Here is a 57,671-nt window from a genome sequence, read left to right as displayed (position 1 = left end):
ACGTTCAAGCATTTGGGTGTGCAGGTATGTTGCCGCTTCGCTGTGAGTCATAAACGCAAACTCAGTGGGCACAACCGTCTGTCGCTCAATATGAGTGACCTGCCACACTTGTTGCTGCTCGTTGTACTCGATCGCGCCTAATAGCTGGGTGCGCCCATGACGACGCTGCACCTGTACGTCGTAAGCGTAGCGGGACCGATGAGCCATTTCCTGATACACGATCGCCTCTGTCTCAGAGTCGTCAATCCATGTGTAAACAGGCGGGGGAACGGGTTGAGGACGTAGGGAAATCGTGTGTAAGTCGAGAACCTGAGTCATAATTTGGATAGCTCCGTAAGGGGTGGATGGGAAAGCGCTTTAGTTGTCCAGACCGGGGCGCTTTCTCTATGTCTTATTCATATACTAGTGTTGTATACTGCTGTTGTCAACTGGTGTATACTAAAGGTGCAGTAAAGCCGCGTAGAATAGTTGGAGGTGTTCGAGCATATGTTAATGGATGTTGTACGGCAAATCCGGGTGTCGGTTCCTGAATTAGAGAAACAGGTCAAAGAGCTTCGAGAGTCAAGCGGTAAATCTGCTCAAACTCTTGCGACCGAAGCTGGAATTTCAACTGCTTATTGGTATCAGATTGAGAAGGGTGAGCGACAGTATATTACTGAGGAAGTCCTTAGAGGGATTGAGCGAGCACTAGGTGTTGACTTTGGGGTTCGTTTTGACACACCAACACATATACCCCCAAGCCTGCTTACTTCGAGAATTCCAGGGGTTCCAAAACCCAATATTCCAGGATTGCCCGATCAAAATTTGCCCCCCAGTAGATATACCGTTAGTGGTCAGCCGAAGAAAAGTGAGATTGAGAAGGATGAAAGCGATGCTTAACTCATCCACTCTTGATCCTCTGTCCTTGCCCTCACTTCCTTTGAGCCAGCGATCGCAGCTACCCGCCAAGTCCTGCTTCGCGATCAATTCACTGATGTCCCTACTTGCAGTGAACGAAGTGATCGTAAATTCCAGAACCCTGATTCTCTGGTATTAGTTCCTCGGTGGTCAGGGTAGTTGAACACACGCTAGAGGGCTTTTCAAACAGGTTCTTAGAATAAGCCTTAGAACTGTCTAAATATTTACTACGGGAGAACAGACTTCAAGATGTCTACAATACGCGTGAAGTTCATTCAGGAAATTCGGAGAGTCCTCGACAACCCTCCAACCTTACTTTTCCAAGACTTCAAAATAGATGAAAAGCAAAATCGTTCTCATATAGTTTTGAAAGTTTTGTATCTTCTGCAACAGGATAAGTATTTTCAAGCAAGGATTCCATTAGAGAAATCGAAAAGAATTGCTGTAGATAGTCAGCCAAACATATTCTCCATTACTAGCTCAAGAGTGGTACATGAGTTCAAGATTGAGGCTGAATTCTGTCCAGGTGAAATTTCTCAGAACGAAAAAATTACTTTAACTGATTCAGCGGAAATGATTACGGCAATTGAGTCCTGGGTCGGGAGACTGCTTGAAGAGATTCGTTATGAACCTATAGACCGAAAGATTGAACAACAACACCAGCAACTTGAGAATCTGGAAGAACTCATAGCTCAAGTCGCAGATGAGGCAGCTACTAAAGAAGAGGTTACTGAAATCAGGAGTAATCTGGAACACTTTATCGAAGACCTAAGACTTAGAATCGAAGACCTAGAGGCAAAGGATCAAGATCAGGTTAAAAAAGTTGAGGCGTTAGTTAGTCAACTTGAGTTACTCAGTCAAAGGGTAGAGTCAATATCAAAGCGTAATTTGGCTCGCGCAATCCTAACACGGATCTACGTTGCAGCATCTGATCCTAAACTGTCTCAAATCGCAGAGAATGCTCAAAAAGTTCTTGGTTTATTGGGAGGTGGGTCTGGAAGCTAATGAGGTAAAGAAAGCAATTACCTCCTCAGTATTGCTCTTTGAACCAGCCGCATGAGAACCACCCACCAGTACTGCTTACGCCCAACATAGCAGCCACGCATTGATGGCAATACGCTGAAGTCCTTATGTATGAGCCTTCGTAAGCTGGGCAGAACCGCAGACATCACATTGCAATCTCTAGTTGAATTCACGCCAGACAAAGAGAGGATGGGCAAGTGATCTCACCTACCTCGATCGACCCTACAAGTCAAGAGATTCGGATTTTAAGCCTCTGGCAACCGTGGGCATCTTTCATTGCTTGGAGGTTGAAGCAATATGAAACCCGATCGTGGTACACCGCCTACCGAGGTTTGATCGCAATCCATGCCGCGAAACGTCAGGTCGATGCAGAAGGATTACACCTCATTGATCAAGTCTTTCAACTGTCTGGCTCACATCAGCGCGGCATCTGTGAAGTCAAAAGCTACCCGTTAGGGGCAATTGTCGCAGTTTGTGAATTAACTGACTGCCGGGTTATGAGGCACTCCCACCCTCAAGCAATAGGAACAGGAATAGAAATTGAAGCCTAAACAGAGCTAGAACGCGCTGTTGGCGACTGGCAAAATCCGCGCTACGCATTCCAACTCGGTAACGTTCTTGCGTTGCCTGAACTAATGACGTTTAAGGGAGCACAGGGACTGCGGCGGCTAGATGCCGAGACTGTCAGAGCGATCGAGAGAGTGATCGAGCGACACATCAAAGCAACGGAGTGTCCTGCCTGCAACACGGAGAAGTTATTTCCCAATTAACTATATTTCTAGATTCAATCTCTTAGTTTCTACTATCAATACTTCGGACAGAATTTGAGCAGGTTTTGAAGCTCAACCTCTGATTTAATCGTGGAGTGGATCTTTTTTTTCAAACTTGGGGCATGGCTAACTTTGAAAAAATGGCTTTATTCCGCTCTTGAGTTTCAATTCACTTTTTTGCATCGCTAAACTCCACTTCTGGAACATCACCAAGACTTACATCGTCTCCAAAAACTAAGAAGTTTGATTGAACTATGGAAGGAGTGTCAATTCGATGTTTTCGAGACCCCGTAATTTGTTCTTCGTTGGAGTCGTCGCTTTAGGTGTTACGGGCGCAATTGCAGCTCTAGCTACAACTCGTTCACACACCGTTCAAGGAGAGCTAACAACGTCGATCGCTGATTCCAAATCTGTGTCCTGTGACCAATTTGAAGTGAGGGCAGAAGTATGGAGCGTTACCAGAATGGCAGGACCTATTGTTATAGGAGAAATGGGTTCTACAACTGCACAAGGTCAAACTTTGGGTGGCGGCTGCTCATACAGCCTAACGTTCAATTATCTATCTTGGTTCCCACTGCCTCCATCGTTTCAGTACCGCTATTCAGCAGAAGCGCCAACATCTTACGGCTCCACTGGATATAGTCAACTCGTCAGCGATCCCTTCCCAGAACAGTTTGATATGCCAATGTAACTGATTTGCCTTATCTCAATCTTCTATAAATCAATAGTTCGGACAGGATTTAAGCGGCAATCATGCCGTAATTCCTGAGCTTTTCGTAGTTGGGATGAGCTTTAATCACGCTCGGTGAGAGGTCTAAGTTGGAAATAAAGCGCTCAAGCAGATGCTCATTGAGGGCACGTCGCTTCATACTTGCCATCGAGAAGGTCAGCGGTGTGCCCGCATGATGCTGTTGGTGCGCTTCGATTTTAGCAAGATTAAGCGCGGTGAAACTGGCGTTGAAGTGAAACTCCAATTTGACGCAGTCACGGGCTTGACAATCGGCCAGCCCGGTGAACTGCTTGGCATCACGAAACAGAAATTCCACCTGAAAGCGCAGGCTGTAGAGGCGGTAGATCTCAAGCGGGTCTTGCTCAACATCGGTCGAAAACAACACCACAAACCGGGGCTTTGTCGGATTGCTGCGATTCAGCGGATAGGCCAATCGAATTGTGCGCTTGAGCGAAACATGGAACACAGTGGCAGTGTACAGATCCACCCCAGGCCGTAGCGTCTCAACAAACGTCAATCGCTCCTGATGGCTCAACTCGACTTTGCCGTCGTATTTGCGTCTTCTGCCACGCGGTTTTTGCTCACCCATGTAGAGCCAGCGCAAGTTCGCGTCGCAGCGCAATTTGCTGATCACGTGCAACTCAAGCTGCACCGCTCCAGTGATGAAGTTCTCCTTAGCATAGGCTCCATCGACGGCTAAGTACTTGACGCTAGGCGGCAACTCACAGCGCATCGTATCGAGGTGGTAGAGATATTGATCCATCCGCGTCAGGTCTGGCAAGTCTTTTTGAGCAAAGGTCTGCTGCGCTGAAAGAGCATAGCCCGTTTGCGCTTCGACATCGACTACGCCGATCAGCGAGACCTCTAAGCCCTGCTCTACTCGGTTGGCACAGCCGTTCCAGTACCAGTCACGCCCGCAAGTGGCTTTGCCGCTTTTAGCGATGAACGAGCAGTCCATCACCGCCAACAGTTGATGGGTTGGGTCGGTGTACTGCTCAACTAAGGTGCGATTCAACTGGGCAAACTCGACTTCCTGCTCGAATTGCCGTCGGTAGGTGCGCTCGTTCAACGCACTGTAACGGCTCAAGTTGGTGAAGTTCACTTTGCCTACTGCAATCAGAATCGTTGAGAACAGGGTGACTAAAAACTTGGTTTGCGGTTTGCGAAACCGCCCACTGTTGCCAGCAGGCTCTGTACAATGGCTTCCATCTGGCTATCCATCCGGTGTTTGTGTTGTTACTCGCACCCTAGTCGATGGGTAGCCTTCCTGTCTACTTCCGCTTAAAAAATGTCCGGACTATTGTAACTGTAGTACTAGCGTGTATTCTGGAACCAGTCTTGCCTCAGGAGAGTCGATCGCGTATGAGATCGGCTTTGTCATTTAACTTCGATCAATTCAACGAAGTGCTTCAACAGTCCCATCGAACGATCGCTGGCATTACCTTCCGAGAAGAGTTGAAACAACCCTTCTTGAGTAGTTGCGGCAAGTATAGCCCTATTGAGTTCTTTGACTCACTTGCTCGATATATGGGCGTTGAGGTGCACTTCTTACCCCAGGAAGAAGATTGCCGGATCTATGAGGACCGTCTTCAGTTTGAAGCTTGGCTTGCGTACCACGCCACTAGGAAGCTAGTGCGATGAACTATGTTTACTTGCAGGTGTGTTGGATACCCAAAAAGGGTATTTGCATTACAGAAACTCCACTGGAAGTGTCTTCCCAGGGTTGATTTTAGAGTGCCCTTTCACTAAGCCCAATTTTACAACCTCACCTACTCGCCTACCGGTGAAACCATTCACTCACAGCGAGGGCAGTCCCATTTGAAAATTATCCACAAATGGACGCTGGATAATTACTGGTTTTGGATAGCGGGGAGGGTAACTGACTGAAGAAGGAAGAAGCCTTATCAGCGCATCATCGAGCGTATTAAAGTAGTCAACCTGCATTCGGATTGCCGTCGCAAGATGAAGTGAGTCGTATGGCTTCAAACCCTTCTTTCCCTCGCCGTACTGCCTGATCAAGTAGCGATTGATTTCAGCCATATCTGGCTCAAAGGCTACTCGCTCCAACCAAGTACTGTTGAGAAGGTCGGAGATGATTTCCTCTTGTACATTGATTGGAAGAGACTCAGTGCCTGGTCGTGGCTTGATATAAACGACCTCTGCCATTGTAAATGCCGACGTAAAAGCTAGAATCAGCTTTTGTTCAGCCGCACGAATAACATTTTCACACTCGTGGAAGTTTTCCGGTTCTGCTTCACCATTAAGAAAACCTGAAAATACACCAGAGTCGAGGTAATGGCGTTGTCTATCTGTCACTATCCACCCCTCAACTTAGCTAGAATGTCGCTCACGCTCGGCATGTCGTTTTCAGACGGCAAGATTCTCAGTTCATCAACCTGAATGTTGATTTTAGGTCCATGCTGTCGCTGCCGAATTATTCCGAAAACATAAACTCTGCGTCCCAGTGCTTCCTTAGCGACTTCAAATAACTCGTCCTTGAAATAGCATCGGATTGTTCTACCTTCGATCGAGCTACGAATACCAAGCACTTGCCTAGCAGCCACACTAATTGAAACTAGCGTTCCCTCGATCGAGCCATAGAATTTTTGAGTTGTCTTAGTAATTTCGTCAACATTACCAGCAAGGCGTGGAGCAATATTTGTAGTCCATCCATTGCTTCTAAGTCGAATCTCAGCAAAGTCGTCCGGATCGACAAGCTCACTAAATGTTTTAGTGTGTTTAAGGGCTGCTTCACTAAAACCAGTCGGAATTACAGGAGACTCTTGCAACTGATCGATCCCATGGGTGATGGTTTCGATTACTTGGCTAGGTCTAGATTGATGTATTTCCTCGTTAACCGGATTTGCAACAGCCGTGATGTGAATGCTGCCAGTTTCGATTGATGAGATTGCCCATTCGACAGTGAGGTCACCGTTTTCAGATGTTTCTTTGTCAATTTCTGTGAGCAAATCAATGAAGCTGTCTAGCGCCCTGCGAAACTTCGCAAGTGGAAAGTATGGACCCTCAATGTTTATGGTCAGAGTCGCGTGGTCACTACTCCGAGTCACATTGGATGTTGAGTCGTTCCTTCCTTGCATATGTCAACAACAGCCTTGTAGTGTGATCTTCCCATACGTCAACTCATCTGGCTACTGCGGTAGCGTGTTTTGGTAGGTACGAGAAGAGTAGCAGTTGTCTGCCAATAACTATTTTAGAACATTAGTACTATAAAAGCCATAAACAGAGGTTCGACAAGCGGCTTGTCTGAAATTTCCACAACAAAACAGAGGTTCTGAAAATGCGATCGGTCCTGGATGCATTCGTCGCAAAGGACGTAGCAGTTTTGGAAGTAAAGAAGATTCAAGTTTTACTTATAATTGACAATCACAATTGTTAAAATAGAAGCGTCGTTACTGTCGTAAACCCATGATGAGACGATTCCTGATTGCGTTGACTTTGCTGGTTACTTTGTTCACTGCTGTTCCGACCTCTGCTCACGCGGCACCTTCCAACGTGTATCTATCGACAAACGCAGGGCGACCATCTGTGACGTTCAAGCGAGTTGGTGAAGCTCGTTGCCAAACAGCAGGGCTATCTGCCCAGCTAATATTGGGAGTAGGTTCGACGAACGGACAGCTAGCAAATGAGGCAGACGGTAAACCGACGCTTGCCCTAAGAAATCCAGGTTTTAGAAATAGTTCTTTAACTTTTTCAAACCCACCTGAAAACAGGACGGATGCACTATTAAGGTTTGGAAAGCAAACGTACCCTTATACACTAGCGACACGTCCTGAGCGGGTATATCAAGTTTTTTATAGTATTGTTGATACCCAGTTCTACGGTCAGCCTCGTGACGCAAAGTTCATATTAGCTCTTGAAGATGTAAATCTTGGAACACTTTGGTTTAGACAACAACAGCAGCAACTTGAGACAACGGTAACGTGTAGAAATTCCAACTCAAGCCAGAAAACACCTGTTAGAACTTCGCCAGGACGTGCAAGAAACCTACCAGCTAACAACATCGTTCCTTTGAATCGGAACAAGGTCAAAATCTACAGATGCTCTTTAATAGGGTGTTTTCCTACCAATTAGCAATGAGTTTAAAAGAAGAGAGGGCGATATTTCAATTGGAAGTTGGGATTATCCTGAAAAACACAATCCCACTTTTTAAACGGGTGCATCTTTACCCCTGTCCGTTCAAAATCAGGTGTAATGACGTTAACAGGTGTTGGCGTGACAAGCTTGTGAACGCAGTCGTCCGAAGACTTTAGAGGAATTACATGAACTTCGGCACCTTCCAGCCATTCAAATCCATCAGGAAAGGGAATTTGATTTCCAAAACGATGCACTTGGATTTTGGGCGAAATGACGTAGTCACTCATCCAAAGCCAGTCCCATTTACCTTCTTGCTTAACCCAAAATTGTATGTCTCCTACCGGCGTTCCCATAGTGATTCACGTATTTGAATTTGATCAAAAGAGCGATCGCGCTCAGAGCTTGTAGCAAATGCTGTTTCTCGTCTTCTTAACTTCGTAACAGGTCAGGACGCTCTCGGTAATTCTCGATCACTGTAACTTCCGATCGCGGTAGACAGCAATAGCCCCTTTCCCATCCGCTGTGTAGCAACAGAATCCGGCAACTGTGCTCTGGTTTGGATAATGGCTGATTTTATTTATAGCGGTGTTTGTTCCGTCACGCCAGTGCAAAATTGCATACATACAGCCCATGCCATATCCAGTGCCGATGATGCAGGGCTCCTTCAGATTCAATTTATCTTTACAGAAGAAGTAGGTTCCCGCTCGATCAAGATTGGGTCGGGCGTCAAGATGAGGGGCAAAACAACTTAAAGCAAAAATAGTGGGACTTGCGGATAAAAAGACTTTGTGAGCAGTTTGCATCTTTACTGTCTTTTGATCTGATTACAAGGTAAGCGAAGCTCCACGTGTTTCACCTGCCTCTATCCAATCTTTTATCAGAAGCGTCGTTGCTGTGGTAGAACGCTTTAATTGCTCTTGACAACCAACTAGGTTAATCTGATGGAGTGTTTCCGGGTTCCTCAGATGGCAAGACAAGGATATGTAGATGATGACTATCGCCGCCGACTGGCTCAGTTTGTAAACAACGAAAGAACGATCGCGGGCAATGTTAGCTTCAGCGATCTGGCAGAAGAATTGAACACCCGCTTGCGACAGCTGGGGTATAAAGGCAGAGTATTTTCCCCCCAGCAGCTACAAGACTGGGCATCTGGAGATCCTCAAGAAGTTAAGCAGGCACTTGAGAACCCGACTCTAGAGCGAATCGGCATCTGCATGGGCTTCTCGACAGACCCTGTGCGGGCACGAGAATCCGCCAGAGCACATTTGGAAGGGCGTGACGATACCGCACCGCCGGAACCACCGTCTCTCGCTCAAATCATGCTGAAGGGCGAAATCCCTGAAGTTTTGAGTGAGATTGAATCAACGCTTAGTGTTTTGTCGATCGGGGTCCGTCGAGTTCGCACCGCAATGAGCCTTCCCGCGCCTGCGGCACCTGTAAGCCGTATCATCGCAATTATCCCCGATCCCAATCTGCCCGTCGTCAGAGCGCTCCTCTACGCCGAAATGACTCGACGTAAGCTAATGACGCCTGAGGCGTTTGCCAACTATCTAGAGCTGCCAGTGAGCGAGGTGCGATCACTGTTGTTAGAGGAACCCGCTCAAGTTTCTACGGTGGATACGATCTTCAAAATCGCGAATCGAGTTGCTTCCTCCGAAGGGGAGTACAACGACATCGACTATTGGTCGCACCTGTTGGGAGTATCTGCAACGAAGACAGGAAACCCCCCTACGATCGTGGATCATCCGCGATCGTAGGGGGGTTTCCAACTATTGGAAATTAAACCGGCGTACACTCCAGCACTTTCACTAGTCGGATTAAGCTCTTCCTGAATTGTCCCAGAGCAGCGTTAACTGTCATCCTGACGAGTGTGCCATCGTAGAGGTGCGCTCGGTACTCGAAGTGGTCGATCGCCGTGTGCTCAAACAGTGCGCTCTTGAAGCGATCGTACTCTTCGGGTATCCAGGTTTTGACCCCTGGTTGAACTTCGACTGCCATGTGGCGATGCATCCACTCACCAGGAGAGAGCCCGCTGGATTGAGCACAGTTTACACCCGCTGCCAGTCCAATCCCACCCGTTGCGTCATCCCACTTAATGACTTTTAGATTAGGGTCTGCTGAGACCAGCAATCCCAACATTGCCTCGTCCGGGATAAAGGTGAAGTCGTTGTGAACAGTCATACTCACGCTGGTAGTGGGTAAAACCAGGTTGGTATTGGTAGGTGCCATAATAGGGTTGCCAAGCTCCAGTAAAGACAAATCAGGGGTGAACCGATCTCTTAGTTCACCCCTTAATCTTATCTGGACATAGGGAACGTCAAATAGCTGCACAACCCTGGAGAGTTTGCGGTGAAGGGCGAAGAGGCGATCGGCAAGCGCTTTCTCCTCGCAGTCAATTACTAGTTCTTCTTTACCTTTATTGTTGCGTGTTAGCCAGATCTGGCAACCTCGCTCATGCTCAATACCAAATTTGCGCTTGATCGCCCCAACAAAACCCGCAGGCATATTCCACTTTTCAGGCTCAGGTGGCACAAAGTCGCAATCGAGAAATTGAACAGTAGACGCCACCCCTGACATACATTTCTGTCCGTTGTACTCGATCAGTTTCCAGCGATTGCGGATCAATGCCCGTCCACGAGGAACAACCTCAAGACTAGGGTAATCAGTCAGTTCGCCACGCTGTAATAACTTGCTCGTTAGTTGTTCAAAATCGAACGTGCTCATGTAGTCGCGGAAGTTGCCTAACAGCGATCGCTCATGAGAGATGCCGAATAGCTCACTTCCTTCACTGACGAGGATTCTGCCGTCCAGTCCGACGATGCATACAGGTTTAGTGCTCGGCGGGCGTTTAATAAAACCGGAATTCATAAGTGACGGTCAGGGGTTAAATGATTCCATTATTTTTACTCATGAAATCCCTAGATTTCTCCGTTTTTACACGGAAAAACCCGTAACATTGCGGAAGCCAGGCGACCTATAAAATGCTTCCGCAGGGAGTTAATAGAGAGATGCGATCGTCAAGCAGCAGGCGGCAGCTTGCCTTGCAGTTGGGAGATCAAGTTTTGGCAGGCAGGACAGGTACAACCAAAGTGGTTGGCGCGATCGAGGACGGGGTTACTATCCTGAACCGCAATCAGGTGCGTGCTCGTGCTGGAGACTGGCAGATGTTTGAAGATTTCGGAGGCAGAGATGCGGACGTGATTGAATACAAGTAGCACCGTCAAAGAAGCCGCAAGAATCAGACCAATTAGAGCGTACATAATTTACCTAAGGTATTAGAAGTCAATCACCCCACTCCCCACCGCCTACATTTGGAGAATTCGATGCTAGACATAGTGATCTTCGCTGCGATGAGTACCGCTGAACCACAAACTCAGATTATAAAAAACGAGTCAAACCCGTTGACCAATATCCGAAGAGTGTATTCTGTGTTGCTGGATTTTCGGTATGTAGACCCCTCTCTACCTCAAAAATTACATTCTGCGCCAGACGCTCCGACTGTGCCAGCTTTCCCCGATCACACCCATCAGCGCCCGCCTCAGGGGTTGATTCCAGAGACTCGATAGCCGTGGTCCGCCAGCAGTGCGAAATCTAGGGCACTAGGCACCTGGTAGTTGTCTCGGAGCTTGTCGTTCATGACAGACGGCATGGTTGGACCTGGGTGTGTTAGGTCAACGGTTAAAGGTATATTTTGGTTGCTGTTTGCCGACTTTGCGTAGGGTCCGGTGAACACGGCTGGACTTGTGGATTTGTTAATGAGGCTTGCTCCGACAGGAATCTTGCCAACCAATCCTAGTGCGTGACCGATTTCGTGCAATACTGTTGGCTTCAGTGAAGTTGCTGGTAAGTTGACGTAAGATGGCTTGTGTAGCTTGATTTGCCCGATCGCTGGACTATTGATATACGCCAGCGGTCTTCCTATGCCATAAGGTGGCGGGTTTAACTCCGAATTGGAAAACAGTACGACCAAATCATCGCTATAAGTGTCAACCAAAACCTGATCAAACGGTGGTTTTGCAATATTGCCTGCCAGAGGGTAAGGAGTACGAATTCGTTGTCCTGGATAACGGTTGTTAATTCGGCTTGCCCATTCATTCGCTGCTTGTTGGATGGTCGCTTTCGCTGCGGCAGTCCACTGCGCATCCCCTTCAATTCCTCTAAAGTCAACCCGAATATTAAACTTTGTTGGGTCAGGATTGTACTGAGAGTCATTAGCAACCGGACCAAAGTCAAAAACAGGCGTAAACGTTTTGTTATCTGTTGCAGCAAAAACTAAGCTGACGTTTCGGTCGGACGTAGACCCATCAACCTCGTTTAAAAAAGCGATTTTTTGAGGCTTGTCCCAATTTTGAGGCGTGAACAGCAGTTCTGTCTGGGTGCCGTTTGTCCATTTGCCGTCTGTATCGATCGTGACGAAATCACCGCCAAGCATTGTTAGCTTGATCGGGGCGCTAGGTTTTCTCGATAGCGCCACTCCGACGGCTCCAAAGGTGTTTTCGCCTAAATCTCCCGTTCGATCATAAAAATCAAGTGGTTGACGGTCAAAACCTGCATCCCGTGAAAAGAATAGCGGATTGTTTACGGATGGCGGTTTTGGCTGAGGTTTTAACAAAGATGGCGGCACGATCGCGTCAACCCCGCAAAACCTTCCTGGACAGATCGCAGCATAACTTGGCGGCTGAATCAAACACCAGGCGATCGCAAACTGAACAAGCAATAAGACAACGCGAACCATTGGTAAGCTCCAGTAAATCTGTATGTGGAACAATTAATACTTATCTGCATCTAAGGAAGCTCGACGGCACGGCGCGCTTTCCAGTAGTCCTTTGGTTGGTAATCCTGAATTGCCTCTTTTAGAAGTCCTAAGTAATCAGACGCAGGTTCTTTGTCTAAGTCTGCCGCTAGCCCCAACACCTCGAATTGGCTAGGTAGATACTTAACTGCTGTTGGATAGTGGACAAAAACGACCTGATGAATGTTCGACAGACACAGCCTTAACTGTATTAGAGAGGAGACCTTTCCTAGGGCTAGTACCTTTTGCTCGAACAAAGACGATCGCTGTTGTGCTGCTTGCTGATAAATTTCCCATTCCTTGACAAGAGCTTGCTTAAGGTCAGGGAATCCTCTCCACACAGATGCGGTCGCTGCTGGTAGATCGCTCAGAGTAGGCTTGTGTGTAACTGAAATTTCATACGCCCATTCATGCCAAACGTACTCACTAAACCCAATACGTTGAAGCTCTCCTTTGAACGAAGCGTGGTGAATAAACGGTGGTGTTACCAGCCCATCTTTCACTAAGCACCATAAAGCAAAGTCAAGGTGGATGTCGAAGTAGCCAAACTGTTGATTTAGACTCATATTAGTTTTCAATTAGGACGGCAACCTAGTGGAATTTTAAAGACAGGAGGCAGGACCAAGGTGTAACAAACCTGACTCTGCATGCTTTGCCCTCTAGAGGGAATAATATTTCGCTGAGTCTCTGGAAGTTCGTTTGTATCATCTAATTCTGGAGTGCCGCATTTAACAACAGGCGTTTTACCAATACTATTAAGCACCGGAAGCTGAACCCCGTAGGGGGAATCTACTTTCATCTGAGCATATAGTTTCGCCAGTCGAATCTTGCCTTTCTCTTTAGTAAACGATTGAGCGAATGCATAGGTCGTGCCGTCTGGTGTGACGTATTCTTGCGCAGGTGTAAACGCGATCGTATAGGGCGGGTTCGTTAGATCAATCCGGCTGCTCTCCGTCATACCTTCCAGAAAATACTCTGGCACAGATTGTCCTGTACTTGTATCAAAGGCATTGCGGGGACTAGAAAAAACCACTCTAACAATTGAGAGATTGTTGTAATAACTTTCACAGATAAACCGACCTAATTCTTTGTTGTTTAGGTATAGAGCAGTTGTATCTAAGTGATAAATACTTGGTGTTTCTGCTAGGGCGGGTAGTGGGTTTAGTAGAAAGCTTGCAGCTATAACTGCCGAGAGTAACAGTCGATAAAGGAGTGTTCTCATTTCTATCAAAAACCTCTAGCAGTAAAGCTTAGTTGGACTGAGTTATTCCAAGCGTTCCTGCTTGGATACCGTTGATCGCGCCGCGATTTTAGCGAGGACAGCGCTGCCAGCTAATGCAGAATTCCTTGCCGTAACTGACCCCACCATGATTTCCGTCATGGTGGGGTCAGTTTGATATGTGAATCACGGGAAATGTCTGATGTGAAGTACTAGAGCAAAAAGCGGGGCGATCGCCCCGCTTTTTCGTTGCCTTGTTCTAGAAGTTAGGTAGAGCAGAATTGTCGAACGTGCTTGAAACGACTTTTAAGGTTTGTGCCTGGTCGTCCCATACAAACACTCTCAGAGTGTATTTCCGAGTGGTATTTGAGTAATACACAGTCATTCCTAGCGGTTTCAAGGACCCTAAATCCTGCATTAGTTTTGTAGTACCAGAGGTTCCTTTCGTGACCCAAACATCGGTAGTGCCGTCTGCTTGGTCAGCGAGGAATAATATCGAAGTACTAGTGAAATTAGAGGGACTGAGATCAACGAAATTTCGAGGATTGGAATCCCCAGAGGGGTTAATGTCTTTGACAAGCTCAAATTGAATTTGGTCAAAAACATCAGGCTCATACGGGTAAGTTCTGTCAGGGCCTAAAGCTTGCAAGTGATAGTAACCATCAGGAGATTTTGCCCTCCACAACTCCATGCCGCTTCTGCCGTCATCTGCGGTGAATAGAGTAGCTCCTGCAATCGCCCAGGAAGGAGGGTTCTCCACAAGAGGAACCCCAAATGCTCTAGAGAAACTACCTGGAGCAGAGCCTTGATTTGGGGACAGCGCAATATTCTTCCTCCTTAATCGCAAGGCTTTACTTAGGTCAAATGCGCACCAACTAGACTCGGATACCCGACCACAAGATTCTGGCGCTGTGGGATTGTCAAAGTTAATACCGGCTACAGAACGTCGTGGATAGAGGACAGACAATTCGTAAGCTTCTTGGTCTCGATAAGCGCCAAACCACAAACCATTCCACGCTGTTCCAAAATCCGGTGCGATATTCGATGAATTGGGTCCTGGATACTCTAAGGTCTGTCCGTCTTCCAAAACAACCTTTCGAGTTCCTACAACTGGGTCGGCAATTGTAGTGTTGAAATCAACGGTTGTGCGTCGTACAGTCGGAGGAGTGGGTTTAGAAGACCCGTCTTTCCTGAGATCAGTTTGCAGAAGTTCAAAACCAGAGCTTCCATCATCCGCAACAAAATAAACGGTCAAAGTGCCCCTACCTGTCAGGTACCCATGATAAGTACCTTCCGTCGTATCAGGACCGCAAGTGCCACTGCCTCCAGGACAAGATCTGAAAATAATTGGGCGAGGATACCAATTATGGGCAAAAGGCGATGCTATGCCATAAGGGTAAGACCCCTCAGATCCAGGATTTACGTCTTTCAACAACTCGGTAATGCCACCCGCTGAAGCAGGAATGCCATTACTTCGATGCGGTTCTTGACCTGCAACGCCATCATCGGCTGATAGCAGAAATACATTGACAGCACCTCCCAAACTTACCGGATTTATCGACAACACAGGCGCGCCTGTCGAGTTGATAACCTTAATCGTCTCCAGCGCTCCCGACTCCAGCAGTCGATAAAACACCGTCTGCGTTGTCTGTCCAGAAACAGTTTGCCCTGTGAAGTACAGTGCATTGGCTTTTGGTGAGAAGGAGTTGCCTGGAGCCGCCGATCTATCCACCGCTTTGATGTTGAAAAACGAATCCGGGTCGGTTCCTGTCGAATCCAGCCCGGTCTGAAACGCAACCAACAAGTTGTCAGGATTCAGGATCGCGTTCGTTGCTGCTACTTCAAGGGTCCCCGCGACCGTTCCATCCGTGACCCAAAGCGTCCGCTTCGGACCGTTCGACGTGTCGACAGTCGCCACAAAGTAGACCTTTCCATTGAAGGCAGTGAAGTTAGACAACTCAGAACCCGCAATACCGGGATTCACATCTTTCAGCATGAAGCTACTTTGAGCGTCTGCACCGATCACCCATGGCTCCGTCCCAAAGTTAACCGTTGGCACAGCAGCAATCTGCGGTCCATTGACCTGACCATTAATCGCGTCCGTGATAAACGCAGCTTGAGTGCTTGGATTGAGGAGCGATCGCGGATTGGTGTTCAACTGCTTCACCATGTTGGTGCTAGCAGTAGTTCCCGTAGTTGTCATCAACTGACTACCGTTCAGATTGGTTGAGCCAAAGAAAGTGAGCGTTGTCGAAGTCAACGGCGTAAACAGGTATGGGAACGACCCAACATCCTGCCCTGAAATCGATCCATTGGCTCCTGTATTGATGTTTTTCACCAGTGTTGCAGAATTGGCGCTGCCTGTCGTTTTATACAGTTCATAGCCAATGTCGGGCTTGAAGGCGATGTACGCCGTTTCCGTACTGTTCAGCTTCGTAAACAGTCCAGGATTGCTATCCCCACTCGTATTGATGTCGCCTAGCAAAACTGGAGCATTCGTTCCATCTAGCGCATATCCCTCGTACCCGCTCGATCCATTCGTCGCGCTGAAATACAACTTGCCGTTGGAAACAGTCAATTCTTCAGGATTTGACGAGCCACTTGTGTTGATATCGGCGTAGCGCGTTATTGTTGTTCCGGCAAAGTTCGACTTCCACAATTCACGATCGCCTGATGCATCGGTCGCCGCGAAGTAAACATTGCTTCCCAGCACTGTGAATTCCGTCGGGCTTGAGGAGCCAGAACCAGTATTGATGTTGTTGCCGATTCGGGTTGCACTCAGCGTTCCTGTAGCCGTGCGCCACGGCTCCCGACCATTCGTGCCGTCATCCGCCGTGAAGAAAGCCTCGGTTGAGCTAACTGCCGTGAATCCTGATGGATTCGACGAGCCAGAACCTGAAACAATATCTTGCACCAGTTGAATGGCGGTTCCATTCCATCGCATTGGCTCAACTCCGTTCGTGCCATTGTCAGCTGCAAAATACAGCATTGACCCAACTGGAGTTAGATCGTAGGGGTTCGACGAGGCTGCCCCGGAGTTGATATTACTAACCATTGACGCAGAAGTACCGTTGGTTGTGCGCCATAGTTCAACGCCATTAGTGCCATCCTCCGCCGTGAAGAAGAGTTGGCTATTCGAGACTACAAGCAACGCTGGATTGGAGCTAGCATCGTTCGGGTTAATGTCCTGGAACAGTACTGTATTTGCAGCAGTACCGTCAGACTTGTACAGTTCAACACCCTTGGCTGGGTCAAGCACCGGGAAGTACAAGGCGTTATTGAACACGGTCAAGTCATATGGGAATGCAGGCAACAGGGATTTTACTAAGCTGGTGCCCGCCGCCGTTCCATCGGTCTTATACAGTCCTTCAACACCTGGCGCAGTTGCCAAGAAGTAAACGTTGCTGCCCATCTTGACGCTGTTGACCGCATCAATGCCATCCGTGCCTGGTCCGATCGACGCAACAGTGGTCGCGCTGTCACCAATGACGATCGGCAGGCTGTTTGATTTGACCTGGAAAATGTACCTATCTAGCGGTCCACCAGATGGAATGGTAAATTCCAGATAATAAGTCCCCGCTGTTAGCGATGGCACCGCAGTTGAAGCGAAAACTCTGTATCCATCCAACCCAGCAGGGATCGTGTCGTACAATACAACCCCGTTGGAATCCTTGAGTTGAACTTGCATTGCAAGCCCGCTGGAATTTCGGTTTAGGAGAAACGAAAAATCGACACGAGAGGTTCCAGTTGTCGTGAACTTGTACACATCCTTTGTATCTGAGCCGCCCAACTCGCCTCGAATTGTAGAGGTCGAGTTTGTTAGATCGTTCAGATCAAATGCGGTGGCGTTGGTACTGCCAACACGATCGACCTGCACGGGTAGACTCGTCGGCTTAACATCAACACGGTCTTTCGCGGCTGGATTGGGTCCTGAAACCCCAGCTCTAATAGATGGAGAAGACACTAGAGTCAGATTCGGACCGACAATCCAGTAAACTCGCTCGGTCGTCGATGTATTCAGCCATACCAGGTCATTCTGTCCGTCCCCGTTTGCATCGTAGACGCCGGACACTTGCCAGTCCGCTGTGGGAACGGCTTGATTAAAGGTTTGACTTGTAAAGGTGCCATCGGTGTTCATGTTCCAAACACCAACACTTCCTCCAGAAGAAGAAATGTTGTGCCACACGATGTCTGGAATCGTGTCGCCGTTGAGGTCGCCCATCGCCTCTGCCCGCCAGTCCTGATTCAGCGTTAGTCCCTGATTGATCGGGACTTCGGTGTAGTTCCGGTAGCTTCCGTTAGAAAGTCGAAGGCTAGGTGCTCCTGTATACAGGTTGCGGATCAGAATATCGGGAGTGCCGTCCTTATTGATGTCGCCCGCGTCCGATACAGCCTCTCGATAGCTAAGAATTCGAGTGCCTGTCGGCTCGATCAGGTTGACGGTGCCGATTTCTTCGACCGACGTAACCTTATCGTTCGCGTCTAGGAACCAGATGCCTAACCTTCCGGTTTTGTCGTCTGGGTTTGGGTTCGGCAGGAACAGAGAGGTTGGAATTGCTGTGCCTAGGATGTCGTTAATCCCATCCTGGTTAAAGTCAGCAACAGCGGCAATTTCAAATTCTTGTCCAGAAATGTTCGCGTTTCCAAATGGTCCATTCGGACCTGTGCCTGTACCTTGCTGAGTCGTACCAACGTAGTCAGTCCAGGCGATTTCTCCACTGACTCTTACCCGGCTACGCAACCTTAGTTTTTTACTTCCCTCAGACGCGCTAATGCTCAGCGCATAGTTAACGGGGCTGTCAATTGATGTGTAGATGTGTACGTAGTAGGTTCCTGGGTTAAGAACCGTCTCCAGAGATTCAGTAGATTTACCTGTATTTTCGGAGCGAAGATTAGGTCTAACGGCTTCCGAAAAACCTACGTTGCTGTTATCTGGTTCAGGCAGCACAGCACCATTTGAATCGAGCAATTCAATGTCAGCATTGTCAGTCAGCCCAAACATGGCAACATTGATTGCCGTCGGATTTGACAGATTAAACCGATAGTAATCGTCAACTCCAGCCGAAACCGAATCCGTTGTTGTGTACGGAGTCAGTAGACTTAAGAGAATCAGAATAGCTGTTGCTATTGTGTGTCCCATAGTTTCCTCTCGATTTAAACAAAAACCCACACCTGATTCAGGTGCGGGTAGGGATAGCAAGCAAAATCAGCGAGGATTAGAAGCCTCGCTCAAACACCGCTTTGATGTCTGCGGAAGTCAACCACGCGCTGGTGGACGCATCGTAATAGGGGTATGTCCCCACGTAGAAATCTTGTTGAATGCGTGGATTGTTCGCTGTTGAGGCAAGCGCAAACGCACCAAAGTCACCGCTGCTAAAGTAGTAGCCTGCCAAGGGCGAGGGTCTTGAATCTGAGCTATTGACTCGCCCCAAAAGCAGGATTCTGCACAGCGACTGATTAATTGGCATTCCCATCAGGGACTCGATCGTTCTGGCACCCGGCGCGCTAACTGTTACCCAGTCGGACTCGTACAGCCCGGCGTAGGCGTAGGTTGTGATCGATGAGATTGTAGAGGCTCCGGCAACGACTTCCCCGACAAACACGCGCTGCGTCGTGGTCCATACACTTCCCGTCCAGCGACTCATCTGATAGGCGATCGTGTCGAAGTGATGCTGAGAGGTTACAGGCGATGCCGGACGATTTCTGCCGTAGAAAGGCGCGACCGTCGTTGATGCAAGAGTGACTACTCCAGTTGCGCTGTCACGATCGAGGTAGATAAAGCTGGTATTGTTCGCGGGAACTGTTACTGTCAGGTTCGAGACGATCGCCGTTGTGAAGTCTTGCGCTCCTAGGCTCCTTCCCGTGACGGCAGGCACTTGAAATCCGTTGGCGAACGTGACAATAACTGGACTCGCTGCGGACGCTGCCAACCGTACCGTCAACCCTGACTGCACCTCAAGACAGTTAGGTGGATAGTTTGCCAGAGTTGTATTCACGCGACCAGACACGATCGTGTTTCGCTTTTGAGTTCGCGATCGAGCATCGATACTGGTCACGCCTCGAATCATGCCCATGTCGCTACTCCTCCCACCACGTCACGTATCCGTTCAGTCCGATCGCGCTGCCGACGTTTACGACTAGACTGCGATCTGCAAGCAGCGCGACCGTGCGAGGAAACTCGCTCACTAAATCAGATAGCTCCATTGCGCCTGACAGGTTCGATTGTCCTTCGGCGGTTGTTCCTTGTTTTAGCTGGACTGTTACAACATTGGCCGCCGTCACCGTTATCGAAGAAATCCTTAGCGCCTTACCCGCTGACGGGGTGAGCAGCGTCTTGTCTCCTGCGCCAGTTGTGGCGATCGGGCTCATTGTGGCGTTGGGCAGCGTAGTCGAGAGGCGCGGCTGGTTTGTTACCAGTACTGCACGAAGCGTATTGCCATCGACGTTCCCTGCACCCTTCGTGAACTGAGTAACGCTAGTGGCAATACCGTTGAGCAGTGCCTCTTGCGAGGATGGCAGAGGGTAGGCGCTAGGCAGATTGGAGCAGGCAAAACCTGTCGGGAAATTGCCGATATTGTAGGTGTCGGGCAGGTTAAGGACCGCGACCTCCTTAAGATCCAGCACCTGTCCGACGGGTAGCGGAAAGGAGTTTGGGAGGATCGGATTCGTCAGCGACTCCAGCTGCGACGTTGGCAACTTGACGAGTGTCCCCCCTTCCAGGGAGAGGCTGACATTAACCGGCACCAGTACCCCGTCTTCGATTTCGACGTACTGGCGGTTATCAACTACAACGTATTCAGCCACAGCAGCTACAGGGTAATTTTGACGGAGGGCGTGATCTGTCGCTCGATTAGCCCTGTGTTTCTAAAGCGGAAACCTTCAGGAGACTTTCCAGACACGAGGATGTCGGGAAAATCTTCCAGGTGGTGACAGAACACGTTGTTGGGGCCACATTTGAGACTCCAGGACGGCTGCAAGATTGTGTCCCCTTGCTGAATCAGAGCGAATTGCGAGTTTGGAAGAGTCGTCAACGTTAGCTGATTAGTCGTCGTGTTGACATTTGTGATCGCCACATCTATCACGAAAGCGTAGTCCCGAAAGATTTGCGCGGGACCTCGTGTGAAATCGACCGCGTTTGAAACTGCGACTGTGTTAGTCGCCGGTTGATTGGCGATCGTTGCCTCCCGTGACAACCGAGAAGAGACCGAGACAGAAAAATCATCCCCTGCAACATCGGCTGTGATAGTGAAACTCCCCGCCGTCGCCGTCGCGGTGACAGGTTGTGCCTTAGGCACTGTGTTGATCTTTGTCGCCAACCCCGCCGCACTCTCAGTTGGGGTAGGAGTGGCGTCGGAGACAAATTCAAACACGGTGCCGTTGATCGTCACTGAGTCGGTCTGACTGGCAGCGGCGTTAGCGATCGTCCGTACTGTAATTGTGTCCTGCTGGGCAACCGCGCCTCCTCCCGGTGTGATGCTGGAGATGGTTTGCGAAGCGCGTTGAAACTGCGGATAGCGCACAGCAGTCTCACCTTTCGCCGGGACCCGCACCCGAGGCAGCACGATCCGACTGTATCCCTCCGCCAGATCGGTGAGCAGCGAATCCTGACTGTGCAGTGTCAGAAGCTCTCCCAGAACTGACTGCCCCACATCAATTGAGCCGTCGCTAACGTCGCGGTTGAAGAAGTATAAGCATCGAATCTGCCGCACGCCCTCACCCGCGATCGTCAGCGTCGAGGTGTTTGCCGTGTAGCTCGATAACGTCTCGCGCGCCTTCATCACGCCGTTGACGTAGATTGAAACTCGTGTCAGTCCCTGCGACACGCGCACGGCAATTTTGGCGCGGTCTGGTAACGGATCTGGATCTGTGACAGTAACGACGCCGCAGGTCGCCCTCACCTTGCCACCGACGATTTCCAAAACGAAATTTCCAGCCGTGGCGATCACACCGTTGCCGCGCCACACCTCTAGATTGACGTAACAAAGAAACGAGCTGAGTCCTTGAACTGGAGATTTGGGGTAGTTGAGGTAGTCCCGATCGCGGCTCGTGATTTGCGCCGTCTGCCCAATAAACGTAGTCCGGATCGGTCCCGGTTCCAGTTGAGCGCCCGCCCAGGCTAGCGATACCGCATTACGGCAGTACAGTTCCAAATTAACGGTGCGCTGCGTTTTGGCGTCAAGGTAGGTTGCAGGCGGAGAGCCAGCGGTCTTGAAAGTGAAGGTGACGGGTCGGTAGTTACCGGGACGATCGTTAAAGATTCCTCCCAGTTGAATAGACTGCGGCGATGCTACGTCTCCCGTCACTCGCAGCACGTCCTGTGCCCCAAGTCGCCCCCCTAACAGGCTCAAGTACGCTGAGACGGTGAACCCCAAGCCGGAGCCGAAGGTGAACGATTTGCTTAGCGTGTTAGCTGCGTCGTTGCCCGTATAGGCTGCCACGCTGACCACATCCGCTAGATAGTTGTTATCCATTGCCTGCACTAAGTCAGGCAGAACATTAATGCTTGAGCCCTTCACCCAGCTAGAGTGACGTAGATCGAGCGGGTAAGTGAGCAAGTTGGTAGAACTCTGCTCCAGTAGAATTGCGCCTGTACTCGTAAATCGCGGTTGATGAACGGCTGCTGTGAACAATCGCCACGAACCATTCACCTCGGACTCCGCGTTTGCGATCGTGTAGCGCAGAAAAGTTGGATTAATCCCCTGACTAGTGATTAATGACCCAACCATATCGAAGCACAGTGCATCAATCAGCCCCACCGATCGCCTCCTGTTCTATTCCGCGAGTCACTTGTTGTACATCGGATTCAAACGAGTAGCGAATTTCGTGACTCAACTGTAGGATTCGCTGCCGCTCATCCGAAGGCATTTCTAGCAGAGCCTCGATCCGGTCAACCGGAACTCCTAACCGAGGCGCGACGATCCCTGCTGCTACCCACCTCGCTTGTTTCTGTTGATATTCGGCATCCATCAGCACCTGAAACTCAGCCTCCGAGAGTTCCGGGAATGGAATTCCGCTGCCTGTTACGATCTCCTCGATCGCGTCCTCGCACACTTGCAGTTCACGGATGGCATCGGCTTCCAAGTCCTGAGCCTCTCGTAGTCCGTGTTCTAGCTCTTCAATTTCAATCTCCAGCAGCGTGAGTTCGGCGTCATGCACCGCTCGATCGTGCTCCGAAACAGACTCAGTTTTCTTTCGTTGACGAAATGCTGCCTTGATCTGCAGCTGCGCGGAGATCTTCTGCTGACTGAACTCATGCGCTTTCAGAGCAGCCCGACGATCGCGGATTTGCAGGCAGCAGAAGCGATACCGCCCAACCGAGGTTGGATGGGATCTGATCATCGCCTTTAATGCGGCGTTTGAATTGCTGGAATATTGCATCAGAGTTTGGTGGCAGGGGTGATATAACGACCTCCACGGCTCAACTGAGAGCCAATAGGAGCCATCGTTTCGCTAGCAAAATCAAATCCGTCGATGTAGCGCCGCCCGATCGTGACTCCTCCCCACGAGTAGCCTTTCCGCATCCCGCCGGTGCCGTCCATGTCCGCTTCAGGGTAGGAAGCTAGAGCGTTCGCGACAAGCGTGCACGCTTCAGTTGCAAACAGAATCCGATCAATGGTCTGAGTTCCGACAAACGTCACCGCCTCGCAACCCGCCACAAAATAGCCGGTCGTCCCCGACGCAAACTGACCACCTTCCAATCGAGGCAGAGTTAGTTGAGCGCTCAGGTTCGCCGTGGTCTCGCTTGAGAACACCAGCGTATTGATGTTACGGGTGTTGTTCCAGCCGGAGCCAAAATATCCCTTGGTTGCGCTTTGGACAGCTGTACTGCCGCCGATCACGCTTGGAAGTGACACGCCTAGCAGCGCGATCGCTTCTGAGGAAAACGTAATCGCCTCGATCTTCCCGGAGTCGGGACCGATACTGCCTGCGAAATATCCCTTGGTTGCGCTCTGGACGCCTCGAAAATATCCAGTTGGCGTGCTCAAAGATGCGGCAACGTTTGCCTTCGCTTCAGTTTCGAATACCAGCGCCTCGACATTAGCAGTCTTTGTGGCGGAATAATTGGTTTCTCCACCTGCCCAGTAGCCTTTCGCGCTTGATGCAGTTGCCGCATGACGATGACGCGCCTGAGTTAGCCCGAAGGACTGAGCCGCAATCTGCTCTGAGGCGTGGAAAAATTTGTCGATCTGACCGTGAATCCCTAACTCTTCCCCGCCCGCCAAATAGGATCGGGCGATCGTTGGCGAGGGAAAAAGCATGTTACCGATAATCAGCGTCGTGTTCTGCAACTCCGCAATAGACTGCCCTTGCTTTTTGGTTTCGAGGAGATGTTGATGGCGCAGAATCAGCAGCTTCTGCTCTAGTTCAGTAACGCGATCGACCTCTTCAACCTGCGTGCTGGGGCAGAGGTTGGAATACTCAGTCGGAAATAGGTTGGAATCCATTAATAGAGCGCGAACGTGTCAACGCCAGCAAAGTGCGGGCTATCGGAATCAAATCGGCACCCAGAAGGAGCGGAGGTGTCCCCCTCGTTCAGCGTGATTAGACATAATCGCCGCTCGCCATCTTTCAGAACGACAAACGCAACAACCAACTGATAGACCTGAGCACACTGAATCGGCAGCTTGAGGATGCCAAGCGCTTGACCTGCTGAATTCGCCAACTTGACCGCCATACCTTTTGACTGAGCGGACGATGCTGCTGGCGCTGCCAACGTCATCCCTGATCGCGGCAGTACCAGTCCTGACGCCGCCGAAAGCGGTAGTTCACGCACCGAGTTCGCGCCGATGTCTCCCTCGATCGCTAGCTGCATTCGGTAGTTGGCAACGACGTGCTTAACTGCATTGCTGAGCGTGTTTGCAGGCAGGCGGAACGAAATCGCCTCGTACTGTAGTTCGCCGTCCGCCAGAAACGTACTGTTACCACCGCCCTGTGTATGCCCAATCGCGATCGGCAAGGTTGCGACACGGGCACCGTCTAATAAGGCTCGCTCTCCCGTCCCCGCATACCGCGACGTTTTTAACTGGAACTGCCAGTTGTCGGTTGCTTTGGGAGGGTAGTAGCAGAGAACGCTGTAGTTCGTGCTATGGGCTAACCCTGCAATCACTGGTCGATCGATTCGCCCAGTCGGAGCGTTAGGTCCAGAGATGAAGGCGATCGCCCCGTTAACGGTGCCAGGGATTGTTACAACGCCTGCCGACGAACTGATTATGGTGAGGCGCTGATAAATGTAGTGCAGCGCGGCTCTCTCTTTCCCCAGAACCGCAATAAACGATTCCCCGGATGCTGGATTTGTGTAGGCGTTGAGGTTGTTAACGCTTGCCTCTCGCACGTTGGCAGTGTTCAGGACCAGTCCATTGTTGTAATAGACTTTCTCGATTTCCCCAGAGAGCGCGAACCCGGATCCCTCCGGATAGCTGATTCCAGGTTGGACATAAACCGTGTCACCAACCGCAACCACCGCATTGCTGTTCGCGGTCCAGACTAGCGCTCCAGACCCTCCTAAACCCGTGATTGTGCCGTCGAGGGTGACGTCAACGCCATTGGCTTTGTAGACCTTGTGGTCTGCCAGATCTTGGCTGAATTTTGCACCAACAGGTGAGTTTGTCTGAAATGGTACTGTCGCTCGCGCGAATCCACTCGCGTCGATCGTCTGAACCGGGAGGCAGTAGGTTTTCTGAACAATCCGCTGATTGGTAAAACTGACTCGCTGCCCATTCGCTAGCGCTGTGCTTCCATTAGGAGACGCAATCGCAGTCCCAGGAGCGTCCAGGTTAACGCCAACCTGCCCGTTGATCAGGTTCTGCACCGCCCGATCATAGGATGGGGATTCAATCAGTGGCAGCCCCAGAAAAATCCGCCGCAGCGTTTCTCTCGATCGGCTGTCCCACGCCTCCCACCCGTCCCCTACATAGCGGTAGGTGGGTTGTATGTGAAAGTCGGTTTCAAACTGCTTCTCGCCGCCGCGCCCCCACATATAGCCTGTTTGCGTGAAGTTCTGCACCCGCCAAACTCGACACAAGTCGATTAGCGTCAGCGTGTCCTGTACTATAAAGTACGTCTTGGCGTCGGTTAGGTTTGGGTCGAGTGGGTAGATTCGTAGGGTCGTGTTCAGAGTTATCCCGACGTTTCCTTTCGCCACCGTCAGCGCCTTCTTGCCGCTAACAGACGACATTGCTCCGACTACATCTGCGGCAGTGGTTGGTCCCTGACTCCAGACGATCGCCCACACGCTGCGAATCCGCCGAGTATTCTCTTTTGATAGGGTTTGAATTGCACCGCTCTGGTTTTCCCATTCAAACGTCAGCAGAATATCGGGATCGATCGCGCTCGTGATCACAACCCCAAACGTCATCAAGTAAAGGCGATCGTAGCGAGAGATGCTCGATACTGCGTCTGCCAAGGGCGGCAGCATAACCGTGACATCACTCGCAAATGGAGCGATCGAGGGATGTCCTGGTGCGTAGGGAGCTAGACCTGCGGGAAGGATAATTCCTTTTGAGCCAGTGGTATCGAAAGCTGGACGAGTCCGCAGTCCCGCCGGACGCTCTATCTCCTGCACCGTTTTCAGGTTGGACTGGTGCAGATGATTAGCTGCCGCCAACTCTTGAGCCGAAGGGACGCGCTGATCCGTCTCAGGATCTCCGCCGTCCACGCCAGGTTCGACCCAGAGGATCTCCAGGTCGTTTGCTTTGATATTGATTTCAGGCATGGCAAAAAGCGGTTTCCAACTATTGGAAACTGCTTTGAAGTAGTATTGCGATCGCGTGGATAAAAACCTGCAATCTACCTTTAGTCTAGGGGGAGTGCGAACAAGCGTCAAGCTACGGTTACACCGCTTGCACGCACCTTGAAAATAAAGCCTGCACTCACCCGATCGTCCACCGGGATTGCAGTTCGTCTGTACTCCACTCGATTCCCTTGGAGCCGCAGTTCCAACTCTCGAATAGTTCGAGGTGCAGCTTTGGGGTAAATAAATTCCAATGCCAGATAGACAGCCTGTCCATCCCATAGCGGCGTTGCCGATCGCGCCTTGCCTGCCTCGTCCGTCCACCAGATGGAGTCGGGCGATCGCTCCGTAAACGGGAGAGCGGTTAGCTGGGTTCCATTTGGTGGCGCATTTCCCCATCTAGTGCTGCCTTCGGTAATCGCTAGCGTCCACGGACCTGTTTTCATTGCGTCAAGCCGTGGACTGGTTAGGGTAGGGTTTGGAAGCGCAACATCTAGAAAGCGGAGAACCTTAAACTGAGTGAACGACACTCCTTCGTAGTGAACGACCCAGTTATCCGGCGTTTGAGTGTCACCAGGAAACGGGCTGTAGATTTCATGCAGTTCGGGCAGGTTTACAGGTGGTGCAGACGGAATGACTAAAGGCTCGATGCTGACTGACAGGAACGGCGCAGCAACCTGCTTTGGATCAGACGGTGCAATCCGAGTCAGTGAATGCGTGAAGCGATAACCGTCTGGTACCCACGGCTTAGGAGGGAATGTCTGGTTGGGGTCAGAGGTTGTCAGTTGCAGGTCGTAGGCTGCCGTCAGGTATGGAGCCGCGATCGGGTCGCTGATGTAGAGAAACAACGCTCCAGGAGCCGTCGCGATCGCATCTCGCAGCAGCGCTTCCAGTCGCCCTCGGTAGTTACGCCACGATTCTGGCGCAATCTTAGCAATCAGCACCCGCGCGAATGGCAGTCTGATTGGTGAAATGAGTATTGGTCGCTCCCACAACGGACCTAATACCGTGCGGGACATGGGAAACGAGTGTGAGAATCGCCACGGTGGAAGCGATTGTAGGGAAAGAGCCTCGTTGTCTAGCGGCTCGATCGACACATCGATCGAGGGAATAATGCCATTGCTGACGTATTTACGGACGAACTCCCCTACAAAGCTGAAGTCAACATCCACCCACTTCTTTGTCGTGGAGCGGATCACAACGCGGAATTGACCAAATCGCCCTGAACTACGATCGCCCTCTAAGCGCAGTTCAGGCGGCTCCACTCCTAAGTAATGGCTAAGGGCATTCAACTCCCCGATTCGAGTGTTACGAGTAGGCTTAAACTCCCACTGATAGCGAGTTTTCGCTTGCTCGTCGGTCTCCCCAGACTTTCGCCGTAGCCCGATCGACGCCAAGTGCAAACTCAGCCACGGTCCACCGCTCCGCATCGGAATCGCCGCTGCAAGCGATCGCTCGTAGCTCAGTCGCACATGCGCCAAAACTCCTGCCAATCCCCACAGCAGCGGATGTAGAGGAGAGGTCTGGCTTGGGAGTTTGTGGAACCAGCGACCGGGAAGCGCACCGACGATCGCGGCGTACACCTGCGATTGATAGCTGGAGGGGAGAGGGGGGAGTGGCATTAAGACAAGCCTAACTGCTTGATTTGGTCAGGGCTGACGTTAAAGTTCTGAGTCAACCGCTTAGCGGTCTGTTGCTTCCAGTTGGGATCTCGCCAATCTATTTTCAGTTCCCAAACAAGGTCGTTTAGTTCCGAATCCCCTGACTTTAAAGAGTTCTGAATTACTTTTTTAATTCGTTCTTGGAAAAGGGGATTCTGATCTAGGTTTTCTTTCATCGCTTTACCCTCCCCACGTTCCATAAAGTCCCGAATTTCTGGAAGCGCTTTTATTTTGTCCCTCAGCTCAATATTTACAATTCTGCTTGGCTTGTAGTTCTTTAGCTTCTCAGCCAGTTCTCCGTCATCCTGAGCAAGCGAAGATGAAATTGCTTGCATCGCCATCTGTGTAGGCTTGCTTTGGGCGGATTTGTCGGAGTTCTGTTTGCCGAGTGCGTGATCGGCAACGGCATCCCAATCTACTAGCTTTTCAAAGTAGAACCATGCATCCGCGTCTCTTCTGCTGTTTGATTGCTCTGGAGGGACTACGAATGCCCCCTTTGTCCCTGTTTGCTTCTCGCGAGAAAGTGCATCAGGTAGCTTGAACTGTCCGGCGATGATTTTACCGATCTCATCAGTATCGAGGTTTTTTAGAGATAGTTCAGCGAGTGTAACCCCCGTACCTGTCTCATCATTAGCGATCTTCCACGGCTTTTCTTTGTTTGCCCATTGCTGAATACTTTCTGCTGAGGAGAAAGATTCCATAGCCTGTTCTCTATATCTTTGGGATTCCTTCTCCCATCCCTTATCGCCGGAGCCTTCTCCCTCGACTCCAGAATCAATATTAGAATCTATGTATTCAGCGAGAATCTGTGTTGCTGGATCGGCGTCTTCTACTGACATCTGCTCTCCCTTTAATCGGGAGGTTGCGTACCGACTCAGCACGTCCCAATTAGCTGAATCAAATGATAGTTTCGCCAGAATTCTTCCGACCTGTTCGTCTCCGTCAGCGAAATCTAGGTTTTTTACAAAAGCCTCTCCTACCGCCCGATCTCCTCCGTTGCGATAGGCATCTAGCAAGGAATCAAAAACTCCCTTCTCCTCCCAGTGAGCGCCAGGGTGTTTGTGGTCTAAACCTTCGTACTCAGCTTCTTCCTTAGATAGCTTGATATGCTCAGCATCTTTGCATTTTTGTAGAAAAACTTTGGCGATTCCCTGCTCGGTTCCAGAGGGAATTTTTAACTCACCCCCTTTAGAAGGGGCTTTCTCTTGTTCGGCTTCAGAGTGGCTCGGCTCCCCACCCCCTTTAGGAGCGAACTTTCCAGAATTGTCGCGTGGATGCTCCTGTTCCTCGAAAAGGCTTAGCTGTCCAGGCGACGACGTTTTCTTGGACGCTTTCACTAAAGCAAGTTTGGACTCATCCCATACGTAAAGGACGGTTCCTAGTTTGAATTTCATGTGCTCGTTAATTAGCGCGACGATCGATTGCAACCGCAGAAAGACGAAAGATGTGATCAGACGGAACCGTGATGTTGCCAACTGGACTGACAACAATCACCCCCGCCGCCCCCGCCACTCGATTTAAAACTGCATACAGGTTCTCCAGCTGCAAAGACTCCCCTAACCGGAGAGAACGGCTGTATTCTGTTAATGTCGATCGCAGCGATGCCTCTACGTCCTGCTGAAGGTAGTCAGGTTCCAGCGTGTAGGTCAATGAGATATTCCCTGACACCAGAAACGGCACCAGCACGTCGCAGAAGACGCCGTTGGCTGCCCAACTCAGCTCCAGTTCCCGCAACGCTCGCCAGAAGACGCCCGCGTAGATAGTCAAGTCCAGGGTGTTTAGGTCGCGTCCGTCCGCACGGGCGTACAATCGCCCCTGAGACCGATCGTGGCAAAACCGCCAGTCTCCCTGCTCTACCTCGGTAACAAAATTGCTGACGACCCAAATCTCCTCCCCATCGATCGACCGTTTGACAATGCCGAATCGCCGACAGGGGAAACCCGCTGACACTAACCCATTAATTTCTGATAGCGCTGTAGGAATCCAGTAGACTCCTTGATTCCCTACAGGCGTCCACTGAATTGCGCGGTAGGCATCGCCCCCAGTCGTGTCGCTGAGGATGCCTCGGAAATATCCAGGCGTGCCGAAATTCCGCTGCGTTAGGAACGCGGTGACTTCGGGAAAGCGTTCTCGGTCAATCCCGATCGCATACTCAGTCGCTGGAATTGTGGCGCGGTGCAGCGATTCCAGGTGGCGCGGCAGTCTTGCTTTAATCTCGCTGTCTGATTCGGCGTCAAAGCCACCACTCGCCTCAAATGCGTTCCCGACGCGATCGATGCCCGGAGCCGGAGTAATCAAGCTCACAATCTCGCCGCGTCCAATATTCCCTGCAACTCCAGGCTCTAGAGCAATACAGCTAACATCGATCGCCGTCTGTCCAGCATCCAGCGTCGCAGGCAGTAGAGTTTCAAACTGCTGCCCGCCTACCGCGCCAACCTGCGTTCCTTGAGGAATGACGATCGCTTCTGTGGCTGTGAACCGCTCAAACCTCACAAGCACAGAGGCTGGAGTGCCCACGAACGTGTCCATTGCCATACCCGCAACCAGCGCTCGCAGCCACTCTCGCTCAGAAGTGGCAATGATGCTCAGCCGCAGCAGTCGCGCCAGTAGTGCGTACAGCGCCTCGGTTGCGACCGCGTAGGCAACAATCAACCGTTTGAGGACCTTGCCGCTGAACTGAGATCGCCAGGATGGAGGCAGGAAGCTGATCAGTTGATCAACGATTTCCTCAAAACTAAGGAAGTAGGGATTGGACATTAATTCAGCAGGTATTCCAGGACGTAAGGGCCGAATCGCACTAGCGGCACCTCTTCAAACCCGTAGACTTCAAGCAGTCCCTCGATCCTCAAGGCGTTCGGCTCAGTAGGATTCCACCGCACCGCTAGGTCTCGCACTCGAAACCGCGTTGCAAAGTCAGGGTGAGTCAATGCCCGTAGGCATTCAACCTTTGCTAATCCGACAGCGACCTGCGGGTTAAGCGGCTGCCCAATCCAGTCGAGGTCCAGTCCGTAGTCCGGATCATCAAGGAATGAGCCGCGAGGTGTGAGGTTGAATAGTCGCTCAATCTCTTCCTTCAAGCTCACGATCGAGGGGCTGTAGAGAAAGTCGGTATTGTCTACATTCGCTGCCACGTCCTTTGATCCTCGGAGCGAGGCGTCAAACGCTAGATCAATTCCAAAAATGGATTCAAGGTGAGTGGCGAAGTTATCCATCGTTTCCAATGATTGGAACTTGCAGCACGCGACCGGGATAGACCACGAACGGATAGTCGATGCGGTTGAGTTCGGCGATCGCCCGCCAGTAATCGATCACGCCAAACAGTCGCAGGCTAACGATCTGCAAGCTGTCTCCATCTTTCACCACGTACTGCGGATTAGGAGCAGACTGCAATAGCGGATTTACTGCAAGCGTCAGTCCCTCTAGCAGCGACAGCGTTTGCAGTTCAAGTTGATGACGCGCCGATCGCTGCATGGGCAGGTCCGCCATTAGCGCTTCAACTGTGATTTCATCGGGTTGTAGGAGGGACATATCGCGTCTCAGAAATGGTAATGGCTGCCGCCGGAGTTGTTACGGGCGACCAATCTCCAGGCAGTTGCTGACCGGACGGAGCAGTGATCTGCGGTAGTTCTGCCATCACTGCTTCAATCTGCTGCCTAAGTCGGGCTACGTCTTCGGAGGACGCCTGCGGATAGCTGCGTAACTCTCCGAACACCGATCGTCCTTGAGCTTTCTGAAGCTGCAACGTCGATAAATCCGTAATGCCTGCCAATCGGAGGACTTGATCAAGCGACTCCCGTAGGACCACCCTGTCGTAGGGAAGCTCCTCTAGCGTTGCCAGAATCATAGTGATTTGGGCAGCGACATCGAGGGGAGTGGCGGCAGTTTGACTAGAAAGGTAATCCATCCATACACCTGATCTGCTTGAATTGTGCCTTTGAGCTGGGACAGGATTGTTTGAGCGATCGACAACCCTAAGCCAGAGCCTGACTCTCCCCTAGCGTTTGAACCTCGGTAAAACTGCAAAAATAATTTAGGCATTTCGCTGATCGGGATGTCAGAAGGATTGCCGACCTCGATCGCGTGTTGCCCTCCCTGATGCCAGCAGCGCACCTCGACCACTCCATTTACAGGCGCGTACTTGACTGCATTCTCTAGCAGCTCCCGCACCACCAAGTCCAGTCGAGCGGCGTCTGTGTGCAGTGGCGGCACGATTGCCACGTCGAAAATTAGGCGCAAAGACTTCTGTTCTAGACGGGGACCGAACAGTGCGGCTAATCCTTCCAACCACGGCTTCACATCGATCACGTCCGTCTGAATCTGTTGAGCAGAGTTCTCTACGTGCTGCAACGTCAGGATGTCGCCAACAGTCCGCAGCAGTTGACCGCTTTCGCGCTCCAGAATCGCCGTAAACTCTGCGGCTCGTTCAGGTAGCCGACGAGCCGCCTGAACCGACATCAGAATATTCGTAACGGTCGATCGCAGCGTGTGTGACAGAGCCGATGTCGATCGACTCGCCTCCTCAATTTGTCTTACCCGTGCCCGATCCCGTTCTTGCATTGCTAGTCGCTGCCAACAAACCCCCAAAACCAGAAACTCTTCACACAGCAGCCAGAGCAGTGACGGTAGCTGGGTCGGATTGACCAGCAGAAAAGCAGGTATTGACAGTAGTGCAGTGCAGGTCCCTACCATTGGACCGTGCAACACAGCCGAGATCGCAACAGCGGATAGATACAGTGGCGAGGCACTAACATCAACGGTTCGCAGCAGAATTTCGTTGAGCGGAACTGCGAGCGCAATCATACCGATCGCGCTCAGATAAGGCAAAGCTTTCATTAGATTGACAGATCTGGCAGACCTGCAAGGCTGTTGGGGTTGAACGTGGGCAGGCTGACGCCTGTGGCGATCGACGACAGGTTCGGAGCAGAGGATGTAGATGGCGGACTCAAGTCCCAAAACAAATCTCTCAGCACCTTGCAGCGCATCGAAAAGCGAATCTCATTCGGCGAGTTCACCGTGTCGTCCCAGGCAAAGTTGGAGATTTTGATTAGATATGCTCGCTGGGTTGCCCGCACAACACCTTGATACGGTGCGTCTTCGGTCAGATCGAAAAAATAGGTATCCGCCGGAGCACCGTTTTTCTTACGATCGCTGGCGTGATGCCAAATCCACTGAGCCACCGTTAGCTCCTGACGATACGCAACGCCAGTTGTCGCCTCGATCGTCAGGTCTGCCAGAGCTAGTCCTTGATACTGCGGATCTTTTGAGTACAGAACGTCTCGGTAGTAGCCGCCCAGGGTTTCCACCACTGCCCCTTTCTCGCCCTGCTGTACGCGAATGGCGATCGGGTTGATGCGAAAGAATACGTCTTTGCGCTCCTTGCCGTCGTGTCGGAGGAAGACGGTGGAACTACGCTGTTGTCTCGCCATCAGGTGTTGCCCAGTAATCAGGCATATCTAAGGTGCCGTACTCGATCACGCGCTCGATCGGGGTAGCAAACGTTTGTAGGTGAAACTCGCTGGTCGTGTTGACGGGCTTGAGGCGCTCTGAGGGGCGAGGAAGGGTGTTGAACTTTGCCATCCGTGACACCTTCATGTCAAACGTTCCTGCGCCTGGAGCCGCATTGCCAAAAACGCTCTGGAGCAGTTGCGTTCCTGCTTTGTCCAGTGCGGCGATCGGGTTGTCCATCACGCTCTGTAGCTGATCCACTGGCAGACTCCCCAGCGCATCGAATACGGGTTGAGGTAGTTTGCTCAGCACATCGCGGACGACTGGAGGAGCCTCCTGAACTAGCGCGGCTAGATTCGCTTCAGCAGGCGACCACTGCCGATCCTCGTGCCACATCAGTCGAGCGGTGAAGTCCTTAAGTTCGGGCAGTGCCGCAATCGCCAGTTTAGGAAGGTTGCTGATCAGCTCAGGAGACTGCGCCATTAGCTGACGGATTTCTGGTGGAATTGCCTCCAGTTTGCCAAGTTCAGAATTCACGATCGCGGGCAGTTCCCCTTCTAACAGGGTGTGTGGATTGCCCATGTAGCCCGCGATCTTTCCGGCGACATCGGCAATTCCTCCAAGCGCTTCCGGTGAAAGTCCCAACCCGTTCAGCGACTCTAAATTGAATACGTTAACCGGACCTCCTAGCAGCGTATTTCCCCGCAGGATATGCGCTCCGAGCCGCTGAGCGATCGTTGGTTTCCAGTCGGTTCCTCCACCTGTTTTTGGTGTCGCAACGGGGATTTCATCGACGGCATCAATCAGTTGGTTAATTCGATTTTTAAGTCCTGACGGCAACTCTGAAATTCCTGCATCGAGCAGTGAGCGAGCCGCGATCGCGCTCATTCCACCCCCCATCGCATAACTTCCCGCTTGCTGAAGTACCTGTGACAGCAGCGCCGAATCGCTCAATCCTCCCAACACGTTCGCCAAGTCGGGCAGCGACGGCAGGGATAGTGACGACCCCTGAAACCCTTTCGCAATCCAGGATGGTACGCCCAACTCCGACGCGATCGCGGTTAAATCGAGCGTGCCGGTGAGGTCGGGCAGCCCTCCTGACAACGCATCCACCCCAGCTAATCGCGTTAGACCGGAGGCGATCGCCATTGGATCAAATCCACCTCTCCCAAGCTGCGCCAATCCGTCCAGTACACCTGCTTTTAGTTGCCCAGGATCTAGGAGTAAGTCCTGAATTCGCCCGCGCAAGCCTCCGTCGATCGCGGGATTGGCAATCAGATTGGAAATTAGCGACTTGCGGTTAGGGCGGACAATGACTACTCCCGGTTTACCTGCAACCCCCGGACTCGATTGCAGCACCGCTTCCCCTGCCGCCTGCGTGACGAGTTCAGAAAGTTGCTGAGTCGAGATCGCGGCAGAGGGAGTGCTGCTCAACACTTCCAGCGCTCCAGAGGTTTGTGGCTTCAGATTGCCGTCAATCCTCTGCCCCATCAACTTGATCGCCTTTCGTGCCCGTAGCGTAATGTCTCCGTCCTTGAATTCCAGGTAGCTACCTCCTTCGAGGCTGCCAACGCAAATCCGTCCCTGTTCTTTGTTGGGGTCAAACTCCAGATGAATGGTGTATTGTTTCTCACCTCGCGCCTTGATTTTGATACTGCCATCGGCGTTGAGGGTGATGAAATTGCGAGCGCGATCGACGGGCGGCGTTGCGATCGTCCAGGAGCCTTTTTTCGAGCTTCGCAGCCACGCTCCCGACGGCAACAGAAGGTCATAGCGATCGACGGGTTCATCTTCCTCGATCGGGGTTGCTTCGGTGTAATCGTTCGGTTGGCTCAACACCTGATTCGCCACCCACGGCACGCCCAGATCCCCGCGCCACCGAACAAATTCGGTGATTACTGGGTCAGACATCGACTCTCCGATGTAGCAGACCCTGCACATATCCCCCGGTTGAATTGGGTAGTTCTCTCCCCACCTCGGTCCGCGCGCGACGTTGCCGTAGGTTTTTGGATTCACCGATCCCGCAACCTTAGGACGGTGAGACTGCTGCAACTCCCATGCCCCGCCAAATCCAGCCGCGATCGGGACGGCAGTTAGTGTCCCCCGTTGATTGATCGACGCAGGCGCGAGGTCACAGGTTTGCTCGATCGGGTTGTAGCTCAGCACCGTGTAGAGGTCGCTGCCAACAGACTCTCGCCCCGGTGATACCCGTCTATGTCCTGCGTTAAACATTAATTACTGCCATGACAAAAGCCGCTTCCAATGATTGGAAACGGCTTCTAATAAAGTCTTGACGCGGCGAAACTACCGCAATCTACCTTTAGTCTAGGCTGTGGTGCGAATACTCGTCAACGCTGCGGCACAAGAGCGGTTGGAGCAGAGAACACACAATTCAGAAGGTAGAGCGCGATCGCGAAGATTATCAAGCGCTGTGGAGAGTTAGCAGAGCTACCCCTACCCGTTCACCCGCCCTGCTGTGAAGATTAAGGTGACGTTTTACCCTGCTGGATTTAATCGAATTGGCTCTAGTGCCTTGAGAATCTTTGGAACCTTTGATGCCGAGATCACACCCTGTTTCGCTTTTCGGTTCAAATATGAGGGGTACTTTTGCGGCAGATACTCAGTTTGAATCCAGTGCTTGAATTCTCCCAGCACAGAAACAGGATAAATGTAGACATCGATTGATCCATTAGCTACAGCCTGAGGAAAATAGTCAGGGTAGAGATGTGGATATTTAGCTCGCTCCCCATACTTTTTTTCTAAATCACTTGAAAACCATCGCTCACTCCACAGTTTGCCTACGCTTATATCCGGCACAGTATGGCTGTCAATTTCTAGTCCATTACGGATGGATTCTAGAACCAAGTCTGCTGTCTCACGAAAAACACTGAAATACCCAACAGGAATAGGATTTAGGAGTAAGCGATCATGGAAATGCTGCCAAGACTGCAAAATTTGTTTGACGGGATCATAACCAGTCATTCGGTAGATAAAATCCCGGAGTGATTTTCTAGCCAAGATGCGGTAATTGTTTTTAGCTGTCTCGTTGCAATATCTTCCAGCTTCAAAAGCGTAATATTCCAGCAACGCCATGCAGACTGAATCTGGATAAGCTTTAACAGACGTGCCTTTATACTCTGTTCGGACAAACAGGGAATCGCCTTCAAAGCCCTGAGCAGCAAGCAGTTCACTGATTTTAGTGGCTCTTAGGGCATCACCCTCAAGAGTATTATCTGCATACTTAACTAAAGTGCTGTTTGAAACTCCGCATACTTTAGCCAAACCTCTTTCTGTTAGGAAGGGTGTTCCATCGTCTAAAACACCCATTTCAATCCCGTCAACCTCTTTAGACGTTATCACTTTCAGTTCAAGCTCCATTTGAGTAACATTGCTTCGCTTCATCTTTGTTACTCCTTACTTCACTGAGTATTTAAGGCGAACCGCGATCGCTTTTTCTAAAGCCTCGCGATCCTGAATGACAACCTCCAACTCTTTCTGTATCTCAGCTAAACCGGCTAAAAGCGCTTCTTCTTTTTCCTTAACTACCTGTAAGACTTCATCCTCTGTCAAGTCGATGTTGTCCAAGATGCTTGGACTAGGAATCTCAGCTTGATTTGAAAGATAGTAAAGCGTTGGTCTCCGCCCTGACCCTGGTAGGCAACTCAGTTTGCCAACGCCAACGAGTAGGTTCAACCTGTCTCTAATGGCTGACTCACCCGCTGGTACTTCATCAATGAATTCTTTGATGGTTGCCTGACCAGTGGGTGGAATTAATCTATGGGCAGCTTCAAGAATGTAAACAGCGAGCGGGTCTAGCGAGTTTAAAGGAGTTCCTTGCTCCTCACTTATACCTTCTTGTGCTTGATTACTGGATGACAACACGCGCAAAGCTACGGGTATACCAGCGGGCGCATCGGCTTGAAACCGGTTGTCGGGTTCAGTATTATGGCAGTACATCATTGCCTCCTACGTAATGGGTGGGTAGGTGGATGGTGGAGGGGCGAACCAGATTCGAACTGGTGATGCAGAATTGCGAGCTCTGAGCCTTACCAGACTTGGCGACCGCCCCACCGACCTAAGAAGCAGGGTGAGAAAAACTTATCTGTTTTAACGATTCTCCAATCTACAGATAGTGTTTTTAATCTCACTTTGCCAGCTTCAGCACAAGGGCTAGTGTCAAAGTACATTAGTTCCTTTTGCTGTGTTTAAATTTACCCTATCGTTCCCAGGGGATCAAGGCTTTTTAAAAAAAAAACCTGGAAAGAACTTGACAAAGTTCCTTTCCTTAGGTTTAACTTTCGATTCCCCGCATTTCCGATTTGTCATTTCTCCCATATTTCAGTCGTTTTTGACACGTAAGGGGCTTTGGGGTTTGGCGGTATCAGAACCCCTTCTTAATTCCGGCACTCAAAATCCGCTTCCCCCAACGTAAGTCGGTGATTTTCCGCCACTGACAAAGCGGAAATAGTCTGCCAGTAGCGGGCGTGTTGTTTCTCTCGGTAGTCGCGGTACGCTGTTGTTGCCAATCTCGCAGTGAATATGCGTCCCGTCCTCGTTTTTTGGGGAGACGCTCCCTGTCCAACCCTGAATCGAGATTGTCTGCCCTCGCGTTACCTGCTGTCCTTGGCTGACGGAAATTGAAGTCATGTGAGCCATGAACCAGATCACGCCATCGCTACCGATTATTTCAACAGCGTTGCCGTAGCCACCTTTTGCCCCAGCGAACCGAACGGTGCCAGAAATTGGCGAAGGAACGGGTGTTATCACCTGATCGTTGAATGCTGTTCCCCCACGCGCCAACGTAAAGTCCCACGCTAGGGGTGGCGACTCATCGTACAGGCGGCTGACATAGATCCGATCGACAGGTGTAAACGGTGCAGCAGGACCTGTTGGAGCCGTGATGCCCGTAGGCGATTTTGGCGGAATTACCGTCACCGCCTTCGACTCTTCCCCTAATCGCGGCACCACGTTTTGTTTTGCCCACGCCACCGGATCATTACCGATCGCGACTACCTTGCCGCTGAGTCGGTCGAACCAGAAATACTCGTCAGGAACTAGTGACACCTGAATCGCGGGCACCTCTGCAACCGAAATCTGTCCCTTCAAGTCAGGCGCAACGAACTGCTTGAGGGAAGAAACCTTCTGCCCTGACAAACTAAACCCCTTAGCCGTCGTAAACCGACTAGCATCCACTGCGGGTTTAGCGGGTTGAGTAGGTAGCCCTAGAATCTGTGATTGCCGATCAGCTTTCGCTTTCGCAATTTGCCGTTCAATCTCCGATCGTTGCTGGTCTGCCGCAATCCCTTGCAGCTTGAATTTTCCACCCCCAAACTCATGCAGCACAGATTGAACCGTGTTCCCGGTTCCAGTCACAACCGGAACCTCTCCCACTCCAATCCCTAGATAGCGATTGCGGCGATCGCGCACCATATCGAGATTCGTCGCCCAACTGCCGCGAGTGAAATCGAGTTGATGGGTGCGGGCGATGACGTAATATTCGGCAGGCTTAGCGTCAGGGCAGTGCCAGTCTTCGGCGATCTTGATGCGGGTGTGGATGCGCCATGCCGCTTCACCTCGCGCAGTCACCCCGACACGCTGAGTGGGTCGATCGTACCAACGGATTGACTCCAGAGAGCACAGTGCCGTAAAGCTGTTGATGGTCGCCTGCTGCTTGCGACGTGGTTCGCTGGTGTAGTACTGATCTCCCCCGGTCCCGACCGGAAACAGCAGTTCCCGCTTGGTCGGTCCACCGTACTGCCGAATGCTACCCAGGTTGTAAATCAGTCCCGGTTGCGCCACTGGGTCTTGTCCGCCTGACATCCCCTGCTGAGTCGGCACACAGCGAATAAAGTTCGTTACCCCCTGCTCTGAAAGCCGATCGTGCCACTCGGAGATTTTCCAACTTGGCATCTCCAGCAGAGGGAGGTCTTCCCAGTTGCGCCCTGCAATCAGCGATTGAGACCGAGAGGACCACGGCAACTTTTCCCAGACGATCGCGCCGGTGTGATCCACAAAGATGTGGAAAAACCCCTCGATCGCGAGGAATTGCAGGTTTGCCCACACCGATCCTTCATTGTTGATGCGGGTGAGGTAGTTCGGTGGAAATGGGATCGGACGGGTGCGCGCCTCCCATCCTGTAGTTTGCCCCCAAAATCCCTCGACCCATTCGCGCAATAGGCGGTAGTAGATGAGCGAAACGCCGAGCGGAACGATCGTGCTGTTGCGGACTTCCAGCGACGTAGACGCCAGCTCAGGAGCATTCAGGTCGGTGAGGACAAAGGCATCTTTGTAGATTTTGCCGTAGGATTCACCTGTCACCGTGAGGCTTGTCCCGTCCCCAGTGCTGCGTCCGTAGTCGGTGATGACACCTCTCAGCAGCAGGTAGGGGCATTTATCAAGGTAGGGATCTTCGCTGGGTTTGACCGTAGGACCGACGATCGGGGTGATTTGTGGCGTGGGAGTGGGAGTTTGTGAGGGGGAAGGAGAGATCGGAGTCGTTGTCGCTGCATTAACCCCTGCACCTTGCAGCAGATTTCGAGCCTTGCTGGAAAACCTCGACTGCGCCTCACTTGCTGCCTGTCCTGTGGTGCGGTATCCGTCCGAACCGTTAGGATTCGCTGTAGGATTGCCAGCGTGAATAGTTGCGTAAACTGAGTAGAAGTTAGAGTATCGCCCCTTGTAGGGCTGAAAATATTTCTCTACATAGTCCAACTGCTGTACACGATTCATTGACGCGAGCGCTGAATCAGTTGTCCCTAGACCTCTGGCAGTCGAGGGCATGAATTGGATTAGTCCGACCGCTTGTCCATCCCCCGGCACGTGAGGACCGCGAATCGAAGGGGAAAGCGTTCCCGCTGACTCATACAGCATTGCGGTCAGTAGGTGCTCAGGATTCATTCCCAGCCGTCCTGCCACCTGCGTCAATTTCTGATAGAACGCGGTGTCAGTTTCTGCGGCTCCCAGATTTCCCGCAGACGCGCTTGATGTTGTAGGCGCAGCGCTAGCGATCGACGTTGGCGCAATCACCGTCTGAGCCAGTTCAGGTAGAGGAGGAGTGCTGTCAATCCGCGAGATCGTGCTCGGATCTCGCACCACCCCAATCAACGGGTTATCGTTGCGAGCGCAGTACGCCTCTACCACCATTCCCGGATGCAGCTTTTTCAGCAGTGCTTCATTGCACAGCGACGCTCGCATCTTCAGCGTCCAGGTACCGCTGGCTCCTTCGGTTGAAAGCGTGTCGTTCCAAGACAACAGATCAGTTAACTGCCCAAAGTCAATAATGACCGCGCCGTAGCGTGTCAATATCCGCAGATCAAATCGGATAGTTCCCGCACCTGCTGGATGGGCGGATTCTCCCGGTGCTACATCCGAGAGTTTGCTTTTGGGGTTGTAGGGCGCGATCGTAAGGACCATAAGTTTTAGGTTTTAGACGGGAAGCCCCGCGCTCTAACCGCCAGGGTGAGCGTCGGGATGAGAGGCGCGTGAGTCGAGGTACGGTGCCTGACCAATGAATGCGAAGCGCTGGAAGGCAACAGTGCCGAGACGAGCAAACTTCTTGTCCACATTGCAGAACAGAACTTGACCGGGATACGAATGCTTATGCGGAATCTGCATTGTAGAAAGATTGATCATCAAGGCTTTTGTCCAAACCTTCTACAATGTAAATCTATCTGTTTGCATTCATTAAAATTTATTTGCGTAAATTAAGTATCTTGTGACCTAAATCTAGAGCGTTATGGGTGAAGAGAGAATAAAGTTGTTTCATAGATCCCCTCTTCTGAAATCGGCGGCGTTATATTTGACAGAACTTGTACCTCATTACTTCTACTTTCTGTAACACTAGTGTCTGTGCTCTGTACTTCTAGAAGTTAAGATTTGCAAGGTGTTACTTCTAAAACAATTAAGGATTTTTGAAATATGGATCGACTTACAAGAAGCCTAATGGAGGATTACTTTCGGGACAACGGCACGACAATTCCTGATGAAGCTCATGCCTTTGAAGTTTTTTGTAATTACTGTGTAGTAGCACATGAGCTTCCATACCATGCTTCGGAAGAATTTGAAGTTGATGATGTTTCTGTTGGTCAATTGCCCTTTGATATAGGTATAGATGGTATTGCTATCTTTTTAAACGAACGACTGATTGATTCCAAAGAAGAAGTTAAGGAATTAATAGGAGTTAGTGGCTCCCTGGATTTAACTTGTGTATTTGTTCAGGCTAAAACTTCCAGTAAATTTGATAGTGGTGATCTGCTTAAATTCTTTAATGGAGTTGATTGCTTCTTTAATAAAAAATCCTCCCTTACAAGCAATGAATTCATCCAACATAAAGCAGATTTAGTATCTTTTATTCTTGACGACAATAGTGTTTATCTTAAAGTGAAACCTACTTGTAAGTTGTATTATGTTACGACCGGACAATGGAATGACGACACAAGCTTAAAAATATTATGTGAGGACCAAAAGGAAAAATTACTCGATAACTCCAAAAACTTGTTTAGAGAAGTTATATTTACTCCTTGTGGGGCTGATGAGATTAATAAGCTTTATAGAAGCACAAAGACCACAGTAACTGCTGAAATAGATTTTGAAGACCGAGTATCCTTGCCAGAGATAAAAGGTGTTACTGAAGCTTTTATTGGTGTTTTACCATTTAAGGAATTCATAAATCTAATTAAGGATGAATACGGAAGAATAAGAAGTTCTATTTTTTATGACAACGTTAGGTACTATAAAGGTCCTGAGATTGATGTTAATGTAGACATTGCTAAAACTTTAAAATCAGGCAGAATTGAGCAATTTGTAGTTCTGAATAATGGGATAACAATTGTAGCTAAGTCCATCAGTGGAATTAGAAAGAAGCTTATATTAAATGACTATCAAATTGTTAACGGATGTCAAACAAGCCATGTTATTTTCGAGAATCAGAGCGTTCCTGGAATTGAAAATCTATATATTCCTATAAAAATAGTTGTTGCTGCCCAGGAAGAAATTGTAAACAATATCATCAAAGCTAGTAATCGGCAAACTGAGGTTACTAAAGAAGAGCTACTCGCTTTATCAGACTTCCAGAAAAAACTGGAGCTTTACTACACAAAAATGGACATTGATGACCCACTATATTATGAAAGACAAGCGGGTCAATTTAGACAAGGAGTTATTAAGCGAAGAGTAGTTTCAATTACTCATCAGATTAAAACTTTTGCGGCAATGTTCCTTGATCAACCACATTTAGCCTCCCGTTACTATGGGAATATCTACAAGGAGGTTGTTGGTGGAAACATCTTTGCTGAAAAGCATGAATCTATTGCGTATTACACAAGCGCTCGTGCTTATTATGTATTAGATAATCAGTTCAATAGAGCGAACGTTATAGATCCAAAGTACAAAGTTTGTCGTTTTCATATTCTAATGGCTTTGCGATATCTGGCGGGAGGAGTTGAACGTCCTCCATTCACCAGCAAAAGAAAGATAGAGCCATATTGCGACAAAGTTCTTAAGGTCTTAGCTGATTCTAATGAATGCCTAAATTTCGTTCAAGAAGCAGTCATTTGTATAGATAAAGCTGCCAAGGGCTCAATTGATAGGGATAAGTTCAAAACACAATCATTCACAGATGATTTAATCAAGGAAATTAGTCTCAGAAGTCGCAGTTAGCTTAGAAAGCTTGATTGTGTATACTTCCCAAGTGGTACAGCGTCGGGAGTATGTCAGTACGAACTGCTGCGGATTCGAGGTTGATTACGAGCTTGGAGCCGTCCCGCTTCCCATTGAGCCAGGAACTCATCCGTACCTGCCTGCGTCCCCGATCGCGCTGCGCTGCGGACCGTTTCTGGGTCACCACTACTGCTGAGATTAACGGTGATGTTGACGGTCGCGGAGTTGCTGTTGCTGCTCATCCCCACACCGCCCTGACTCGCATGAACCACGTCACCAGGCGCAAACTCAAACACATTAAAGCCTGGTCGCGCCAGCACTCCTTCAGGTGGTGTGTCGTTGAAAGCAGCGTCCGCCCCTTCAAAATCGAACTGCACTGGACCAACCATCTTTTGCAGCGACGACACTTCAGGCTTGCCAGCAGGCAGAGAACCCACACCTAAATCAAACGTAGGCGCAAAAATCTTCTTCAGATCCGCATCTTTTTCGGCTTTCGTTTGCGGCTTAAAAATGCCCTGAATATCTGCCGCACTCCCGCCCAGACTAAATCCGCTGAGTGGGTTGCTGAGGGACGTGCCACCAGACGGCATGAGGAGATTTCCAAAAGATTCACTACCTGTAGGTACAGACGACGCTGGCTTCCCAATGCCAAGGAAGTTTGCCACCGTGTTCGCCACCTGAAGCAGTTGAGTGACGCCCTGATCGATCGCGGTTAAAAATCCCGCAAACCGATTCATGAATTGCAGCATCTCCTGATGTCGTTCAGCAGCAGCATCTCGCGCCATCTGCCCTTCAGTCTTCTGAGACTCAGTGATCAAGTCCGCGATCGTTTTATCGCCTTCCCCGGTCGGTGCGTTCAAATCGATTTGTCCACCATTGGCGATCGCATTGCTGCCTAACTGCGTGAATAGTTGAATATCCTGTGCCGTAGGCATCCGACCGTACTGAGCACGAAACTGCACATTGATTAAATCTTGAAGCGCTGCCGCTTGAGGGGCGTTGGGATTGGACGAGGAAACCTTGGACTGCAAGAAGTTCGGGTCAGCTTTAATTGCTTCGGTGATTTGCCCCCGGTCCATGCCGAGAATTTGAGTCGCTCCACCCCCGATCACATTGTTAATCACGCTCTGCATCCGAGTTGCAGCGTTAATTGCCTGCTGCTCTGGAGTGGCATAGGCAGTGTCAGTCCGCCCACGAGCAACCCCCGCCATCTGCATCGCCGCAGAGTCGAAGGAGTACTGCTGAGATCCCCCAGACGCCAGAAAGCCGCTCAACACCTGTTGAGCCATCATCGGGTTTTCGCGCAGTAGTTCAGCGGTTCTCGACTGCCCAGACATTAGGTTTGTAAGCGTTCCTTGAATCGCCCGCATCCCTCCGTCGCCTACGTCCGCCTGCCCGCTGCGGTACACCAATTGTTGAGAGGCGCTGCCTAACAACTCCTGATACTGTTGGAGGTTCTCGCGCATCCCGGCAGAGACTGCCCCAGCAACAATCTGCCCCATATACGTGTTGGCGTCAGCCTCTCCACCCCCGGTCCGGTAGGTGCTGTAGCTATTAACTAACGCATCCGTGTTGAGACCTGTCGCGCGGGTGAGTGCCTGGATCGATTCAACAAGCGTCGTACTCTCTCCGTCCACCCGATCGATGACATTTTTGTCTCGCAGCGAATCAAATAGTTGAGCCGTCTCGCGTTCCGAGTAGCCGCTCGTCTTCATTGCGTTGATTGCTTCGGGCTTTATTCCACTCTCCTGCCCAAAGTCGCCAAACCGCGCTGAAATATCTGCGGTCATCATTGAGTACTGTCGCGCCTCGTCGGTACCCGCCAGAAAGCCGCCAACCGAGTTGCCTAGCATTGCGCCCATTTGCGCTCCAGCGGCAGACCCCATCGGACCTCCGAGCATTCCGAGCAACCCCCCGATCGCGGCACCTCCTGCCCCTAACACGTTACCCGACATGGCAGCACCGCCCACCATACCTGCCGTGTTCATCAAGACGTTTCCTCGGATCAACCGCAGCATCGAGGTCGCGCCATCTACGCCACCACCCTCTCTCGCCGCTCGCTCAGTTGTTTTGGTTTCGTCCTGAATCGATCGCGTCAGGTCACGAATCGCCCCTAACAGCTGCTGATAGGATTCCGCCTCCTCTGGGTTGGCAACTGCCGCCTTCAGAACTCGATGCTGCAAGCCACCGCTGCCATCCCCTCCCTTAAGCGAGGCAAGTGCGACATCAGGAGCAGACTGAGCAAACCCACGAATCCGCTCTAGTTCCTCGTGTGCTGCCGCGATCGGGTTTGGGGAGGGTTGAGTTTGGGTTGGGGTGGATGACTGCTGAGCTGGTACGGGTGGTGGAGCAACTGGAGCTTGCCCTAAGCCGTTCATGCGCTCTACGCCCTGCTGCATGAGCTGCTCAGCTTCGGTGAGTCCCTGCTTTAATCCCTCAGTAGATAAGCCAAGCTGAATCTCGACGTTAGTTTCGTCTGCCATAACCTAGCGATCGGGCCTGTTGCGCGAGATGTACAGATACGCCACGATTGTCAGAACAAAGCCAAGGCAAAAAGCGATCGCAAGTTCCATGATTATTCGTGGTTGGTGTTGACGCCGATCGACGCTTGCCACGCCTCATACTCCGGATCGCGTGCCTCTTGATGCTCAGAGACAGGCTTCCCAGTTTTATCTTCATACTCCAGTGCCCGAATCTGCCGATATTCCAGGAGAATGTCGGCAGGCGTCATGTCGAGCCAGCGATCGTCGGTGGGGAGGAGGTTGCGTCGGTGTCTGACGTAGAACTGGATTTTTTCCCATCGGTCTCCGCCCCAGACTTTTTTTCATGCAGCGCCTTGTTTCGCGCTGTCAACCAGTTTGAGTATTCCTGAGCAAAGTTGGCGAAGAAATTCAGGTCTTGATCGTCTGTGGACTTTAACACCCGCTCCACCAAACTTGGTGGAGACACGATTACCGTGGATGCCAGCGCGATCATTCCTGCGTTAAACGCCGAACTTTGGCTAGGTTGGAAGTTGTCGCCTAAAAGCTTGTCGATTAAACCGGGAATCACGATCATGCTGTCGCGCATGGTTCGAGGGCGCACCACGATCACGCCCAAATGTTCAAACCCTTTCACCGTCAGCGACGCGGTTTCAGCGATCGTATTTCTAGGAGGTAACTCCGGACTTCGATGGTAGCCATACTGCTCAGCCAGCAACTCAAACAGTTGATAGATCTCCGCAGAACTAAAGCGATCGTTCGGATCTTGGAGCCGTTCTTCCAGGTTGGACATACTATGCTAAGTTCGCTGCGTTGTCGGGAATTCCACTCAGGCGAAGTTCTTGATTGTTGACGGTGCTGCCTTCAGTCCCCGGCACAATATCAACGAACTTGAGCGACACAGACTCCATCACTAGCGCTTCGTTTGAGTTGAAGCTTTGATCGAATGTTTCAATCACACAACCCATCAGCGTCTTGATCAGCTTCCCAGAGCCTGCAAGATTCTGGGTGTCTGACGAGGGAGCATATAACAACGGACTCTGATAGTTTGGGTTTCCCCGATCAAGAATCTGAATGTCGAACTCTGGCATGTTGCTTAACATGGCAGCGTGAGAGTCTGGATCTATTATCCCACCCGCCATGCTGACCAACCGTTTCACAAGATCGCCGTACTTGATCGTGATCGATTGCACGGTTCCTTGATAACTCTTCACTCCCGGAACAAACTCCACCGTCCGATCAGTGCCGATTTCGGTGACAGGACGTGGAGCCGCCTGCCCAGAGTACCGCAGTCCTTGCAGTCGTCCGATCCTCAAGTTATTGATGACGGCGACGATCTCCAGACTGGAGACAGCTTGACTTTCCGGCGCGTTATCGAGCCGGGAATACGTTTGCCTGAATGCCATTAGCTAGAGACTCCTATGCGACTGCCGCCGAGATTGGCAGCAGGATTTGGGTGTTAAGAATGAATTCCAGAGCAGGTAGCGGAAACACGCGATACGCCACGTCGATCGCGCCTGCGGAGTCTCGATTCAGCGTCGCCTGCGTAAACCGAGCATCGTAGCCGTAGATGATGCCCTCAGCCACCCGTCGCCGCAGCTCGCTGTTGACCGCCAGCCTGACCTGCTCTAACGTGTCGGGATACAACGCCCTGCCAATAAACAGAGAGTCCTCAACCTCCCGAATTGCCGCGGCAATAAAGTCGCTCTGATTCACGACGCTGATCGACTCGAACGCATTCGATTTCAGCGCTGAATTCACCGAGACGCGCCATGTCGTAATCGCCCGCGCCACTCGGAACCCACGGCTCACTCGCGTCAAGCTGGCATCAGGTTCGATACACAGAACCCCAGAATTAATCAGGTTGTCCAGCTCGACCGAGCCGGACTGGTAGGTCTTCTCTAACCGCAGAGCGTTCCTGAGGTAGGTGTGTGTGATCGGGTCGGAGATTCCGTTCCCTTCCGCTGCCAACATGCCCGCGACGATCGCCGCCATGTAGGTAGCAGGGTAGGCTTTGGGATTCCCAGTAATTGGATCGGAAGATGTGAAGCCCGGAGAGACGAACACAACGCGCTCGGATTGGAACACCTCTGCCCGCGCCCGAATCTGCTCGATCGTCCATCCTTCTCCGTGCCCAAGGACGCACATCCGCTCCCGTCGTTTCGGAGTCGATGACATCAGCGTGCAGTGGTCTGCGACAGCTATCTGGACACCCAGATTATCGGTACCTGCTGGCACGATCGTTCTTAGCGGCAGGTATTTCACTGTTTCCAGTCCGTCCAGCCACCGTTGATAGGTGGGCACAGAGTCGAAGCCGTTGGTTAGCACTAGCGTCCCGCTCGTCACGCCTTGCGCTGTGCGAGGGGGGAGCGGCTCTACTCCGCCCTCAAGCGTTGTTCCACCGCGATCAACGAGCAGCGTTGTTTGTTCGTTGACCAGGATTGAGACAGGGTAAGCGTTTGGCACCGTCCCTGCTTTCTTCGCAACTAGCGTTAGCGTGCTGGTGTAGGTTGCAGGGTTATAGGCTGCTGCGGCAATTACCGGGAATTCCGTGTTGGCGTTGATTGCCGCAGCGACTTGCTCGCCTGCCCCCTGTACGGTGTCTCCAGGGATCGTGTTGTAGTGGGTGGTTTTGTCGCCAGCCACGATCGCGAGGTATTGTCCTCCCGTCGCCAACAGTCCATTTGCAGGTAGCCGAGTTTCTAGCGCAGCTGTTCCCGGTTGCGCTTTGCCAAACTGAATCGCGCCCCAGGCATTGAGCGTCGCGCTCAACGAACCTGGAAGAATGCGGCGATCGCCCGTTAGCTTGCGGACTACTCGCGTCTTGTCAGCGCCTAGTCCATCCCATTCGTGGTGTAACACCTGATAAGTGCCGGAGTAAACGCCAGAGGCGATCTGAAAGATCGCCCCCGGCAGCCCCCTCCTGAGCGTGTGGCTCCACACCTCAGAAGCTTGTAGCGTGATTCGCGCCGTGTCGCTTCCGTAAGCAGTGGCGGTAATCGTGGCATTGGTGATGGCTTGACTGTAGCTGTCGATCGTGCGAACAGCTTCGCGCGATCCATTAAAGCTGCTGGGGTTGGAGGCAGTGATCGTGGTGCGGCGTGGAGCCAGAACGACTCGCGCACCAGAAATGCTGCCAGAGATTCCTAGAAGTCCGCCCGCGACCTTGGTGATGTTCAGAGCGGTGATGGTGCCCGTGAAGGCGATCGCAGCCCCAGTTACGGTGTTCGTCAGCCTCAAATCGTCGCCTGACTTGTCGCGCACGAAATAGTTTCGTTCTGCAACCGCTGTCGTCGGTAGCTGCACCCCTGTTAACTGGACAACATCGCCGTTGGCGTACGTGTTGCCCGGAACCGTAAATAGTCCGGCGTTCAGGGCGGTGACGGCAAATGGTTCCGGTGCTACAGGCGTCGCTAGCTGGAAGGTCGTTGGGCTAGCGGTTGCTCGAGCCACATGTTTTACGGTCGGATCAATTTCGGGAGGCAGCGTGTTCCCCGAAAACTGGACAGTGCTGCCTGCAACAAACGTGTGAGCGCTGCTGGTTGTAAAGGTCTCGGTTGCCGCATCGATCGACGTAATCTCCCACCCAATCGCCGCGCTCGCACTCACCAGCATCGAGTCAGTGGTGTTTTGCAGCATCGAGGCAGGGTACTGGTAGGCGTACGCCTGATTCGACAGCACAACGCCTTGAGCATCAGTAACCGTTGCCCGTCCGTCTACTTGCGAGGTCGCGATCGTCAGTGTCTGAGACGCAGGCGTACCACCGCTGACAATCTCAACGGTGAGAGGCGATTCACGGTTGATGCGCTCGATTAGCTGACTGAAGCTAGTTTCGTTATCGATCTTCTGGAAGTATGCAGTGCCGTCAAGGTTGGTGCCCGTGATCACAGCCATAGTGCCCGCGATTGAGCCTGGATAGAACGACAGTGCAAACGTATTCCCGTAGGCACCGTAGTCCTTAAACCGTGCCAGCAGTTCAGCACCCCCATTAACTTCAGGCAGGGAGCCAACCGCTTGAGCACAGGAGTCAACCCGCACCGCCATCACGGTTGACGCGCCACCATTAGCGCCACCTTGAAAGGCGAATCGAATTGCTTCAGATAACGGAGTCGTCGCGCCGAACAGTTGCTGAGCCTGAATCGGATCATTCAGCAGGTAGGGTGTTAGAGGGGTGCCTCCCAGTCCCGCCCCCAGCACACAGACCGTATTAAAAGAGAAAGCAGGCGCGATCGCTAGCGCACTGCTGTCTACGGTGACGTAACTCCCCGGTTGAACGATTAAGCTGCGGGGTTGACCAAACGAGACGCCTGTTGCCACGGTGTGAACCTCTAGTAAGCCGGACTATTTAGAATGCGATTCCACAGAGAGCGCCACTCATCAAGCGAGTGAACCTCGTCTGGCAGTAACGCCTTGGCGGTATTTACGTGTTGGGGATCGAGATATTGCGTACAGAATTCGTTACGAGTCATTCGAGTTAGCTCCTTGATCAGAAACATCCCCTGAAACAAGTCGCAAGGGACCAACCCCCGGAACCCAAAGCGCGTACGCGGTTGGGGCGTTATTGCTGGGTGTCCCCGCTGTGCCTGCGTAGAGGGTGATGATGGTGGGTTTATATTTCTTCGTTTGCATAGAGGCAGCTCTGCCAGTTAACGATCGCGCTCAGGCGATCCACATCTTCCAAGACCACCTGGTCGTATTGCACCTGATACGACAACCGCGCTAGATAAAACTCGAATCCGGGTTGTCCGGTCGCGCCTTGATATTCCACCTGATCATCGATCGCGTTGGTGCAGCGCAGGTCGTAAACGCCAGGGAGTTGCGGCAGTGCCCACCCGATCGCGTCGAGCATGTACTGCTGAAACCAGAGATAAAGATCGTCCCGAAGCTGTTCGTTCAGGGCACAAATTGCAATGTCCAGCGTATCTGTGACCGTTTGCCCTTTGAACACTCGAAACCGCGCCGTGCCGTCATCCAGCACAACCTCACGAGTTTCGATCTCTGCTCCTAGTCCCACCAGTCGTGGACTGCTGCCCGTGCGGACAATCACAATCCGAGGGCAGTGCTGCTTGGTTGTGGGATAGGCGGATGTGACGGTTAAATCGGTCCAACCGAGCGCTCGATCGCGGGATACCCGATCCGAAAGGTACAGCCGCGCTGCCTGATTAAATTCCGCTGCAAACACCTCAGCAATTTCCAGTAGAACCCTCTTCCCGTCCAGAGGATAGGGAAAACGCTCGCCAAAGATCGCAGACGGGGATTTATTCAGCGTCATTGTAGTAGCGACCTCAGGCGAGACTCTACAACGCTTCTCACGCGAGGACGCGCCGCGATCGCCGCTGATTCCATCCAGTACTTACCTTCTTTAGCAGGGATGGACTTGACGAACTTATAGCGACCCGTAACACCACGAAAGCCAAACTGCCCTGTGGTGAGTTCGTTCGGTCCATCGGGAATGGCTAGTCTTGCTCGATCAGGTCGTCCCGCTCGCATGGAGGGAGTGTACTTGGGACGGATTTCGCCGTGTCCAAACTCCAAAATCTTCAGCACGTCGTAGCGTTCAGGATTTCCAGGATACTGAACGATTCGAGAGGTAAACACCCGCCCCTGATTTGGCGTGCCATTCGGGTATTGAGACTGAAACGCATCCCCATTACCGCGAATCGTATGGCTCCCGGTGCGAGAGGTAAAAGGCGTGCCGCTGAGATGGCGTGCTGCCTGCTGCCTCACCGCCTCAAGACTTTCACGCACCAAATCAGGAACAACTCGATCGACTGCCTGACGAATCTGCTGAAGATTTACGCGAACAGAGGTCTGAAACTGAATGCGAAACGCCACTACTCGATCGGTCCCTTTTCAAGCTCAAACGCAAACGCAGTAAACATCTGTTGCGCCTCCGCAGGCATGGAGGGCGCACGCTCCCGTATCACCTTCGCCAGATGGTATCGCTCTGCCTTTCTAGAGGCTTCGACGATCGGTTGAAGAGAGGCGGCAAAGTCGCCCATCTCCGCGACCGTCTCAGCCATTCGATCTTCGTTGGGGTCGATCGGGGTGTAAGAGGTCATGCCTTAAATCCTCTTGCTTGCAGCCAGCCCAACCCGTGATCTACGACCAGGTACTCAGGACGGCAGACCGCGTTGATCCAACCTGCCACCCGTTCGGTGTCTGAGTCGGAGAGTGGACAGATGCAGCCCGCGCTACCGGGACTGTAGGCGCGATTAGCGTCAGAGTGAATCCCGATCGCCTCTCGGTTGTTGGCTTTGTACTTCGCCTGAATGTCAATAGCGATATAGATCGACCCGATCGCTTCCCAATAACCACGCTCCACAGGTCCGATGTCGTAGACACCTTCCGGCAACGGAGCACAGCTACCGGAGTAGTCGTTGGTTGGGTGAATGACGTTTGTGCCAGGGGCACCGGAAAGGCACAGCACCCGATCGACGACCTCCTTCCCTTTCAGCCAGTCCAGATGAAATAGCAGGCACCCCCATTCGTCCCGCTTTCCAGCTGAAGTTAACCGCAGGCTGAATGTGTCTGCAGCTGGCAGCGATAGAGGAGTGGATCGAATTGGGCGACCGTCTTTCAGGATTTTGCAGTGTTCTTTAAACACAACCCAGGTGTTGCGCTCGGTGCCGTTGGCGGTGGTTAGCGAAATCTGCTTACCACTGGCATCCCTGCCCAGCGCAAATCGGTAGTGACCATTCTGATCGTCTGCCCATGAGCCGATTGGAAACGAACGACCTGCCTTGACCGCAAACTTTTCGTTGTCGTTCAGATCGCGAGATTGCAGAGTGGACAGCTTGAAGAAGGTGTCCTTCGTGATTTCAAGAGAGTGCATAGCTATTTGTTAGTGAAGTAGCCGTTAACGAGTGCAGCGATCGCTGCTGCGATTAATGGAGCCGCGTTTTGAATTCCAGTAAACTGCCGCTCTTCAAGGACGCCGAACGCAAATAGCAGGATGCCAATGCCAACAACGCCGCCGGAGAGAGTCGTAATCTTGTCGGTGCTCATCGTTTTTTTGCTTTTTTAGGTGGCTTAGGGTGGTCAAGAGTAAACCGATCGCCGTAGAACTGTTTCAGTTCGCTCGCTAGTAGGTTGAGATCTACCCATTCGGGAATTTCCAACCCGACCGCGATCGCGCCACTTCGCGGCAGGGTGACGACGCTAGTGGCGTTCAGAGAATCGGTGATGTGCATTTCCAATAGTTGGAAATTAGTTTTGAACCGGATACCGCTCTAAGCTGAGTTCGATTTTCCAGCAAGCAGTCGTGTCCCCTAGCGTGCAGGGAGTTGCCGGACAAACCGCGTAGTACCGTCGCCCTGCAATCTCGAAAGCGTCTTGCCGCTTAGGGTAGCGATCGTCAAGCACGAAAATATCGCCGAGGTTCTCGGTCACGTACAGTTCCATCTGAGCCTGATAAAACACGCCTGCTGCTTCCTGCACTGGGCGACGTGGTGCAGGGCAGAACATGCCCCGCAACGGATTTCCAGGGTTGGGGATGTACTCGACTCCGCTGTCTTGAAAGCCGCTGTTGGGCGAAAGATAGTCGGGACGTCCGTGATCATCAAACGCATCAGGCTCCACATGCTGAGCCTGGTAGTGATCAACTGTTGTGCCGAACGACGAATTTACCAGCACTCGCGACAGCATTTCGGAGACATAGCCCCCTAACGCAGTGTTCGGCGATGAGGGCGATGGCGGTTGGTAGACCATTTGATTAGAAACACTCCAACCGGATCATTGCTTCCACCATGCCGCCCGCGATCGCGGTCGTGCCGTCCGTCTGGTTGTATTGAAACACTAGATTGCTTGGTTTAAACCACGACCAGGGATCGGCATCGTCTGGCGTGCCGCGCGAAACGGTGCCCGCTGCTCCCAAGCCAGTCGCTGAGATCGTGGCAAGCGAGATTGAAGCCGCAGCATCAACCTTGAGCTTAAGAATGAAGTCGTCACCCGTATCACCGCCTGCTGTTACAGGTGCGACAACACGGCATTGGGCGTGGGCAATTCGCACGTAGTCCAACCCGATCAACGGCATCTTCCAGGTAAAGAACGCTTGATCCGCTCCATCCGTCAGGGCAGCCAAGTTGAAGACACCACGGATGCCAAACTGACACGCGCCATAGTTGTACGCCTGTCCTACACTGACGATCGAGGGCGTGACGTTGTTATCGGTTGTCACTTCTCCGATCAGCAGGTCAGCCGCTTTTCGAGGGGCGTTATCGACGCCTGCCCAATACATGCCTGACACACCGTAGTACAGGCGACGATTTGCGACATTCTTAGGAGCGGCAGAGATTAGCTGAGATCCGTAGGGACCCACCACGTCATCGCTTTGCAGCAGTAGTCCGTCTTCTAGAGTGGGCAGCAGTCCTGTGGTGGGCTGAATTCCAGACAGCGGCAGTCCGAGTTTCAAACCCGCCCGCACTCCTGAACTAGGAGCCAATAGCTCCATTGATTTCGCTAAAGTTTGATCCCAGGACTGCTCACCCGGAGATAGTGGAGGAAATGCGGACGTTTGAGGATTGAGCGGCATAATGACCTACCTATAGAGCGGAAATGTCAAAGGTTTGATAGTTTTCCAGAATCTGAGTGGCTTGCTGCTGCCACTGGGAAAACCACTTGCTAAATAAATCTCCAAAGTTGAGATTGGCGCAGCCAAGAGACAAACCGCTCATGCCTTGAGTGATTTGCTGCTGCCAGAAGATTGCGAGGGGGATGCTGGCAAGAAGAGCGGTTGCGTAGGAGATTTCGATCGGTGGCGTGTCGTAACCAGCGGTGTAAGACACCTCGATATTGTTCTCTCCTTTTGGGAAAGTGTTGAACATCCCGAAGGCGTCCCCGATCGAGTAGAAGTTATCGCCGTAGTCCCAGAGTGACTGATTCAGCGTTGCCAGTCCTGTTCTGCCGTCTACATGGACAGGTGTGCCGTTTGCGCTTTGAGACCCTGCAACCTCTGCCTCTGCGTAGCGACGAGTAACTTCCCGTGCGTAGGCGAAACAGTCCAGCCTGAAGGTGCGATCGACAATCACGGGATAGTGCCGCAGGCTTAACTGACGCTGCCCAGATAACCCGCGATAAGATTCACGGATCAGACGGCGACGGTTAAAAAACCGTTGGGTGCGACGTTCAACCTCTGCGGTCGCCTGCTCTAGATAGCGCAGCACAGCGCGACTGTAAGCCGTTTCCACAAATGATCGGCTGAGAGTCTCCGGTCCTTTGTAGTACAGGGTGTAGGAATCATCAGATGTGCCGACGATCGCCCATGCCCGCTCTCCTGAGAGTGCCAAATCCGCATACTCCACCATCGGAGCGTAAACGTCGTTTACCCACAGTCCGTAGAGTGGCTGAGTTGCAGGCAATACCTTGCTCCAGTACCGTTCAGACGTGAGTGACCACTCGCCAGACAGGTTGACTGTAGTTTGAACGTCCGCGCCCGGAATCATGCCGAACGTTTCCAGTAGCTGACGAGGCGAAGCGTAGACTTCCGCTCCACTGATCGACACTTCTCCTGGTTCAGGCAAGGACGATCGGAAGGAGAATCTATCAAGGACTGTGCCGTATGCAAACACCTCACACGTATAAGTGGTGTCTTGCCTCAGCGTGTTCCATCCAGTCCCTGACACCGCGATCTCGATAACTCCCCGCAGCGCATCTGCAACCCGGACAAACGGAACTGATTGCAGTTCGCTGCTGACTAGGGCAATGCCTGCAACCGTGCTCCACTGCACCGTCAGGTTGCGACCTGACGGAACTAGCTTGAGTTCCGTCCCCGGTGCATGGTCGATCGACGACCATAGCTGACGGTAGATCGGGTAGTTATCCAACCACGGCGCAACCGCCGTCTCGACAGTCATTTAGATTTGCTCCAGCAGCTTTTCGGCGACTTCCTTCAGACCCTTTCGGACTTGGGAATGCTGCATGACCGTTTGCAGGTAGGCAACTCGCAGCTTTCGAGGCAGTTCAGGAGCACCGCCCGTTTTAATTAACTGCGGTTCTGCCTCCGCGATCGTCTTGTTCAGGAGTTTCCCAACTTCGACGTTGATTAAATCCTGATCATCGGCGTTGAGTTCGCCTTCGATGTCTGGCGCGGCTTCGTCCGCAAGTTCTAGCTGAGGCTCGATCGGGGGATGCTCAGGATCGTCAACGCGCTGAACGTCACGAGATTGGGGCAGCATGACGACGGGTGCGGGCGAGTTTGAGCTTCCACTGACCGTAAACGATATGTAGTTTTTGACTTCTAGCGGAAATGCTACGAACTGCCGCTCGATCGCTTGCTCTGTCTCTTCCGTAATCAGATACGGCACGCCCACAGCAAAGTAGTGAGAGCCGGTGTGATTCGGATGCCCCGGAATCTGCGGGCAAACCAGCGAAATTCCAGGGAACTTCTCAGAAGAAAAGGTGATTTCTTGCATAGAGGCTTTAACTTTGGGGAGAAGGCTCTAGAGAGGGTTTTGCTTTAGGGGAGGATTCTTTAGGGCGTAGCAGGCATGTTTAGAACTTGAATGATCGCCTCTGGATATCGGGTGCAGAACGCAATCCGCTCACGAGCACGAATCGCCACCTGATCGGTCTGCGACAGGATTTCTGAGAACGTGCGGACGGAGAACGACTGCCAATCCCCGATCGCAAACGCTGAGTTGTGGATTACGAGGCACTTGCTGAACAAGTCTCCGGGTTGAGCGTCAAGGAAGGAGGTCGCCACCACAGTCGCGCCTGCCAAACGTCCCAGTTCACCCGTGAACAGTCCAGCGCCTGAACCAAACGCATAGGAGTTCATTGTCTGGAAACCTTTGTTTCGCAGCAGTGCTTCCTCTAGCGACAAGCCGCAGAGAATCGTGATGTCACGCTTGTTGCGTCCGTAGATTCCCAGGAATCGCATTGCGCGAATCAAGTTGGAGACAACCGCCTGCCCATCCGTTTGATCGAGCGTTGCGTCGTAGGTGTAGGGACTGCCCGCTGACTGCTTCAACAACCCGTTGAAGACGTTGCGAGGATCTCCCGCGCCGAAGTTTTGTGCGACATCGCCTAAGAGGAACGCGATTTCTTCTGCTTGAGCGAATTCCCGCGCCATTTCTTCACGGAGCATTCCCTCAATGTCTTTTACGGTGGAGTCCTCGAAAACCTCCATCTCGATCGGGAGCCAGGTCATCAGCTTTTCCGGCACCAGGTCAATTCCGTCCATCCGCACCTTGAACTCAGGCGCAGGCGCACCCGACTTCACCGCGTACGCGCCCTGTGCCCGCATCAATCGAGGGATGCGGATCTTCGGCTTCGTCATGTTGATCAGCGACTTTGACTTTTCGGCAATTTGCCGCATAAAGCACTGTTGTCGAATCAGGGGCACGACTTCAGACGCGATCGTTGTTTGCAGAGTGACTTCAGCGCCACCGCCGTCACTCATCGACAGCGCCTTTAGGAGCTGGCGCTTGGTCATTACTGCACTAGACATGTTGGGTTCCTTGAGAAGCTATTGGGATTAAAAAGCTGTTGGGCTAAAACTATTCGTCGTCGTCGAACAGGAAAGCAGAGCCGCCGTTTTGTTGGGCGTGATACTGAGCTAGAAGCACGTCCCCGAGACCTACGGGTTTGTCGAGATCTCCGTCTTCGTAACCCCACGACTGGGCAGATTTGATAAGCTCAGCGTCTCCCTGAACAGTCGGAGGTTGAGCTTTGCGCTGGTTGTATCGCGTCTGGCTAGCCTGCTTCCGCATTTCGGAAACGGGAGGGAGAGTTCGACTTGTGGTATCAGACTGCATCTGCGAGACGACCTCTCTTACACCCACCTTGACGCCCTCAGAGATCGCGGTTTTAATCAGCGCGTCCAGGTGGATAACTTCAGGCGCGTCGTCGTCAGTGGGTTGAGTCCGTGCAGGCTTGGTGGACTTTTGCAGTTTGGCAACGCGCTCCAGTTGAGCGACACGATCGGCGACCGCGCCCTCATACTGCTCACCTAGCCAGTGGTCCTCTAGCGCGTCGATTCGCTCCAATACAGGAACAGCGTTTGCAGACTTCTTCAGTCCGGTGTGCTGCTCTAGTTGAGCGATGCGATCGTGCAGCGTAGCGGCATCGCCGTCGTCGTCGCCATCCACCATGTCTTTGTCGAGATCGTCCATGTCATCGGCATCGCCGTCGTCGTCCATTGCGGCGTTTGGTTGAGGCATGTCTTTGTCAT

Annotated in this window: 55 protein-coding genes and 1 tRNA gene (2 of these 56 only partly in view); 7 read left to right on the top strand and 49 right to left on the bottom strand. The window is 51.7% G+C overall.

Annotated features, from left to right (window positions below):
- Positions 1 to 318 carry the 5' portion of a hypothetical protein gene (locus H6F43_RS04185; RefSeq protein ID WP_190340961.1) on the bottom strand. Its footprint begins 39 nt before the window's first position, so the window shows 318 of its 357 coding nt (coding positions 1-318); it begins with the start codon at positions 316 to 318; its stop codon lies off the left edge, out of view.
- Positions 319 to 492: 174 nt separating this feature from the next.
- Between H6F43_RS04185 and H6F43_RS04180 the strand changes: the two genes are divergently transcribed.
- The 5 genes from H6F43_RS04180 (at position 493) to H6F43_RS04165 (ending at position 3,381) form a co-directional block, all read left to right on the top strand.
- Positions 493 to 879 carry a helix-turn-helix transcriptional regulator gene (locus H6F43_RS04180; protein ID WP_242025304.1) on the top strand — a complete coding sequence of 129 codons (387 nt, stop codon included), beginning with the start codon at positions 493 to 495 and terminating at the stop codon, positions 877 to 879.
- Positions 880 to 1,146: 267 nt separating this feature from the next.
- A complete protein-coding gene (locus tag H6F43_RS04175) occupies positions 1,147 to 1,902 on the top strand; it encodes a hypothetical protein (protein WP_190340957.1) in 756 nt (251 codons plus the stop codon).
- Between the two features lie 215 nt (positions 1,903 to 2,117).
- Complete coding sequence (locus tag H6F43_RS04170) at positions 2,118 to 2,471, top strand: ASCH domain-containing protein (RefSeq protein WP_190340955.1); 354 nt, start codon at positions 2,118 to 2,120, stop codon at positions 2,469 to 2,471.
- Positions 2,472 to 2,555: 84 nt separating this feature from the next.
- Positions 2,556 to 2,690 (top strand): hypothetical protein, encoded by a 135-nt coding sequence (locus tag H6F43_RS22615; protein WP_277879865.1) that lies wholly within the window; start codon positions 2,556 to 2,558, stop codon positions 2,688 to 2,690.
- Between the two features lie 463 nt (positions 2,691 to 3,153).
- Entirely contained in the window at positions 3,154 to 3,381 is a 228-nt protein-coding gene (locus tag H6F43_RS04165; RefSeq protein WP_190340953.1) for a hypothetical protein, read from the top strand.
- A 49-nt stretch (positions 3,382 to 3,430) separates the two neighbouring features.
- Here the strand turns inward: H6F43_RS04165 and H6F43_RS04160 are convergent, their stop codons facing one another.
- The 4 genes from H6F43_RS04160 to H6F43_RS04145 form a co-directional block, all read right to left on the bottom strand.
- A complete protein-coding gene (locus tag H6F43_RS04160; RefSeq protein WP_190341016.1) occupies positions 3,431 to 4,363 on the bottom strand; it encodes a transposase in 933 nt (310 codons plus the stop codon).
- Positions 4,364 to 5,217: 854 nt separating this feature from the next.
- Positions 5,218 to 5,736, bottom strand: a complete 519-nt coding sequence (locus tag H6F43_RS04155) for a type II toxin-antitoxin system VapC family toxin (RefSeq protein WP_199290135.1) — start codon at positions 5,734 to 5,736, stop codon at positions 5,218 to 5,220.
- The gene (locus H6F43_RS04150) at positions 5,736 to 6,389 is read right to left on the bottom strand and encodes a hypothetical protein (protein WP_190340951.1); all 654 of its coding nucleotides are present in this window, start codon (positions 6,387 to 6,389) and stop codon (positions 5,736 to 5,738) included. The genes H6F43_RS04155 and H6F43_RS04150 overlap by 1 nt, the downstream gene beginning before the upstream one ends.
- A gap of 1,131 nt (positions 6,390 to 7,520) precedes the next feature.
- On the bottom strand, positions 7,521 to 7,868 hold the full coding sequence (locus tag H6F43_RS04145; RefSeq protein WP_190340949.1) for a hypothetical protein: 348 nt from the start codon (positions 7,866 to 7,868) through the stop codon (positions 7,521 to 7,523).
- Between the two features lie 612 nt (positions 7,869 to 8,480).
- On the opposite strand from H6F43_RS04145, the gene H6F43_RS04140 reads away from it, so the two are divergent.
- The gene (locus tag H6F43_RS04140; protein ID WP_190340947.1) at positions 8,481 to 9,272 is read left to right on the top strand and encodes a hypothetical protein; all 792 of its coding nucleotides are present in this window, start codon (positions 8,481 to 8,483) and stop codon (positions 9,270 to 9,272) included.
- 22 nt (positions 9,273 to 9,294) lie between these two features.
- Here the strand turns inward: H6F43_RS04140 and H6F43_RS04135 are convergent, their stop codons facing one another.
- The 26 genes from H6F43_RS04135 to H6F43_RS04010 all read right to left on the bottom strand — a co-directional run bounded on the left by H6F43_RS04135 (position 9,295) and on the right by H6F43_RS04010 (position 40,997).
- Positions 9,295 to 10,383: a hypothetical protein gene (locus H6F43_RS04135; protein ID WP_190340945.1), complete on the bottom strand. Its 1,089-nt coding sequence runs from the start codon at positions 10,381 to 10,383 to the stop codon at positions 9,295 to 9,297.
- Positions 10,384 to 10,532: 149 nt separating this feature from the next.
- On the bottom strand, positions 10,533 to 10,775 hold the full coding sequence (locus H6F43_RS04130; protein WP_190340943.1) for a hypothetical protein: 243 nt from the start codon (positions 10,773 to 10,775) through the stop codon (positions 10,533 to 10,535).
- Between the two features lie 278 nt (positions 10,776 to 11,053).
- Entirely contained in the window at positions 11,054 to 12,250 is a 1,197-nt protein-coding gene (locus H6F43_RS04125) for a hypothetical protein (RefSeq protein WP_190340941.1), read from the bottom strand.
- Between the two features lie 50 nt (positions 12,251 to 12,300).
- On the bottom strand, positions 12,301 to 12,873 hold the full coding sequence (locus H6F43_RS04120) for a hypothetical protein (protein ID WP_190340939.1): 573 nt from the start codon (positions 12,871 to 12,873) through the stop codon (positions 12,301 to 12,303).
- Positions 12,874 to 12,881: 8 nt separating this feature from the next.
- On the bottom strand, positions 12,882 to 13,529 hold the full coding sequence (locus H6F43_RS04115; protein WP_190340937.1) for a hypothetical protein: 648 nt from the start codon (positions 13,527 to 13,529) through the stop codon (positions 12,882 to 12,884).
- 256 nt (positions 13,530 to 13,785) lie between these two features.
- A complete protein-coding gene (locus H6F43_RS04110) occupies positions 13,786 to 18,666 on the bottom strand; it encodes an FG-GAP-like repeat-containing protein (RefSeq protein WP_190340935.1) in 4,881 nt (1,626 codons plus the stop codon).
- Between the two features lie 76 nt (positions 18,667 to 18,742).
- Positions 18,743 to 19,600 (bottom strand): hypothetical protein, encoded by an 858-nt coding sequence (locus H6F43_RS04105; protein WP_190340933.1) that lies wholly within the window; start codon positions 19,598 to 19,600, stop codon positions 18,743 to 18,745.
- Positions 19,601 to 19,604: 4 nt separating this feature from the next.
- On the bottom strand, positions 19,605 to 20,330 hold the full coding sequence (locus H6F43_RS04100) for a hypothetical protein (protein ID WP_190340931.1): 726 nt from the start codon (positions 20,328 to 20,330) through the stop codon (positions 19,605 to 19,607).
- A 5-nt stretch (positions 20,331 to 20,335) separates the two neighbouring features.
- Positions 20,336 to 22,282, bottom strand: a complete 1,947-nt coding sequence (locus H6F43_RS04095; protein WP_190340929.1) for a hypothetical protein — start codon at positions 22,280 to 22,282, stop codon at positions 20,336 to 20,338.
- Complete coding sequence (locus H6F43_RS04090; protein WP_190340927.1) at positions 22,269 to 22,865, bottom strand: hypothetical protein; 597 nt, start codon at positions 22,863 to 22,865, stop codon at positions 22,269 to 22,271. The genes H6F43_RS04095 and H6F43_RS04090 overlap by 14 nt, the downstream gene beginning before the upstream one ends.
- Before the next feature lie 38 nt (positions 22,866 to 22,903).
- Positions 22,904 to 23,971: a hypothetical protein gene (locus tag H6F43_RS04085; protein ID WP_190340925.1), complete on the bottom strand. Its 1,068-nt coding sequence runs from the start codon at positions 23,969 to 23,971 to the stop codon at positions 22,904 to 22,906.
- Positions 23,971 to 26,238: a hypothetical protein gene (locus H6F43_RS04080; RefSeq protein ID WP_190340923.1), complete on the bottom strand. Its 2,268-nt coding sequence runs from the start codon at positions 26,236 to 26,238 to the stop codon at positions 23,971 to 23,973. Before H6F43_RS04080 ends, H6F43_RS04085 begins: the two co-directional genes overlap by 1 nt.
- Before the next feature lie 107 nt (positions 26,239 to 26,345).
- Positions 26,346 to 27,878, bottom strand: coding sequence for a hypothetical protein (locus H6F43_RS04075; protein ID WP_190340921.1), 1,533 nt, complete (start codon positions 27,876 to 27,878; stop codon positions 26,346 to 26,348).
- Positions 27,878 to 29,311, bottom strand: a complete 1,434-nt coding sequence (locus tag H6F43_RS04070) for a hypothetical protein (RefSeq protein WP_190340919.1) — start codon at positions 29,309 to 29,311, stop codon at positions 27,878 to 27,880. Before H6F43_RS04070 ends, H6F43_RS04075 begins: the two co-directional genes overlap by 1 nt.
- A gap of 7 nt (positions 29,312 to 29,318) precedes the next feature.
- Positions 29,319 to 30,674 (bottom strand): baseplate J/gp47 family protein, encoded by a 1,356-nt coding sequence (locus H6F43_RS04065; protein WP_190340917.1) that lies wholly within the window; start codon positions 30,672 to 30,674, stop codon positions 29,319 to 29,321.
- Positions 30,674 to 31,129, bottom strand: coding sequence for a hypothetical protein (locus H6F43_RS04060; protein ID WP_190340915.1), 456 nt, complete (start codon positions 31,127 to 31,129; stop codon positions 30,674 to 30,676). The genes H6F43_RS04065 and H6F43_RS04060 overlap by 1 nt, the downstream gene beginning before the upstream one ends.
- Positions 31,122 to 31,445, bottom strand: coding sequence for a LysM domain-containing protein (locus tag H6F43_RS04055; RefSeq protein ID WP_190340913.1), 324 nt, complete (start codon positions 31,443 to 31,445; stop codon positions 31,122 to 31,124). Before H6F43_RS04055 ends, H6F43_RS04060 begins: the two co-directional genes overlap by 8 nt.
- On the bottom strand, positions 31,423 to 31,821 hold the full coding sequence (locus tag H6F43_RS04050; protein ID WP_190340911.1) for a hypothetical protein: 399 nt from the start codon (positions 31,819 to 31,821) through the stop codon (positions 31,423 to 31,425). Before H6F43_RS04050 ends, H6F43_RS04055 begins: the two co-directional genes overlap by 23 nt.
- Entirely contained in the window at positions 31,758 to 32,750 is a 993-nt protein-coding gene (locus tag H6F43_RS04045; RefSeq protein WP_190340909.1) for a HAMP domain-containing sensor histidine kinase, read from the bottom strand. The genes H6F43_RS04050 and H6F43_RS04045 overlap by 64 nt, the downstream gene beginning before the upstream one ends.
- Positions 32,750 to 33,343 carry a hypothetical protein gene (locus H6F43_RS04040; RefSeq protein WP_190340907.1) on the bottom strand — a complete coding sequence of 198 codons (594 nt, stop codon included), beginning with the start codon at positions 33,341 to 33,343 and terminating at the stop codon, positions 32,750 to 32,752. Before H6F43_RS04040 ends, H6F43_RS04045 begins: the two co-directional genes overlap by 1 nt.
- Positions 33,324 to 35,594, bottom strand: a complete 2,271-nt coding sequence (locus H6F43_RS04035) for a hypothetical protein (RefSeq protein ID WP_190340906.1) — start codon at positions 35,592 to 35,594, stop codon at positions 33,324 to 33,326. The genes H6F43_RS04040 and H6F43_RS04035 overlap by 20 nt, the downstream gene beginning before the upstream one ends.
- A 264-nt stretch (positions 35,595 to 35,858) precedes the next feature.
- Entirely contained in the window at positions 35,859 to 36,764 is a 906-nt protein-coding gene (locus H6F43_RS04030) for a hypothetical protein (RefSeq protein WP_190340903.1), read from the bottom strand.
- A 12-nt stretch (positions 36,765 to 36,776) separates the two neighbouring features.
- A complete protein-coding gene (locus H6F43_RS04025; protein ID WP_190340901.1) occupies positions 36,777 to 37,319 on the bottom strand; it encodes a hypothetical protein in 543 nt (180 codons plus the stop codon).
- A gap of 36 nt (positions 37,320 to 37,355) precedes the next feature.
- Positions 37,356 to 37,431 (bottom strand) — tRNA-Ala (locus H6F43_RS04020).
- Between the two features lie 338 nt (positions 37,432 to 37,769).
- Entirely contained in the window at positions 37,770 to 40,775 is a 3,006-nt protein-coding gene (locus H6F43_RS04015; RefSeq protein ID WP_190340899.1) for a M23 family metallopeptidase, read from the bottom strand.
- Positions 40,776 to 40,808: 33 nt separating this feature from the next.
- Positions 40,809 to 40,997 (bottom strand): hypothetical protein, encoded by a 189-nt coding sequence (locus tag H6F43_RS04010; RefSeq protein ID WP_190340897.1) that lies wholly within the window; start codon positions 40,995 to 40,997, stop codon positions 40,809 to 40,811.
- A gap of 282 nt (positions 40,998 to 41,279) precedes the next feature.
- Here H6F43_RS04010 and H6F43_RS04005 point away from each other — a divergent pair, with 282 nt between their 5' ends.
- Positions 41,280 to 43,019 (top strand): AIPR family protein, encoded by a 1,740-nt coding sequence (locus H6F43_RS04005; RefSeq protein ID WP_190340895.1) that lies wholly within the window; start codon positions 41,280 to 41,282, stop codon positions 43,017 to 43,019.
- A gap of 53 nt (positions 43,020 to 43,072) precedes the next feature.
- Here the strand turns inward: H6F43_RS04005 and H6F43_RS04000 are convergent, their stop codons facing one another.
- The 18 genes from H6F43_RS04000 to H6F43_RS03910 all read right to left on the bottom strand — a co-directional run.
- Positions 43,073 to 45,502, bottom strand: coding sequence for a hypothetical protein (locus tag H6F43_RS04000; RefSeq protein WP_190340893.1), 2,430 nt, complete (start codon positions 45,500 to 45,502; stop codon positions 43,073 to 43,075).
- 92 nt (positions 45,503 to 45,594) lie between these two features.
- Positions 45,595 to 45,750, bottom strand: coding sequence for a hypothetical protein (locus H6F43_RS03995; protein ID WP_190340891.1), 156 nt, complete (start codon positions 45,748 to 45,750; stop codon positions 45,595 to 45,597).
- A complete protein-coding gene (locus H6F43_RS03990) occupies positions 45,747 to 46,292 on the bottom strand; it encodes a hypothetical protein (RefSeq protein WP_190340889.1) in 546 nt (181 codons plus the stop codon). The genes H6F43_RS03995 and H6F43_RS03990 overlap by 4 nt, the downstream gene beginning before the upstream one ends.
- Position 46,293: 1 nt before the next feature.
- Positions 46,294 to 46,905 (bottom strand): hypothetical protein, encoded by a 612-nt coding sequence (locus tag H6F43_RS03985; RefSeq protein WP_190340887.1) that lies wholly within the window; start codon positions 46,903 to 46,905, stop codon positions 46,294 to 46,296.
- A 13-nt stretch (positions 46,906 to 46,918) separates the two neighbouring features.
- Positions 46,919 to 49,816, bottom strand: a complete 2,898-nt coding sequence (locus tag H6F43_RS03980; RefSeq protein WP_190340885.1) for a hypothetical protein — start codon at positions 49,814 to 49,816, stop codon at positions 46,919 to 46,921.
- Positions 49,817 to 49,827: 11 nt separating this feature from the next.
- Entirely contained in the window at positions 49,828 to 49,968 is a 141-nt protein-coding gene (locus tag H6F43_RS03975) for a hypothetical protein (RefSeq protein WP_190340883.1), read from the bottom strand.
- A gap of 140 nt (positions 49,969 to 50,108) precedes the next feature.
- Entirely contained in the window at positions 50,109 to 50,771 is a 663-nt protein-coding gene (locus H6F43_RS03965) for a hypothetical protein (protein ID WP_190340878.1), read from the bottom strand.
- Complete coding sequence (locus H6F43_RS03960; RefSeq protein WP_190340876.1) at positions 50,768 to 51,334, bottom strand: hypothetical protein; 567 nt, start codon at positions 51,332 to 51,334, stop codon at positions 50,768 to 50,770. The genes H6F43_RS03965 and H6F43_RS03960 overlap by 4 nt, the downstream gene beginning before the upstream one ends.
- Positions 51,334 to 51,561: a hypothetical protein gene (locus H6F43_RS03955; protein WP_190340874.1), complete on the bottom strand. Its 228-nt coding sequence runs from the start codon at positions 51,559 to 51,561 to the stop codon at positions 51,334 to 51,336. Before H6F43_RS03955 ends, H6F43_RS03960 begins: the two co-directional genes overlap by 1 nt.
- Positions 51,558 to 52,334, bottom strand: a complete 777-nt coding sequence (locus tag H6F43_RS03950) for a hypothetical protein (RefSeq protein WP_190340872.1) — start codon at positions 52,332 to 52,334, stop codon at positions 51,558 to 51,560. The genes H6F43_RS03955 and H6F43_RS03950 overlap by 4 nt, the downstream gene beginning before the upstream one ends.
- A gap of 2 nt (positions 52,335 to 52,336) precedes the next feature.
- Positions 52,337 to 52,507: a hypothetical protein gene (locus tag H6F43_RS03945; protein WP_190340870.1), complete on the bottom strand. Its 171-nt coding sequence runs from the start codon at positions 52,505 to 52,507 to the stop codon at positions 52,337 to 52,339.
- Positions 52,504 to 52,692, bottom strand: coding sequence for a hypothetical protein (locus H6F43_RS03940; RefSeq protein WP_190340868.1), 189 nt, complete (start codon positions 52,690 to 52,692; stop codon positions 52,504 to 52,506). The genes H6F43_RS03945 and H6F43_RS03940 overlap by 4 nt, the downstream gene beginning before the upstream one ends.
- A gap of 16 nt (positions 52,693 to 52,708) precedes the next feature.
- The gene (locus H6F43_RS03935) at positions 52,709 to 53,209 is read right to left on the bottom strand and encodes a hypothetical protein (RefSeq protein ID WP_190340866.1); all 501 of its coding nucleotides are present in this window, start codon (positions 53,207 to 53,209) and stop codon (positions 52,709 to 52,711) included.
- A gap of 4 nt (positions 53,210 to 53,213) precedes the next feature.
- The gene (locus H6F43_RS03930; protein ID WP_190340864.1) at positions 53,214 to 54,032 is read right to left on the bottom strand and encodes a hypothetical protein; all 819 of its coding nucleotides are present in this window, start codon (positions 54,030 to 54,032) and stop codon (positions 53,214 to 53,216) included.
- Positions 54,033 to 54,042: 10 nt separating this feature from the next.
- Complete coding sequence (locus H6F43_RS03925; protein WP_190340862.1) at positions 54,043 to 55,353, bottom strand: hypothetical protein; 1,311 nt, start codon at positions 55,351 to 55,353, stop codon at positions 54,043 to 54,045.
- Positions 55,354 to 55,911 (bottom strand): hypothetical protein, encoded by a 558-nt coding sequence (locus H6F43_RS03920; RefSeq protein ID WP_190340860.1) that lies wholly within the window; start codon positions 55,909 to 55,911, stop codon positions 55,354 to 55,356.
- A 59-nt stretch (positions 55,912 to 55,970) separates the two neighbouring features.
- Positions 55,971 to 56,948: a phage major capsid protein gene (locus tag H6F43_RS03915; protein WP_190340858.1), complete on the bottom strand. Its 978-nt coding sequence runs from the start codon at positions 56,946 to 56,948 to the stop codon at positions 55,971 to 55,973.
- Between the two features lie 49 nt (positions 56,949 to 56,997).
- A protein-coding gene (locus H6F43_RS03910) for a hypothetical protein (protein WP_190340856.1) crosses the window boundary here: on the bottom strand, positions 56,998 to 57,671 show its 3' portion. It continues 97 nt past the right edge of the window; the window shows 674 of its 771 coding nt (coding positions 98-771); the start codon falls outside the window, past its right edge — the gene reads right to left on this strand; it ends in the stop codon at positions 56,998 to 57,000.

The organism is Leptolyngbya sp. FACHB-36 (assembly GCF_014695955.1).
In the GTDB taxonomy this organism is placed as follows: domain Bacteria; phylum Cyanobacteriota; class Cyanobacteriia; order Leptolyngbyales; family Leptolyngbyaceae; genus FACHB-36.
The sequence above is the reverse complement of the archived record's forward strand: the minus strand, read 5'-3'. Positions and strand labels throughout refer to the sequence as shown.

What these genes read in the sequence shown, in the direction of transcription:
- H6F43_RS04180 (WP_242025304.1), top strand. Translation starts at nt 493, where the DNA reads ATGGATGTTGTACGGCAAATCCGGGTGTCGGTTCCTGAATTAGAGAAA.
- H6F43_RS04175 (WP_190340957.1), top strand. Translation starts at nt 1,147, where the DNA reads ATGTCTACAATACGCGTGAAGTTCATTCAGGAAATTCGGAGAGTCCTC.
- H6F43_RS22615 (WP_277879865.1), top strand. Translation starts at nt 2,556, where the DNA reads ATGACGTTTAAGGGAGCACAGGGACTGCGGCGGCTAGATGCCGAGACT.
- H6F43_RS04165 (WP_190340953.1), top strand. Translation starts at nt 3,154, where the DNA reads ATGGCAGGACCTATTGTTATAGGAGAAATGGGTTCTACAACTGCACAA.
- H6F43_RS04145 (WP_190340949.1), bottom strand. Translation starts at nt 7,868, where the DNA reads ATGGGAACGCCGGTAGGAGACATACAATTTTGGGTTAAGCAAGAAGGT.
- H6F43_RS04140 (WP_190340947.1), top strand. Translation starts at nt 8,481, where the DNA reads ATGGCAAGACAAGGATATGTAGATGATGACTATCGCCGCCGACTGGCT.
- H6F43_RS04135 (WP_190340945.1), bottom strand. Translation starts at nt 10,383, where the DNA reads ATGAATTCCGGTTTTATTAAACGCCCGCCGAGCACTAAACCTGTATGC.
- H6F43_RS04130 (WP_190340943.1), bottom strand. Translation starts at nt 10,775, where the DNA reads ATGTACGCTCTAATTGGTCTGATTCTTGCGGCTTCTTTGACGGTGCTA.
- H6F43_RS04125 (WP_190340941.1), bottom strand. Translation starts at nt 12,250, where the DNA reads ATGGTTCGCGTTGTCTTATTGCTTGTTCAGTTTGCGATCGCCTGGTGT.
- H6F43_RS04120 (WP_190340939.1), bottom strand. Translation starts at nt 12,873, where the DNA reads ATGAGTCTAAATCAACAGTTTGGCTACTTCGACATCCACCTTGACTTT.
- H6F43_RS04115 (WP_190340937.1), bottom strand. Translation starts at nt 13,529, where the DNA reads ATGAGAACACTCCTTTATCGACTGTTACTCTCGGCAGTTATAGCTGCA.
- H6F43_RS04110 (WP_190340935.1), bottom strand. Translation starts at nt 18,666, where the DNA reads ATGGGACACACAATAGCAACAGCTATTCTGATTCTCTTAAGTCTACTG.
- H6F43_RS04105 (WP_190340933.1), bottom strand. Translation starts at nt 19,600, where the DNA reads ATGGGCATGATTCGAGGCGTGACCAGTATCGATGCTCGATCGCGAACT.
- H6F43_RS04090 (WP_190340927.1), bottom strand. Translation starts at nt 22,865, where the DNA reads ATGATCAGATCCCATCCAACCTCGGTTGGGCGGTATCGCTTCTGCTGC.
- H6F43_RS04085 (WP_190340925.1), bottom strand. Translation starts at nt 23,971, where the DNA reads ATGGATTCCAACCTATTTCCGACTGAGTATTCCAACCTCTGCCCCAGC.
- H6F43_RS04080 (WP_190340923.1), bottom strand. Translation starts at nt 26,238, where the DNA reads ATGCCTGAAATCAATATCAAAGCAAACGACCTGGAGATCCTCTGGGTC.
- H6F43_RS04075 (WP_190340921.1), bottom strand. Translation starts at nt 27,878, where the DNA reads ATGCCACTCCCCCCTCTCCCCTCCAGCTATCAATCGCAGGTGTACGCC.
- H6F43_RS04070 (WP_190340919.1), bottom strand. Translation starts at nt 29,311, where the DNA reads ATGAAATTCAAACTAGGAACCGTCCTTTACGTATGGGATGAGTCCAAA.
- H6F43_RS04065 (WP_190340917.1), bottom strand. Translation starts at nt 30,674, where the DNA reads ATGTCCAATCCCTACTTCCTTAGTTTTGAGGAAATCGTTGATCAACTG.
- H6F43_RS04060 (WP_190340915.1), bottom strand. Translation starts at nt 31,129, where the DNA reads ATGGATAACTTCGCCACTCACCTTGAATCCATTTTTGGAATTGATCTA.
- H6F43_RS04055 (WP_190340913.1), bottom strand. Translation starts at nt 31,445, where the DNA reads ATGTCCCTCCTACAACCCGATGAAATCACAGTTGAAGCGCTAATGGCG.
- H6F43_RS04050 (WP_190340911.1), bottom strand. Translation starts at nt 31,821, where the DNA reads ATGGATTACCTTTCTAGTCAAACTGCCGCCACTCCCCTCGATGTCGCT.
- H6F43_RS04045 (WP_190340909.1), bottom strand. Translation starts at nt 32,750, where the DNA reads ATGAAAGCTTTGCCTTATCTGAGCGCGATCGGTATGATTGCGCTCGCA.
- H6F43_RS04040 (WP_190340907.1), bottom strand. Translation starts at nt 33,343, where the DNA reads ATGGCGAGACAACAGCGTAGTTCCACCGTCTTCCTCCGACACGACGGC.
- H6F43_RS04035 (WP_190340906.1), bottom strand. Translation starts at nt 35,594, where the DNA reads ATGTTTAACGCAGGACATAGACGGGTATCACCGGGGCGAGAGTCTGTT.
- H6F43_RS04030 (WP_190340903.1), bottom strand. Translation starts at nt 36,764, where the DNA reads ATGAAGCGAAGCAATGTTACTCAAATGGAGCTTGAACTGAAAGTGATA.
- H6F43_RS04025 (WP_190340901.1), bottom strand. Translation starts at nt 37,319, where the DNA reads ATGTACTGCCATAATACTGAACCCGACAACCGGTTTCAAGCCGATGCG.
- H6F43_RS04015 (WP_190340899.1), bottom strand. Translation starts at nt 40,775, where the DNA reads ATGGTCCTTACGATCGCGCCCTACAACCCCAAAAGCAAACTCTCGGAT.
- H6F43_RS04005 (WP_190340895.1), top strand. Translation starts at nt 41,280, where the DNA reads ATGGATCGACTTACAAGAAGCCTAATGGAGGATTACTTTCGGGACAAC.
- H6F43_RS04000 (WP_190340893.1), bottom strand. Translation starts at nt 45,502, where the DNA reads ATGGCAGACGAAACTAACGTCGAGATTCAGCTTGGCTTATCTACTGAG.
- H6F43_RS03995 (WP_190340891.1), bottom strand. Translation starts at nt 45,750, where the DNA reads ATGACGCCTGCCGACATTCTCCTGGAATATCGGCAGATTCGGGCACTG.
- H6F43_RS03990 (WP_190340889.1), bottom strand. Translation starts at nt 46,292, where the DNA reads ATGTCCAACCTGGAAGAACGGCTCCAAGATCCGAACGATCGCTTTAGT.
- H6F43_RS03985 (WP_190340887.1), bottom strand. Translation starts at nt 46,905, where the DNA reads ATGGCATTCAGGCAAACGTATTCCCGGCTCGATAACGCGCCGGAAAGT.
- H6F43_RS03975 (WP_190340883.1), bottom strand. Translation starts at nt 49,968, where the DNA reads ATGACTCGTAACGAATTCTGTACGCAATATCTCGATCCCCAACACGTA.
- H6F43_RS03965 (WP_190340878.1), bottom strand. Translation starts at nt 50,771, where the DNA reads ATGACGCTGAATAAATCCCCGTCTGCGATCTTTGGCGAGCGTTTTCCC.
- H6F43_RS03955 (WP_190340874.1), bottom strand. Translation starts at nt 51,561, where the DNA reads ATGACCTCTTACACCCCGATCGACCCCAACGAAGATCGAATGGCTGAG.
- H6F43_RS03950 (WP_190340872.1), bottom strand. Translation starts at nt 52,334, where the DNA reads ATGCACTCTCTTGAAATCACGAAGGACACCTTCTTCAAGCTGTCCACT.
- H6F43_RS03945 (WP_190340870.1), bottom strand. Translation starts at nt 52,507, where the DNA reads ATGAGCACCGACAAGATTACGACTCTCTCCGGCGGCGTTGTTGGCATT.
- H6F43_RS03940 (WP_190340868.1), bottom strand. Translation starts at nt 52,692, where the DNA reads ATGCACATCACCGATTCTCTGAACGCCACTAGCGTCGTCACCCTGCCG.
- H6F43_RS03935 (WP_190340866.1), bottom strand. Translation starts at nt 53,209, where the DNA reads ATGGTCTACCAACCGCCATCGCCCTCATCGCCGAACACTGCGTTAGGG.
- H6F43_RS03930 (WP_190340864.1), bottom strand. Translation starts at nt 54,032, where the DNA reads ATGCCGCTCAATCCTCAAACGTCCGCATTTCCTCCACTATCTCCGGGT.
- H6F43_RS03925 (WP_190340862.1), bottom strand. Translation starts at nt 55,353, where the DNA reads ATGACTGTCGAGACGGCGGTTGCGCCGTGGTTGGATAACTACCCGATC.
- H6F43_RS03920 (WP_190340860.1), bottom strand. Translation starts at nt 55,911, where the DNA reads ATGCAAGAAATCACCTTTTCTTCTGAGAAGTTCCCTGGAATTTCGCTG.
- H6F43_RS03915 (WP_190340858.1), bottom strand. Translation starts at nt 56,948, where the DNA reads ATGTCTAGTGCAGTAATGACCAAGCGCCAGCTCCTAAAGGCGCTGTCG.